The 41,593-nt window shown below is 39.9% G+C and carries 39 protein-coding genes, 1 tRNA gene and 1 pseudogene; 20 read left to right on the top strand and 21 right to left on the bottom strand.

Annotated features, from left to right (window positions below):
* Window positions 1–1,121: 1,121 nt before the first annotated feature.
* The gene (locus GNF10_RS12335; RefSeq protein ID WP_185586237.1) at window positions 1,122–2,777 is read right to left on the bottom strand and encodes an iron uptake porin; all 1,656 of its coding nucleotides are present in this window, start codon (window positions 2,775–2,777) and stop codon (window positions 1,122–1,124) included.
* A 399-nt stretch (window positions 2,778–3,176) separates the two neighbouring features.
* Between GNF10_RS12335 and GNF10_RS12330 the strand changes: the two genes are divergently transcribed.
* Window positions 3,177–5,549: a hypothetical protein gene (locus GNF10_RS12330; protein WP_185586238.1), complete on the top strand. Its 2,373-nt coding sequence runs from the start codon at window positions 3,177–3,179 to the stop codon at window positions 5,547–5,549.
* Window positions 5,550–5,611: 62 nt separating this feature from the next.
* Here GNF10_RS12330 and GNF10_RS12325 read toward each other — a convergent pair whose 3' ends face one another.
* Window positions 5,612–5,803: a hypothetical protein gene (locus GNF10_RS12325; RefSeq protein WP_114082085.1), complete on the bottom strand. Its 192-nt coding sequence runs from the start codon at window positions 5,801–5,803 to the stop codon at window positions 5,612–5,614.
* A 651-nt stretch (window positions 5,804–6,454) separates the two neighbouring features.
* Between GNF10_RS12325 and thrC the strand changes: the two genes are divergently transcribed.
* From thrC to GNF10_RS12285, 8 genes are all read left to right on the top strand, one after another.
* Window positions 6,455–7,546, top strand: a complete 1,092-nt coding sequence (thrC, locus tag GNF10_RS12320) for a threonine synthase (protein ID WP_185586239.1) — start codon at window positions 6,455–6,457, stop codon at window positions 7,544–7,546.
* A 337-nt stretch (window positions 7,547–7,883) separates the two neighbouring features.
* Window positions 7,884–8,477, top strand: coding sequence for a chromophore lyase CpcT/CpeT (locus GNF10_RS12315; protein WP_185586240.1), 594 nt, complete (start codon window positions 7,884–7,886; stop codon window positions 8,475–8,477).
* A 360-nt stretch (window positions 8,478–8,837) separates the two neighbouring features.
* A tRNA-Cys gene (locus tag GNF10_RS12310) sits at window positions 8,838–8,908 on the top strand.
* 196 nt (window positions 8,909–9,104) lie between these two features.
* Complete coding sequence (locus tag GNF10_RS12305) at window positions 9,105–9,296, top strand: hypothetical protein (RefSeq protein ID WP_185586241.1); 192 nt, start codon at window positions 9,105–9,107, stop codon at window positions 9,294–9,296.
* A gap of 378 nt (window positions 9,297–9,674) precedes the next feature.
* Entirely contained in the window at window positions 9,675–9,896 is a 222-nt protein-coding gene (locus GNF10_RS12300; RefSeq protein WP_185586242.1) for a hypothetical protein, read from the top strand.
* 3 nt (window positions 9,897–9,899) lie between these two features.
* Window positions 9,900–10,079 carry a DUF1778 domain-containing protein gene (locus tag GNF10_RS12295; protein WP_185586243.1) on the top strand — a complete coding sequence of 60 codons (180 nt, stop codon included), beginning with the start codon at window positions 9,900–9,902 and terminating at the stop codon, window positions 10,077–10,079.
* Between the two features lie 148 nt (window positions 10,080–10,227).
* Complete coding sequence (locus GNF10_RS12290) at window positions 10,228–10,377, top strand: hypothetical protein (RefSeq protein ID WP_185586244.1); 150 nt, start codon at window positions 10,228–10,230, stop codon at window positions 10,375–10,377.
* Between the two features lie 92 nt (window positions 10,378–10,469).
* Window positions 10,470–10,661, top strand: coding sequence for a hypothetical protein (locus GNF10_RS12285; RefSeq protein WP_185586245.1), 192 nt, complete (start codon window positions 10,470–10,472; stop codon window positions 10,659–10,661).
* A gap of 309 nt (window positions 10,662–10,970) precedes the next feature.
* On the opposite strand, the gene GNF10_RS12280 is transcribed toward GNF10_RS12285, so the two are convergent.
* The 3 genes from GNF10_RS12280 to GNF10_RS12270 form a co-directional block, all read right to left on the bottom strand.
* Window positions 10,971–11,417 carry a hypothetical protein gene (locus tag GNF10_RS12280; protein ID WP_185586246.1) on the bottom strand — a complete coding sequence of 149 codons (447 nt, stop codon included), beginning with the start codon at window positions 11,415–11,417 and terminating at the stop codon, window positions 10,971–10,973.
* Between the two features lie 324 nt (window positions 11,418–11,741).
* Entirely contained in the window at window positions 11,742–11,909 is a 168-nt protein-coding gene (locus GNF10_RS12275) for a hypothetical protein (RefSeq protein ID WP_185586247.1), read from the bottom strand.
* Between the two features lie 67 nt (window positions 11,910–11,976).
* The gene (locus GNF10_RS12270) at window positions 11,977–12,627 is read right to left on the bottom strand and encodes a hypothetical protein (protein ID WP_185586248.1); all 651 of its coding nucleotides are present in this window, start codon (window positions 12,625–12,627) and stop codon (window positions 11,977–11,979) included.
* Between the two features lie 112 nt (window positions 12,628–12,739).
* Here GNF10_RS12270 and GNF10_RS12265 point away from each other — a divergent pair, with 112 nt between their 5' ends.
* The 4 genes from GNF10_RS12265 to GNF10_RS12250 all read left to right on the top strand — a co-directional run bounded on the left by GNF10_RS12265 (window position 12,740) and on the right by GNF10_RS12250 (window position 14,451).
* Entirely contained in the window at window positions 12,740–12,991 is a 252-nt protein-coding gene (locus tag GNF10_RS12265) for a hypothetical protein (protein WP_185586249.1), read from the top strand.
* The gene (locus GNF10_RS12260; RefSeq protein WP_185586250.1) at window positions 12,984–13,511 is read left to right on the top strand and encodes a hypothetical protein; all 528 of its coding nucleotides are present in this window, start codon (window positions 12,984–12,986) and stop codon (window positions 13,509–13,511) included. Before GNF10_RS12265 ends, GNF10_RS12260 begins: the two co-directional genes overlap by 8 nt.
* Window positions 13,512–13,516: 5 nt before the next feature.
* Window positions 13,517–13,747, top strand: a complete 231-nt coding sequence (locus GNF10_RS12255; RefSeq protein ID WP_185586251.1) for a hypothetical protein — start codon at window positions 13,517–13,519, stop codon at window positions 13,745–13,747.
* 131 nt (window positions 13,748–13,878) lie between these two features.
* Window positions 13,879–14,451 (top strand): hypothetical protein, encoded by a 573-nt coding sequence (locus GNF10_RS12250; protein ID WP_185586252.1) that lies wholly within the window; start codon window positions 13,879–13,881, stop codon window positions 14,449–14,451.
* Window positions 14,452–14,508: 57 nt separating this feature from the next.
* Here the strand turns inward: GNF10_RS12250 and xerC are convergent, their stop codons facing one another.
* Entirely contained in the window at window positions 14,509–15,702 is a 1,194-nt protein-coding gene (xerC, locus tag GNF10_RS12245) for a tyrosine recombinase XerC (RefSeq protein WP_185586253.1), read from the bottom strand.
* Window positions 15,703–16,084: 382 nt separating this feature from the next.
* Between xerC and GNF10_RS12240 the strand changes: the two are divergent.
* Window positions 16,085–16,897 (top strand): annotated as a pseudogene (locus GNF10_RS12240) (transposase).
* A gap of 441 nt (window positions 16,898–17,338) precedes the next feature.
* Here the strand turns inward: GNF10_RS12240 and hisC are convergent.
* Window positions 17,339–18,400: a histidinol-phosphate transaminase gene (hisC, locus tag GNF10_RS12235; protein ID WP_185586254.1), complete on the bottom strand. Its 1,062-nt coding sequence runs from the start codon at window positions 18,398–18,400 to the stop codon at window positions 17,339–17,341.
* Window positions 18,401–18,974: 574 nt separating this feature from the next.
* Here hisC and GNF10_RS12230 point away from each other — a divergent pair.
* From GNF10_RS12230 to ssuE, 3 genes are all read left to right on the top strand, one after another.
* A complete protein-coding gene (locus tag GNF10_RS12230) occupies window positions 18,975–19,553 on the top strand; it encodes an rRNA large subunit pseudouridine synthase E (protein ID WP_185586255.1) in 579 nt (192 codons plus the stop codon).
* Between the two features lie 268 nt (window positions 19,554–19,821).
* Window positions 19,822–20,979 carry an FMNH2-dependent alkanesulfonate monooxygenase gene (gene ssuD / locus GNF10_RS12225; RefSeq protein ID WP_185586256.1) on the top strand — a complete coding sequence of 386 codons (1,158 nt, stop codon included), beginning with the start codon at window positions 19,822–19,824 and terminating at the stop codon, window positions 20,977–20,979.
* Between the two features lie 65 nt (window positions 20,980–21,044).
* Window positions 21,045–21,611, top strand: a complete 567-nt coding sequence (ssuE, locus tag GNF10_RS12220) for an NADPH-dependent FMN reductase (protein WP_185586257.1) — start codon at window positions 21,045–21,047, stop codon at window positions 21,609–21,611.
* 611 nt (window positions 21,612–22,222) lie between these two features.
* On the opposite strand, the gene GNF10_RS12215 is transcribed toward ssuE, so the two are convergent.
* From GNF10_RS12215 to GNF10_RS12200, 4 genes are all read right to left on the bottom strand, one after another.
* A complete protein-coding gene (locus tag GNF10_RS12215) occupies window positions 22,223–22,414 on the bottom strand; it encodes a hypothetical protein (protein ID WP_185586258.1) in 192 nt (63 codons plus the stop codon).
* A gap of 178 nt (window positions 22,415–22,592) precedes the next feature.
* Window positions 22,593–23,550, bottom strand: a protein-coding gene (locus GNF10_RS12210; protein ID WP_221643592.1) for an IS630 family transposase whose coding sequence is annotated in 2 segments (ribosomal slippage) — window positions 22,593–23,208 and window positions 23,207–23,550 — 960 coding nt in all. Because the reading frame shifts where the segments join, the coding sequence is not laid out codon by codon here.
* A 130-nt stretch (window positions 23,551–23,680) separates the two neighbouring features.
* A complete protein-coding gene (locus tag GNF10_RS12205) occupies window positions 23,681–24,796 on the bottom strand; it encodes an FAD-dependent oxidoreductase (RefSeq protein WP_185580781.1) in 1,116 nt (371 codons plus the stop codon).
* A gap of 387 nt (window positions 24,797–25,183) precedes the next feature.
* Entirely contained in the window at window positions 25,184–26,323 is a 1,140-nt protein-coding gene (locus GNF10_RS12200; protein WP_260446242.1) for a tetraprenyl-beta-curcumene synthase family protein, read from the bottom strand.
* Window positions 26,324–26,958: 635 nt separating this feature from the next.
* Here GNF10_RS12200 and GNF10_RS12195 point away from each other — a divergent pair.
* Both GNF10_RS12195 and egtC read left to right on the top strand, forming a co-directional pair.
* Window positions 26,959–27,663, top strand: coding sequence for a DUF2834 domain-containing protein (locus GNF10_RS12195; RefSeq protein ID WP_260446207.1), 705 nt, complete (start codon window positions 26,959–26,961; stop codon window positions 27,661–27,663).
* A gap of 473 nt (window positions 27,664–28,136) precedes the next feature.
* A complete protein-coding gene (gene egtC / locus GNF10_RS12190) occupies window positions 28,137–28,949 on the top strand; it encodes an ergothioneine biosynthesis protein EgtC (protein ID WP_185581423.1) in 813 nt (270 codons plus the stop codon).
* A 155-nt stretch (window positions 28,950–29,104) separates the two neighbouring features.
* Here the strand turns inward: egtC and GNF10_RS12185 are convergent, their stop codons facing one another.
* From GNF10_RS12185 to GNF10_RS12150, 8 genes are all read right to left on the bottom strand, one after another.
* Window positions 29,105–30,034, bottom strand: a complete 930-nt coding sequence (locus GNF10_RS12185) for a manganese catalase family protein (RefSeq protein ID WP_185581422.1) — start codon at window positions 30,032–30,034, stop codon at window positions 29,105–29,107.
* Between the two features lie 316 nt (window positions 30,035–30,350).
* Window positions 30,351–30,500, bottom strand: coding sequence for a PsaJ protein (locus GNF10_RS12180; protein ID WP_185581591.1), 150 nt, complete (start codon window positions 30,498–30,500; stop codon window positions 30,351–30,353).
* Window positions 30,501–30,799: 299 nt separating this feature from the next.
* Window positions 30,800–31,801, bottom strand: a complete 1,002-nt coding sequence (locus GNF10_RS12175) for an SDR family oxidoreductase (protein ID WP_185581592.1) — start codon at window positions 31,799–31,801, stop codon at window positions 30,800–30,802.
* 1,068 nt (window positions 31,802–32,869) lie between these two features.
* On the bottom strand, window positions 32,870–33,046 hold the full coding sequence (locus GNF10_RS12170) for a hypothetical protein (protein ID WP_185581593.1): 177 nt from the start codon (window positions 33,044–33,046) through the stop codon (window positions 32,870–32,872).
* A 296-nt stretch (window positions 33,047–33,342) separates the two neighbouring features.
* Complete coding sequence (locus GNF10_RS12165; RefSeq protein WP_185581594.1) at window positions 33,343–33,912, bottom strand: general stress protein; 570 nt, start codon at window positions 33,910–33,912, stop codon at window positions 33,343–33,345.
* A 143-nt stretch (window positions 33,913–34,055) separates the two neighbouring features.
* On the bottom strand, window positions 34,056–34,262 hold the full coding sequence (locus tag GNF10_RS12160) for a high light inducible protein (RefSeq protein WP_185581595.1): 207 nt from the start codon (window positions 34,260–34,262) through the stop codon (window positions 34,056–34,058).
* A 253-nt stretch (window positions 34,263–34,515) separates the two neighbouring features.
* Window positions 34,516–36,216: a beta-carotene ketolase CrtO gene (crtO, locus tag GNF10_RS12155; RefSeq protein ID WP_185581596.1), complete on the bottom strand. Its 1,701-nt coding sequence runs from the start codon at window positions 36,214–36,216 to the stop codon at window positions 34,516–34,518.
* Window positions 36,217–36,402: 186 nt separating this feature from the next.
* Window positions 36,403–38,181 carry a P-loop NTPase fold protein gene (locus tag GNF10_RS12150; protein ID WP_185585252.1) on the bottom strand — a complete coding sequence of 593 codons (1,779 nt, stop codon included), beginning with the start codon at window positions 38,179–38,181 and terminating at the stop codon, window positions 36,403–36,405.
* Between the two features lie 1,134 nt (window positions 38,182–39,315).
* Between GNF10_RS12150 and GNF10_RS12145 the strand changes: the two genes are divergently transcribed.
* Complete coding sequence (locus GNF10_RS12145) at window positions 39,316–40,779, top strand: MFS transporter (protein ID WP_185585253.1); 1,464 nt, start codon at window positions 39,316–39,318, stop codon at window positions 40,777–40,779.
* 20 nt (window positions 40,780–40,799) lie between these two features.
* Here the strand turns inward: GNF10_RS12145 and GNF10_RS12140 are convergent, their stop codons facing one another.
* Both GNF10_RS12140 and GNF10_RS12135 read right to left on the bottom strand, forming a co-directional pair.
* Window positions 40,800–41,012 carry a DUF72 domain-containing protein gene (locus GNF10_RS12140; protein ID WP_260446152.1) on the bottom strand — a complete coding sequence of 71 codons (213 nt, stop codon included), beginning with the start codon at window positions 41,010–41,012 and terminating at the stop codon, window positions 40,800–40,802.
* A gap of 176 nt (window positions 41,013–41,188) precedes the next feature.
* The gene (locus GNF10_RS12135; RefSeq protein WP_185585254.1) at window positions 41,189–41,401 is read right to left on the bottom strand and encodes a hypothetical protein; all 213 of its coding nucleotides are present in this window, start codon (window positions 41,399–41,401) and stop codon (window positions 41,189–41,191) included.
* Between the last annotated feature and the right edge of the window lie 192 nt (window positions 41,402–41,593).

The following is a 41,593-nucleotide window of genomic DNA, read 5'->3' as shown; positions in this document are numbered from 1 at the left end:
ATATTATACTATTTAGACAAATATAAATTATCTCTAATTGATAGTGCAATGTTTAAGATGGGCAACGCCTACACAGGCTTTTTTATGTCTCAAAACTACACCTCATACAATGTTAATTGACGACAACAAGAGAAAACTAAATATTTTATTACAAACCATCACTAAATTCTTTGAGTAACTATTAATTTTTCTTGAGAGTAAAATCTATAGCTGACAAATACATTTAATTACAGAGAAAATAATATTCGTCTTTGATTAATAAGTATTTGGCAATTTGGCAGCTAGTGATTAGAGTATTCTGATATATTGCAGAAATTACCAAGATGTTTTTACTTTTTATACAGAAGACGGGCGTTAGCCCGTCTTTTTTGTCGCTAATTATTTGGCATTTTGACATGGCATTATAATTAAGCTGTGATATATTAGCTAGAATGCAAATGATTGAAACATTAAGAATAAGCTCAACTAGCATTCTTTTTGTTCATATTATTTGTTCGTCTTACAACCTATTAGGTTTTATTTGTGCTGTTTTTTGCAGAGTCCAAGGTGTATTGCCACTTTCAAGCTATTTAGACGGGATAAATTATCCCGTCTTTTATTTTGTTTACTAGTTAGAAAAATTGCTTTCATGCAAGTTTTTGATATAAAAATATTTTGAGTTATTTTACTATCTTTAATATCTAAATTAATCTGCCATAGCTTCTAACATTTGGTAGATTAATTTTCTATTTGAGGTATTTAATGATACTAGAAAATATCCTATCAGGTTTGAGGATATTTGCACACATCCTATAGGAAGATGCCCTATGAATATAATAATGAGTAAATTAATTCGGGATGTTGTTATGCACTGGATTTATATAGAGGTTTGGCTCACCGCCAAACCTTTTTTTATATCTCCAGAACTTACGCAAAAATCGCCAAAAAATTTAATTTATCAGGCGCTTCTCTCGTCTGATATGCTGTAGTACTAATTTAATGTGAAGTTGCACCCCCTAAATCCCCCTTAAAAAGGGGGGAATTCAAAGTCCCTCTTTTTAAGGGGGGCTAGGGGGGATCCAATTCTATGCAGCTTCAGAAAGAATTGGTATAAGCTCTATAATGTTTGTCTGCAAGCAAAATTAAAAACTAAAAGTACTCCGCAGAATGCCGATGGTAACTGAGTCACTATCTGGTGTATTACCAGGCTGCAAGAGATGAATTATTCCTGGTGTAATGCTAATATTATCTGTTAGCTGGAAACGATAAAATGCTTCAATTTGAGTGGTAGTGCCTGGTTGTCCACCTGCACGTCCTAAACCAGTATTAATAAAATCAGGGACATTATTCCCCACAGGTAGGTTGCTACTAGTAATTTTAGGAGGTTGACCGACATAAATTCCCCCCAAATTTCCTTTAGCAAATAAATCAGGGAAATTCATAAACACCATATAATTCGTCGTTTCTACATTTCCCGATTGCCCAGGAATGTAAGATTTAGTATAACCACCCCACGCACCTGCGCTAATGCGGGATGAAATTTGCCAAGTGACAGTTGCACCCACAGCATTAGTTTGCAAAGGTGCTGATTTTCCGGTAGTAGTATTAACTGTAGTTAAGCATTCATCACCAACAAAGGTTAGCAAACAACCATCCGAAGAATAATTGTTGACGTAATACAAACTTAAATCTAGAGTGTCAGTTGGTGTTAACAGCAATTGCACACCTGTAGTAGTGGTTCCATCAAATAAACCGCTACTGTTACCGGGATTTCCTGGTTGATAACTAGTATAAATTGCCTGTAAACTAGCGCGTTTAGCAAATTGCCAATCAATAGCTATACCGCCGTGACCGTATCCCATATTTAAAATTGGGTTTCTTTGGGCAAAAAAAGACAGAGGCCCTGTTGCAGCACTTTCTACCCGATTGGGGCCTCGGAAAGCAGCAGGCATACTTACGCCTTCTGTCCCCACCATTACCGCTAATTTATCCGTCACCAGCCAATGAAAATTGAGGTCACTTACAATCAAGCTATCTGTAGGAAATTCGTAGCCAAGAAAAACATCATTCCGGGAAACACTATTGGTAAATCTAGGTGAAGTTTTTCCGTTACCGTCTAAAAGACCTGTAAACAAGTAACTACTAGGAGTGATTTGACTGGTCAAATATAGTTGCGCCAGGGATATAACATTAATGTTTGTCCCTGCATCATCTGTATCTTTTTGTCCATCTCTAGGATTGACATCACCACGATTGCTAGTCCGTCCTTGAATACCAACTATTAGTAGTCCATTGAGTTTGGTTGTTGTTGAGAATTGGTTAGCTTCAAGTTCGCCAGTTCTGGCTTCTAAACTATCGACACGACCCCGCAAAGTTGCTAATTCGGGAGCAAATTCTGATTGTAATTTTTGTAATGTTGCTAAATCTTCGCGGGTAACTAAATCGCTGGTGGCTGTAGCGATTAATTCATTAACTCTATCTAAACAAGCATTCACACCGGCAGCGAATTCATACCGAGTTAAAGCGCGATTACCGCGATAGCTACTATCTGGATATCCTGCTATACAACCATAGCGTTCCACCAAAGACTGTAATGCTTGGAATGACCAATCATTGGGTTGTACGTCTTTGAGTTGAGAAACCGATGTAACTTGCGCCATCGGATTTATGGGGGAAAGGGGAGGAGAATTTAAATCTATACTCTCCTGCGCCTGAATAGTTTCTATATTGATGTACTCTTGTGCTGATGCTTTTTGGGCAACTCCATTTACTCCCGCAATTAGTAACCATGCGAGCATCCAGGTTTTGCGATGACTGCGGCTAATAAGTATACCTTTCAACTTTTTACACTCTGCTCACATACTTAAGTGAAGAGTGTATGCGCTATTGTCTAGTGTTCACATGGGAAAATTTACGGATTTTGTCCAAAATTAGACTTAATCTTTCTGGGCAACTTCTGAAAGGACGAGTATAACAGGGTATTGGGTATTGGAGACTAGGTACTGGGAACTAGGAAAGAGTTTTCTCAACGAAGAGGTAGGGGGAAAGGGCAGGGGGAAATGACCCCAACCGAGAGCCGTGAAGTAGAGCGGAACATGGGTCTGAATCGCCCTTTCTGAATTGTCCCCCCTGCTCCCTTCCCCCTTGCCTCTTGCCTCTTTTTCAATCCCCAATCCCCAGTATCCAATCCCCAATCTATGGCAAATCGTCCACGCAAGCTGACACCAAAAGCCTCTAAACAAAATAAACCTCATACAGGTGTGATGAAACGCATCGCTAAAAAACCCCAGAAAAAGCTCAAAGAGGGAAGGTGGTTGTCGTCAACGCTAGCGATGCCTACGGTGGCAAGCTACGCAATTTTGTTGACTAGTGCTAGTCTAATTATGGCTTTCGCCTGGATTAGCGTTCTCTTTATCTACAATCCTGACCAGGTAAGCTGGCTAAATAAAATTTTACCTGTATGGGCACAAATTCCCCTTGGGAACCACGAACGCCCCAAAACTCTCAAACAAATTCAACTCGATTTGAGTCAGAAAAACCAAATATTTGGCGAAACTCTGCCTTTACGTCAAGATGCGAAAGACTCTTTTTTACTGCCAGTTTGGCAACAGCGTGCTAATTGTCAATCTGATTGTAAAAAACTTGTGGAACTTAGGGTTTACGAGCTATCACAAGAGTTAGAGTTTAAATCTCAGTCCGAAAATTACTACTATTTAGCTACTCAATTACCTATAACTGGGCCAGAAGAATCCTCTGTGATTTCACCCTCACTTGATGAGACATCAGAACCCCAAGATATCAGTGTTCCCCTACCTTTAACTAAAGTGCAACGCTTTGACACTGGGACACCATCACCAGGAGTTTGGTTTAATTTGCAGGGTCAACGCCAACAAGGAACTGGTGCTTATGGTCAAGTTGTATACTACAATCCACAACGCACCAATTTACTACAAATGTTGTCTTGGACAAGTCCCAACGGACAATTACCCAGATGGCAGCAGGTAACTGGTGATGGTACAAAAGAGTTAGTTGTTGATCAAACTATAGGCTTAGAACCGCACTTACAGGTTTACCAAGTCAAGCCTGTGAAGTTATTTCTCAAACCAATTGAATTAGAGGCGATTACTCTCAAATCAGGAGCCCTCAAAGATTCTGCATACCAAAATGCCCTGTCAATTGCCCGTAGTGGACTATGGACACCAGCTTTTGAATGGTTGAAATTCATCAAGAAACAGCGCAAAGGAGTTTTTCCAGGGGTGGCACAAGCGCAAATGGATTTGATTCGCTTGCATTCCCAACTTACTAAAACCCAAGCCGAGAAAAAATGGGCAAGTCCTAGTCAAGAAGTGCTAGCAGACTTGATTGATGGTCGTTGGGGGAAAGCATTACAGGTGTTTGAAGCGTCGCCACATAATACCCCAGAAATTACGACTCTACTCAAAGCCGATAAAAAACGGTTGTGGAATCGCACTGCCGCAGCGTTGCGGGTGAACCCAAATAGACTAGACGTGCAAGCTTGGTTCGCTTTGATTTTGGCTGTTCAGCAGGGAGAAGAACACGCTAATTCCTGGTTAAAGACGCAACCAAAAATTACAAAAGATAATCTTGCCTATATTCAAGGTCTGTTAGCAAGACTCAATAGTGAGGGTGCAAAGTCGCAAATATCCTCTACTCACCCTAGTCAGATTGTTGGTACAGTGCAACCAATTAGTCAAGTTACAAGCAGCGAGTGGCTGCAACCAAATTCCTCAGCAGACTTGAAACTCACTGATAATCAAGTTTGGTATCAGGTAGAGGTGAGTGCATTTAATGACGGTAAAAGCTGGCTAAATTCCCCTTTTGAGAATTTGAACCCATCCAAAACTTCCGCCGCTAAATTTTTCTGGAAAACTTTGGGAATCATTTCTGACCCGGAAATCCAGATTATAGTCTGGTTGCCAAATGGAGAACAAAAAATTACTATAGCCGCTATCAAAGCAGTGCAACTACAGGGTAAAGTTTTGCGCCTATTGGCTGCGGGCCCAAAAATTCCAGAGAATCAAAACGATGTTCTCCAACCCAAACCTCTAGCTTTGACAAATGCAGCACTGGAATGGGTACAACCATCTCCCATCACTCTAAAAGAACTGCATCAACAAAATCCCCAAGGGGTGAAGGTAATATTATCGAGTGTGTGGCAATCTTTACAGCAATCTGGCGAAGTCGCAACTGGTGCTATTCCTACTTTTGAGCAGATGCAGGAAAAGTTGGGTGATTGGCCCGTTCAAGTGATTGAGTTAACAAATAATGCTCAACCAGAAATAATACTGACTATCTCAGTAGCAGCAATAGCATCCTTGAATCAGTCTTCACCTGAAATTCAGGCGGAAAACATAGAAGAACACCGCGACCGGACTATAATTTTGTCTGATAGCAATCAAGTCATTTACAGTGATTTTACCAGAAATGACTTACAAAGACTCTCTGCGATCGCCAAGCTTTCAGACGTGCAATCTTTAGCTTTATTAGTTGAAAATGCTCATAACTACAGTCTGAGGCGCTGGTCAGAGAAAAATCAGCGCTTTGAATAGCACGCCCCCCTAATCAAATTTAAATTAAAGAGGCACTGGCGATGGCTATCTCCAAAATTGACTTATTCTTTTTGGTTAGTTTCGGCTAGACGTTGGTTCTTCAGGTTTTCCAACTGCTGCAACAGAGAGTCTACTTCTGCTTGTAAATGCATCAATTTAGCTTGCTGATCGTCTTGATAATAAGACTTGGTTAGCTTACTTACCCAGTTAGCCTGGGACTCGCGATCGGAAACACTAGATAAACAAGTAGGCATCGCTAATTAAATCCACAATTTAACTCACACCATTAGAAATATTATAATAATGCTCTTTTAAGCTTTATTAAAATATTGTATATTTTTCATCAATTACTCTAATGGGGTTTGGGTTCAATCATAAGAGACGGTGAGCATCATGGCTGTGTTCCAAACAGAACAGCGCCCTTAAGTGTGCAAAGCTTCCGCCCACTTGACGGTACTTAGCAATACTTAAAATTGATAGCCTGTCAATTATGGTTGTATGAATTATTATCGCCCTTTTTGGGGAATTTACGCACGAATTATATGTAGACTATATCAAGAATTCTGCTAGATTATGAAAATTGAGGACTGATACAGCAGAGATTCCCCCAATCTCCTTAAAAATATACCTTTTTAATATCCACTCTTTTTGACAGTAGTCTTGGGCAAGGACTCGTCCAAGGCTACTGCCAAGGAGAGACAGCACATTGCCTATTTAACTGGTATTCTAAATAAAAATGGCAAGTGAAACACCTGCACCACAAAAAATAATATTCTATAAGTAATATTCTTTTGGAATTAAAGGGCTGGGACAGGGCAAAGAAAAATTCACTTTCTTCCTCTTCCGCTTCCATCTGCCACTTTCTCTAAATATCGAATCCTTAACATTAAGAAATTTTAAATCCTGTGACTTTGAGCCTGTCTGTTGCTAAATCTCATCGCCAACCTTGGCCCGGACTGATAGAAGCCTATCGCCAATACTTGCCTGTCAGTGAAACAACGCCGGTCGTCACTCTTTTGGAGGGCAACACACCTCTAATACCAGTGCCAGCGATCGCAGAACGTATTGGCAGACAAGTACGGGTTTTTGTAAAATATGATGGTCTGAATCCTACCGGCAGCTTCAAAGACCGGGGGATGACTATGGCAATTTCCAAGGCCAAGGAAGCAGGAGCAAAAGCAGTAATTTGTGCCAGCACGGGTAACACCTCAGCCGCCGCCGCCGCTTATGCAAGGCGTGGAGGTATGAATGCCTTTGTATTAATTCCCGACGGTTATGTAGCGCTGGGCAAGTTAGCCCAAGCATTACTGTATGGTGCAGAAGTATTGGCAATTAAAGGGAATTTTGACCAAGCGCTAGAAATTGTCCGCGAAATGGCCGCAAGCTATCCGGTAACTTTGGTAAATTCCGTCAATCCCTACCGCCTAGAAGGACAAAAAACTGGAGCCTTTGAAATCGTCGATGCGCTGGGTGATGCCCCAGACTGGCTGTGTATCCCTGTTGGCAATGCGGGAAATATCACAGCATATTGGATGGGCTTTTGTCAATATCATCAAGATGGTAAGTGCGATCGCTTACCCCGAATGATGGGATTCCAAGCCGCAGGTGCAGCCCCATTAGTACACGGTCAGCCCGTGGCGCATCCCGAAACCCTAGCGACAGCAATTCGCATTGGCAACCCTGCTAGCTGGGAATTAGCGATCGCAGCCCAAACTGCAAGTCAGGGAAATTTCCATGCCGTTACCGATGCAGAAATTCTCGATGCTTATCGACTTTTAGCATCATCAGAAGGTATCTTCTGCGAACCTGCTAGCGCCGCTTCTGTAGCCGGATTATTGCAGGTAAAAGACCAAATTCCTACAGGGGCGACAGTGGTTTGTGTCCTCACAGGCAATGGTCTAAAAGACCCAGATACAGCCATTAAACACAATCACAGTCAATTTAAACAGGGGATTGCAGCAGAATTGGGCGCAGTCGCCGAGGCAATGGGATTTTAAGCAGCTTGGAAATACCAGCGATTGTAATATCTAATTGAAAAATTGGTAGGCAAAGCCCACCGGAGGTATCGCAGGCAATATTTTTTAGTATGGCGAGTGTCAAAATAATCCCAAATTGCCAAATGATTGCGATAGATGAATTCACACTAAGCAAGATGCAGCAAGGCAATCCCCAATCAAAAATCAAGAATCTAAAATCCAAAATGGTATAATCCTAAAGGATTTTTAATCAGCTGGTTGATCATTTTAATAATCACCAACAAACAAAAGGATACAAGCCCCTAAATAAATTTAGGGGGATTATTAATTTTGAATTTTGAATTTGGAGCGAAGCGACGTGACTCATTCTACTGATATTGCTACCTTAGCGCGATGGATGTCAGCTGACTTTAGTAATCAAGAACAAGCTTTTGAAAATCCGCCTTTTTATGCCCACATTCGTGTATGTATCCGTCCCCTTCCCTTGGAATTGTTCTCAGGGGTAAGTTTGTTTCTCGAACAAGCTTATGATTTTATGCTCAATCAACCCTACCGGATGCGGGTAATGAACTTGATTCCGGCAGAAAACCACATTGCTATTGAACACTACACCGTTAAAGAAGAACAAAAGTTTTACGGTGCATCTCGTGAACCCGAACGCCTCAAAGAGTTGTCTGTTGACCAACTGGAAAAAATGTCAGGCTGCAACATGATTGTAGAGTGGACAGGTAATAGCTTCAAAGGCAGGGTCGAACCTGGTAAAGGCTGCATTGTGGTTCGTGACGGCAAAAATACTTATTTAGATAACGAATTTGAGATTGACGCTAAAGAATTTTTCAGCCTCGACCGGGGAAGGGATTTAGACACTGATGAGCGACTGTGGGGTTCCATTGCCGGCCCCTTTCACTTTGTCCGATGGGCTAATTTTGCCGATGAAGTCAAAGCTAATTAACGCGCTAGATCCTCAAAGTAAGCCGTTTGTAGGTAGATGTTGATGAACGTCTATTTCACGACATCCCCACTTACACTGTTAATTTCTTGATTGACATTCTTAAAAGTAGTGTCGAATAGGTGGTCTGGAACACGCTCCTAGCAAGGAAGCACGGGTTAAGTGCTAAATTATCACAGAAGTTTGGATTAGCGATCGCTAATCCAGATATAACGAAAAACTGGATGGCGACGCAAGACTAACAGAAACATCCGGTTAACCCACTATCTCTACTTCACAATCTTGTGCTACTATTGTTAAACTGCTCTTATTGCCTCCTCAAGATATCAAATGGTAGGCAAAAAGGCTTTATATTGTCGATGTGGCGGCATAGCCAAGTGGTAAGGCAGAGGTCTGCAAAACCTCCACCCCCAGTTCAAATCTGGGTGCCGCCTTAAGGCTTTCAGCCTTTTAGGATAATCGAAGACAGATAAACTGGGGTAAATGATAGCCAATCTGATAGCCAAAGGGGTAACTTGACTGACTAAGGATATAACTAGACATCCAAGAGATATCTAATGGCATCCCTTAAGTTACCAGTTACTCTGTCCTATGATCTCTATCAGAAGCTCCAATCCCTTGCATCGGCTAATGGTATCTCTATGGCCGCCCAAGTCCGATACCTCATCAGTCAAGCCGATTACCCTCAAGGAACTACAGTTAAGTATTGAGGTAGTCAAGGCAACCCAACTGAGAACCGAGGCAACCCTTGAGCGCATAGACCGCGACTTGACCGCCAACACTGAGCTATTGAAGCGCCTTGTGTCCCATCTGACTAAATAGTAGCAACTATAACTTTTATAAAACCTCTATTTTTAACTAAGCATTCTTTGAGTTTTGTTTGTACCTTTTCCCCTTGTTAGCGCCAAACTAACTAGGGGTATTTTTATGGCCCTTAGTAACCCCCCGGTGCGCCTATGGGTTCCTGGCTAGCGCTAGCGATGATGCTTTATGGTTTCCCATTAGAGTCTTAGGATTCTCATTAGTCTGACAGAGGAGATTTCAGATTTCTAAGGGTATTATCAGCCAGCCTAAAATACCAAATCACCTCAAATAGGGTTAACCCTATGTACCAGTTTATATACAAAATGTGCCAGTTATTACTAGCTATTAACATCTGCGTGGGTTACAATGGGAGTATACTGGGAAAGGAAAAAAACAATGAAACTCCCAGTTTTTACCAGAGTAGTTTTAGGTTTAGATGAATACCTAATCGAGCTAGATAAGGCGGATTTAGAGAAGTTATCGGTTATTCCATCGGTCAAGTCAGCAATGAAGACCTTATACACTCTGCGCGGGTCTAAGTTTGATTTGGGTGCAATATTTATTGATAGCCTACCTTGGGCTGAGGGTGAGGAAATCTTCTTTGATGAGGAGCTATAAATAATGACTAACCAAAGAACTAACCGCAAAGTTAAGTTGCAAGTCTGGCTAACTGAGGAAGAACATGAACTACTACAGCAAGCTGCTACCACAACCGGACAGGGGATGTCTAGCTATGTCCGGTCTACTGTACTCAAGGCAATCAAGGCAGATTTAGGGGTAATAGTGAACCCGCAAGCATAAATACCTATTCCTAAAGACATAGATTAAAATATCTTTAGGATTCCTTAATGTTTCCAGGATTACCCAGAGGCTAGAACCCTGATTCTACTGTTAACTAACCAGCCTTGACATTCTACAAGTAATACAAGCGAATATCTGGAGGGATTAAATGGCTGAAACTAAGAAGATTTTTACAATGCGGTTCTCAGATGACTCAAGAAAACAGTTAAGCGCGATCGCTGACCAGAGAGAGGTTCCCCTAGCACAAGTAGTTAGAGATGCTATCCGGGAATACCTAAAGGCTAATCATGCTGCCTAAACACCAAATAGGGTTAACCAGTAACCAGCTAGCTAACCCTAAAACCAATATTAAGTTCAAACAAATAGGGCTAATGCCCAAGGATTCAAATAATGGATTACTCAAACAAAACCAACTTAAAGGAAGTCGATATGTCTGATTATAACAGCTTTAATGATACTAAGTCAAGCTTTGATGATGAGGATAAGAGCCAGGACAATAGAAAAGCAGCATTAGATTTAGTAAGGATTTATGACATCTTTGCTGTACAAGTAGGTAGCGGGGGTGATTTACTAGTCCCCTAATATTTCCCAGTTACCTCCCCAGTTACCTCCGGTTACCTGGTTACCTCTATTTTTTCTAAAATAGGGTGTACAGATTACAGATTACTATAGGGGTTTTGTTTGCCAAATATGAGGTAACCAGGTAACCCGCAGGCTAGAACCTAAGCTCCATAAAGGTTCTAGTGGTTACCTCCAGAGGTAACTGGAGGTAACTGGGGAGGTAACTGGGAAATATTAGGGGACTAGTAAATCACCCAGCGCTAGCCAGTACCCCCTTAGCCCCTTGGTATCCCTTAGATAACCACTAGGGGCTTAAGTTATCAATGAGCATTACCTTACACAATCATTCGCCGCACCGCTAGCTCTGGCGGTTAAGCTGTCATCAACCACAGCCACATAGTTAGCGCGGTCTAGTCGGCTAGCAAATACTTCCTTAACTTCTGGCTCCATCTGTTGCATTAGATCACTACCGAGTAGATTTAGGAAATCTGATTTAGATAGCCAGATGTTTACACCTCTATTTTGTGCTTTATCTACCAACTGATCGCTATCTGTAAACATTAGGTATGTCCCACGGGAGCCATGATGAAACCAGAACACATTAGCGCCCAATAGCACACCCGCATAATAAACCTTGCATTTAGACCTATCAAAGGGTTCATCATCCCCATCATCATCTAAATCACCTACCGGGGTTTGGATTTGGGCTTGTTCCTGGGGCTGATCTATTCTATTTGTACCTGTTTGAACCGCAACATACAGGGATATAACTAGCACCCCCATAACTCCTATTACCCTAAGATGCTTCTCAATAAAATATATGTATCTGTTTATCATTTAATGTATTCAATATTACTTCCTTAATCTATTCTCATAGGTATTAAGGGTCAAGGCTATGTGTCTTTATTGTTATATTGGAAACACAAGTATCCTTGACTAACCTACAATCCTCAATAGCCTTGCTACTGGGTCAAACAGGAGATAACCAGAGATAATAGGAGATAACTGGCAATCCTTCAGTTCGCTAGTTACCCCATAATAAAACCCCGGTAAGCATAAATACTTATTGGGGTTTGAACTATGACCTTAAATGCTGTTAGTTTAATATTTGGCTGTATTATGTCCCTGTGCGCTTAGAAAGGTTATGCGGGCTTCTAACAGCTTGAATGCAGAAGCGCATAAGGCATTAACTGTAATCCCTTGTTTGGTAGCCTCAGCATTCAATAGAGCTAGGGTTTGAGTAGAAACTTGAATGGTTAAATCAGACATAATATTGACCTCATTTTGTTAATAGAAAAACAGTCATAGAGTTAGCCCCTATGACTTACTGAACGCTTTAGAACTGTCCGAAAAAGGATGAGAGGAGAAAAGCATCATCGCTTGTTATCTGAGACAAATCAGGGACTGACAACGGCTCCTTAGCCTCCTTAACTTCCCTCCGGTAAAGATTAGCATAAGTCTCAAATCTCTCTGGGGTAGAACAAGCAAAGACTATTGCACTCGGATCATCTGAAAAGACTGAATCCAGAATGCTATAAATCCATTGAACATGTTCTAATGGATCATCGCCAATAACCGCCTGCACGGCTGCATAAAGCGCCTCAGCGCTTTCATAACTCTGACCATGCCACAGGAGTCCTTTGTTACCATATCGGGCGGTTGTTGACTCAACTCCGAAGTTTTCCTGAGTTAACAGAAGCGCTCCTAGTCTTAAGTATTCATTGATAGCTTTGTCCCGGCCATAGACCATAAGGTATTTATTAAGATATACCTCAGCCCGGTCATAGGATAGTAAACCATGCTTGATTAGTTTTTGAACAGCATCCTGCAACACATGTAAGGTTTTAAGCGCAGAGATTTTCTTAAATGTATCAGCATCATCAATAGCTTTTTGAGCCGCCTCAGCTTCCTTCTGAGCTTTAGCTGCTTCGGCTGCTATTTCTCGCGCTTGCTGTTTTAGTTGTTCCACATAACTTAGATTTGCCATTTTATTAGTCCTTAGATTATTTGGTCTTCTATTAAGAGATAGTCAAGTACAAAAAACCCTGAAACGCCGAAGGATGTACTTGACTGATTTATATATAAATGGACTAACAAAAATGAAAACCAAAGCATTATCATTTCGGATCGAGGAAGACACATACAACTACTTGGCTGACTTGGCTGATAAGTCAAAACAACCCATGTCAGAAGTAGTTAGAGAAATACTAGAAAATAATCAGATGACAGAGGGGACTAGGAAGGCATACGGCGAATGTTTATCCTATTTGGCATCAGTAGAGGCTGATGATTTCTTAGTTGGTCTTGACGCTCTTGTAGAGGCTATTAAGGAGGTTAAGACCAATGGTTAGAAAAACCACCTGCCCTATCTGCGCTTTAAATACCGAGGCTAGACAAAGCTTTGAATCTAAGGTCAGTCTAGGGCTGCCTGCAACCGCCTTAGTTGATTACCTGATAACTCTGGGGGTTCATGTAACCCCTCAGCAGATTTATAGCCATAAAAAGCATTCAAAGCCCCTGCAACGCACAACAATATCCCAGAGCCGCCCAGTAGACCCCAGGCTAACTACTAATGTCTCAGCCGATGGTTTGACCATAGATGACAGACAAGAGCGGTTGTTATCGATAGCTCTAGAGGCTGTTGATTCTCTGGCTGCACAGTTTAATGCTGACAATAATCTCAGAGTAGCCAGGATGCTTAAGGAAATGGGGGAGTTAGCCAGGGCACTGGTTAGGGATCGAATGGATCGGGAAGCTCTACCAGAACCTAATATCTCGGTCAGTATTAACCTTGGTTCCCTTGAGGAGCAACTAGGTTTACCAGAGAGGGATATGACCGGACAGGATATCAAATACCAAAGAGAGGAATAAAACCAATGATTAATCGCAACCAAGCTATTGAAAAGTTTCAGTTAACCCCCGACCAAATAAACATATTCGATCAGTTGACCCTAGCCCAGAAGAGGAGGCTTATCAAAGTTCTGGAAGGTAAACAAGGGCAACGCAGGGTTATCAAGGCATCATCCAACCCAAGACGCGCTAAAACCAATCAGGCAACCCAAGACACCCGAGGGATTGAAAACCAGTACCAAGACCGCCTGATGTAACCTTTTATCGAAATGTTTCGATGCATCTGATAAATATTTCGATTTAAGCCCAAGACCTACCAGAACAGCCAAAGCCCCCAAGGTATGACCAGTACCAAGGGAGCTATCAATAAATCTTTATCAACAATACTATGACCATTATAGCACATCTTTCTCCTAATGGGGAGAGAAAAGACAGCAGTTATTACCTAGAGTCTTTCGAGGCTAGGCTAGCCTGTGGTAACAGTTGGGAATATAGTCTAACTGAGTATCTGAACACCCAAGGGCTAGACAAGGTTTACCAACCTGACCAATATATGACCCACAGAGCGGTCTATGGAAGTTACAGACCTGACCCGGATAACTGGCGATCGCGGAATCAGTCTAAGCTAGCCCAAGACTTGTACCCAAAGTACCAGCGAGACATCCGAGTTATTCACAAGGGGGCTGGTTACAACTTAGAGGTTAAGTCCAAATCAGGCATATTTGAGAATCATAACATACTGGTAGGCGGTATTGCAACCCGATGGGAGCGCTATCGGTTCCCTGTTCACTTTGTAGTTGCCATCGATCGCAACACAGGGAAAACCAGGGTAACTGAGGCGGATAGGCTAACCAGAGAGACAAGCTGGTTAAGAGTCAAATATAAGGAACTATCCTATGCAGTACCCAGGCATTTATTTAGACCCCTGGACACCTGGTTAGACTTCCTAAAATCCCAGTAACTAATAACAAAACCCCCGGACTATTCCAGGGGTTATTCTAGGGGGTTAACCAGATTATCAGAGTTCTGGCAGGGTTAAGGGTATTGTGTTACCCGCATAATGCTTAAGGATAATCTCTGGGCTGTTCCCTACCAACTTAGCCACTGTGGAAACTGTTAACCCCTCAGCCAGCATTAAGGTAATGAAAGTATGCCGGGTATTGTATGGGCATCTGTAGCGCTCTATTTTACCCTCATCTAATAACCCTTGAATAACCCCATTGTAGTTTTTATTACTTGTTCTGCCCCCTTTCCAGACCTGGGTAGAAAATCTAGTATTGCTGATGATTCCCCCGGTAGGGCTGGTAAATACTGATTGTTCTGAGTTGGGGTTTATGGGTCTAATGGACAGTAATAACTCTCTGACTTGGCTATTACAAGGGAACTTTCTAGCCTTACCTGTTTTGGTACCCTTCCTAATATTTAGCTGGCTATCATAGGACTCTGAGAAAGTGATCTGGGTGCAATCGGAGTTAATATGTTTCCATTGGAGCGCGATCGCTTCCCCTGTTCTACAACCAGTCCAGAACATGAACTTAACAAAGGGTGCATAATGCGCTCTGGTATCCTCAAATGCTTTGATAATGGTATTCATTTCTACCCTACTGAAAGGGTCAATGGCATCTGAATCATGCTTAGGTAGCTTGATGTCTTCTGACATACCAGCAAAAGGGTTATCCTTTGCTAGACCGGAGCCAACCGCCCATTTACAACAGGCAGCTAGGTAAGTCAGTACCCGCTTGGCTGCATTAGGGGTTAGTTGGGTTAGTAGGTAATCTCTGATAGCGATCGCCTGACTCAAGTCTTTAGTAGGTAATGCCTTGATGTGGTTAGTATACTTTCTGGCATAATCTCGCCGATATGTGGTAGAGGCTAGCTGAGGTTTCATATAGGCACAGTATTGCTCCCATAGTCCCATGATGTCTGTCTGGGGTGTATTAGGCTTAACTATGGTTAACTGAGGTTTCCTGTAGCTATCTAGTTTCTCTCTGTAGCGCTCAAGGGTTGGGTCAAGTTGCCCAGTGATTATCTCTTCCTCTATCCAGTTGGCTACTGAATCAACCCGCCGCCGATTAATCTCATTAGTATCCAACCCGGTATTAAGATATCTGTTCTGACCTGCCTGGGTAACTAACCGGGGCAACCGAAGCCTTAGCTTACCTCGGTACTCCTCTACCCCTACATTACCCCTAGCGCTTTTTGCTATGCTCATTTTGGCTATCAATGACCTTTAGTTCCCCTGATGATAGCCAGTTTGATAGCCAAAGTCAAGATAGTTTGGCTGGATTATTGGACATAAGGGCGCTAGGGGTACCCAAGGATGCAAAGCTACCGGTCTGCAAAACCTCCACCCCCAGTTCAAATCTGGGTGCCGCCTTTTAAAATTACTAAGCTTTACAAGCATTCCAGGGACGGGCTTCTACCCGTCCTTTGTTGTTTCTGGGGTAAAAGTGGGGTAATCCTCCAACCCTTACATGCCATTACATACTCTTCCATTTGCTGCCATTCATTGCCGTATTACCCCTCTTTTGTCACTTTCCGAGAATAAAGAATACAATAGTTGAAAGAAAAAACTCTACAAGGTAGGTAGAGCAATGGATGTAGAATTACAAATCCTTAAACATTTACGTCGAGATGCCCACCCGACAGTGGGAGTCATAGATGAATATTGTGAGGAATACAGAAACATATTCAAAGAAGTAAGAAATTATGAGTGCTTCAAATATTTACATTTGGGAATAATCTCAACGCTCAAAAGAAAATCCTTACCAGAGATAGCGAAAGTAGTAAGCATAAACTCAGCCCAATCATTACATCATTTTATTGCCAATTCAGAGTGGTCAGTAGAGAAAGTAAAGAACCAAAGATTAGAGAAAATCACTCTTAGCATTAAATGGAAAAGGAATTACCGTAGTCATAGATGAAACAGGAGATAGGAAAAAAGGTAAAAAGACTGATTACGTAGCCAGACAATATTTAGGAAGTGTGGGGAAAATAGATAATGGGATAGTGTCAGTCAACGCCTATGGAGTTTACGATAACATAACATTGACAGATTATCGGTTTACTGATTTTCAGCATATTGAGAAATGGTGGGAAATTATTTGTTGTGTTTACACCATGATTAGTTTAAACTCTCCAGCGTTTTTATCTTCCCTTCAATCTCATCAGCTTGCACCTGAGATTTCAGAAAACAGTTCAACTGTATTTACTGCACATCAACAGTGGAATCATCAAACCGGATGGAAGAATACTCTCAATAATCTGCGCTTAATTGTCCAACCACTTTTACTCTTTTGGTTGATTTATCCCTGGCTTGATGTTTTCCCAATTCCAATTTCCTGCTTGGATTTAACCAACTCATTAGTGCTATGAATGGATTCAAACCCTTTTATTCCTCTGCATAATTTACTATATTTACTGCTTGTTTATTTCGGAAAGTGACAGAAAAGGGGTATGTCAAAAGTAGTCACAAAATTAGCTACATTTTTGGCATGGACGACCCAATCGATTCGAAGATTCAGCAAGCAAATGAGCGGCTGATTAAGTATTTAGAATATTGTGACAATATTTTGTTAAATTGACAAATAATTAGTGAATGTACAAATAAATATAAGCATTACAGGATTTTGAAGCCCTTTTTTCTTGGGCGTTAAAGGCTTGTTTTCAAAGCCTTCAGAGCTTTTTGGGGTTATTTTGGGTGGTTTAGGTAAAGAACTGGGGTAAAAATGTAAGGTAGAGGTTTATCTTGGACTTTGGACAAAAAAAGGTAATTGAGAATATACCGATGTATCCATAGTCTTGCTAACTTCACCATATATCAATGATTTAGCTGCTTTCTCCCTGCCTTAATCCCCAGTCCCCAACAAATAAATCAACGCTTCTACTAGAACTTGATTTTGTTCATCTGTGCCAACAGTAATGCGTAATTTATCATCTAGCCCAGGCTGCTTGAAGTAACGGATTAAAATTCCCTGTTCTTTCAGTTTTTGATAGAGATATTCCGCGTTTCTTTGTGGAGGCTGTACCAGCAAAAAGTTAGTTTGAGAATCCCAGATATGAAAACCTAATTCTTTCAAGTCTGTTGATAGCTGATTCCGTGATGCTTTAATCTTTGCCACACAAGCATTTTTATAAGCTTGATCGGTAATGGCAGCCGTGCCAATTGCACAAGCGATCGCATCAATGTTATAGCTATCCTTGACTTTAAACAATCCCTGCAACAGTTTAGGATTCGCCACTCCAAATCCCAATCGCAGTCCAGCCAACGAGTAGCCCTTAGAAAGTGTACGAATTATGATGACATTTTCGTATTCCTTTACCAAAGCCAACGCATTCTCTTCGGTAAAATCTATGTATGCTTCGTCAATTACCAAAACTCCAGATAACTGGTTGGCTAATTGGCGCAGTTCGTTAGTTACTACCAGATGCCCCGATGGACTATTCGGCGATGCAATGAATGTGACAGCACCATTGGCAGCAACCAGTTCTTCCAAAGGTAAACTGTAGTCCTCGCTGTAGGAAATTTCAATAATTTCCGCAGCCTGCATTTCTGCTAATGTACGATATAGCACATAAGTTGGCATCGGATAAACTACCTTCTTTCCAGGTTCTGCACAGGCTCGAATTACTACGCTCAACAATTCGTCACTGCCATTGCCTACAATAATCCAATCGCTAGGAACTCCTAAAACTTTACTTGCGGCTTCTCGAAATTCCCCGCCGAAAGGTTCTGGATATCGCCGCAACCACTCCCCCTCAATATTTTGCAGTACAGCTAGTGCCGCAGGGGAAGGAGGATAGGGGTTCTCGTTGCTGTTGAGTTTAATTATCTGTGTACCGCGTTGAGGCTGCTCACCGGGAACATAGCTAGCCATTGCATCAACATTGGAGCGAAAGTAATTAGTCATAGGGCATTGGTTGTGTATCTTAAGCAAATTTCAACCCACAATTTCTGACGATATCGTTTTTTGTCGTTTACATCAAAAAATACGGCTTTAAGACTTACATACTATACAGAGTTATGCTGTGAATAAACGTAAATAACCTGAGTTCGGGATAAGAAATCCTCAAAAGCCTTGAATTATCGTTGTTCGGTCTAAAGCTCTGTTTTCATCTATTGTCAATAAGACATATTGCTGAGATTAGTTTCATTTGTGAACCTTATTGACAAAATGATTCCACTTTTATCCCTGCTTTGACCAATTCCAGTTTTATTCAATCCTGACAGAATAAGCTTTTTAGCTTCTGGCTTAACCCGAACTCAGGTTAAATACGTCATTTCAGGTGTTCATTAATCATTAATTGATGATAAATAGACCCGCGTCGTAGGGCCAATTCATGAATTGCCCTTACGGAGAAAGTATTTGAACGCTTATTTCCCCTCAAAAATGTTTAGATATCGTTAGAAAATAGAACCAGGGGGCAAAGGAGCAAGAAAAGAATAACAATATCCAATGACCAATGACAAATGACAAATGACAAATGACAAATCATCACCGATATATTATTTTTTACAAACCCTATGGCGTTCTCAGCCAATTTACAAAAGATGCTCCCACACATAGCACCCTGAAAGATTATATAGATGTACCTGATGTCTATCCTGTAGGACGCTTAGATTGGGATAGTGAAGGATTACTGCTGTTAACCAATGATGGACAATTGCAACATCGCCTTGCCCATCCGCGTTTTGGTCATAAACGTACTTACTGGGTACAGGTAGAGCGAATTCCAGATGAAGATGCGATCAAAAGGTTGCAAACAGGCGTAGAAATTCAAGATTACCGCACTCAACCAGCACAAGTTAGGCTTTTATCAAAAGAGCCAGAGCTACCTGAACGCACCCCGCCAATTAGATTTCGCAAAAATGTACCGACAGCTTGGCTGGAAATGAGTTTGACAGAGGGAAAAAACCGTCAAGTCCGGCGCATGACTGCGGCTGTTGGGTTTCCGACTTTGCGACTAGTTAGGGTCAGCATAGCCCACCTACGATTAGATAACTTACAATTGGGCCAATGGCGCGACCTCACCACATCTGAACTCCAATTTATTTCTGTTTAGAGACGACAGGAAGAGGGCTAAGGAGCAAAGGGAGATCAGGGAATGAGAAGGAAAAGGGGGCAAGGAAAATAACCATACTCAATTCCCGATTTCCAATCTTTGCGATCGCTATCTTATTAAACACAGCTTAATATACATTGGTTTGATAGGAATACCGGAGTTTCTAAAAAAACTTCTTGCGGGCTTTTGTAGAATATGTGATACTCTACATCTATAAACAAAGCACGGTAGTTCTATCGTTTTACCGTAGTTTAAAAGGACAGGATTCATGCAGCTACTATGGTTCATCCCAACCCACGGCGACGGACGTTACCTTGCAACTGCTACAGGTGGAAGGGCAGTAAGCTTTCCCTATCTGCGGCAGATTGCCCAAGCGGTGGATGACCTTGGTTATACAGGGGCATTGCTGCCCACGGGACGTTCTTGCGAAGATGCTTGGATTGTAGCGTCAACGCTGGTATCGCTGACACGACAGATGCGTTTTTTGGTCGCGATTCGTCCCGGTTTGGTATCGCCTGGAGTAGCGGCGCGGATGGCGGCGACTTTTGATCGTCTCTCTGGAGGACGCTTGCTGATTAATGTTGTGACAGGAGGCGATCCCGTAGAGTTGGCGGGAGATGGCTTGCATTTGGATCACGATCAGCGCTATGAATTAACAGATGAATTTTTGACAGTATGGCGAGCGATCGCTAGTGGAGAACAAGCCAATCTTCAGGGCAATTATCTCAATATTCAAGATGGTAAGCTGCTGTTTCCACCTGTTCAGAAGCCATATCCACCTTTGTGGTTTGGCGGTTCCTCTTCTGTTGCTCAAAAAATTGCTGCCAAGCACGTAGATGTCTATCTAACTTGGGGCGAACCACCGGCGCAAGTAGCCGAGAAGATTTCATTAGTTCGCAGACTTGCAGAAACAGAAGGCCGGACTTTGCGGTTTGGGATTCGTTTACATGTGATTGTGCGCGAAACAGAGAGTGCAGCCTGGGATGCAGCCAATAATTTAATTAAATATGTCGATGACGAAGCGATCGCTAAAGCTCAAAAAGCTTATGCCCGGATGGATTCAGTTGGACAACAACGGATGACTCAATTACACCACGGTAATCGTGAGGCTTTAGAGATTAGTCCGAACCTCTGGGCAGGAGTTGGTTTGGTGCGGGGTGGTGCGGGAACAGCCTTAGTAGGCGATCCTCAAACCGTAGCAGCGAGGATGTTGGAATATGCAGATTTAGGTATTGAGTCCTTTATCCTCTCTGGTTATCCCCACCTAGAAGAAGCTTATCGAGTCGCAGAACTTCTATTTCCCCATTTGCCCTTAGAAAATCTGCCAGCAGTAGAGAAGCAACATGTCTTGAGTCCATTTGGCGAGATTGTGGCAAATGAAGATTTCCCTAAGCAGCACAAAGAGAAAGCCACATCCATATCCTAGTAAAGTTTAGGGTATTGGTTATTCCCCATTCCCCATTCTCATTTCATACATAGGAGTTTAATTGAATGACAAATATTTTAGCGATCGCAGGTAGCCCAACTCATCCATCTAGAACTTATGGTTTGGTCGAATACAGCGCCAAGCTTTTACAACAAGAAGGCTTGCATGTAGACATTATTTCAGTTCGGGATTTACCTGCTGAAGATTTAGTTTTTGGACGATACGATAGCCCTGCTTTAGAACAGCCAAAAGCCTTATTAGCAAAGGCTGATGGTGTAATTATAGCCACCCCAATATACAAAGCTGCTTACACAGGAGTGCTGAAAACATTTCTAGATTTGCTCCCACAAAAATCATTGACAGGTAAACCCGTATTACCAATTGCCCTTGGTGGAACGATCGCTCATTTATTGGCAATTGAATATGCTCTGAAACCTGTATTATCTGAATTAGGAGCGCGGCATATCTTAGCTACTGTTTATGCAGTAGACAAACAAATTCAACGACAAGCTGATAACAGTGTCGTCTTAGATGAAGAAATTGACCAAAGGCTCAAAGATGTCCTCAAAGAATTTGTTAAAGCTGTAGCTTATGATGCCGCCGCGCCTCAAGAATTGGTTCATGCCAATTAAATAATCAAGTTTATACCTCCGTTTGTTTGTAGCGGATGGGTAATTTCTCCCCATCTGCTACCTTTTTTAAAAGTTAATCAAATTGCATAAAATTCTATATAAAATAACAACCGGACTGTCTCACCACTTTGCTTCTAAGTTTAAAAAATAATTTTTACAACTAATTTAGGATTGCTATAGATATCAAAATTGTCTCCTAACTCTACCCGTAGTAGATTAGTTAATTTAACTATCTACTACTTTTTCTTTTGAGATTTTAAAATTGCCATCAGGATATAAGAAAGTTTGCCAATAATATAGGTTAGATAAGAGGTTGTTTGAAAAGTATTTCGCTGTGACTTTAGACACTTTTAGATCCCCTCTAACCACCCTTAAAAAAGGGGGAACCGGAGTAAAAGTCCCCCTTTTTAAGGGGGACTTAGGGGGATCTAGAATGTTTTGTTACCAGGAAGAGGACTTTTCAAACATCCTCTAAGCTTGACTTTATTCAAAATTAAGAACTCGCTTCCTTTATCCGGCAAAACCCTAGCTTTTTGGCAAATACTTTTTCCATATCACAGATCATTGATGAAGTTAAAAAACTAAAACTACTGTCCTACAAAGGTTTCAGCTTAAGCGATCGCGTTGTGAAAAAAATGGATTGTAATATTAAACTGTTCGGGAACAGGAGAATTATTTAAGGAGGTAAGCTTCCATTTTCCTTCTAAAGCTGCCGCATAGCTAGGGCTTTGAAGCGCCAAACTCAAACTAAACACAACCAAGGCAAAAACGATCGCCTTTTTGATGTACTTAAATATATTCATGGTTTCATTCCACCTGAAATTCTAGTTTTAGAATGGATTACCTAATCTTTCGGTTCCGCTTTATTGCATCAATGAGAAAAAAGCAAACTTAACCATTAAGTAGAGTGCGAAGAACTTATGTATTTAGATCAACTTAATGGTTAAGGAAAATTAAAGTAATTTTCTATAAATATAGCGTTTATCGGTCTAGTGAAGTACAGTAACAACAGTGGGTAAACCAATTATAAATATCATTTAAAGAGACTTTGTTAAAAGCAGTTTCAATCGCCTTTGCTAAATCTTGATAACTTCTAGCACCAATAGAACGTAGTATGTTCTTAACTTTTGACCAACAATTTTCAATTGGTGAAAAATCAGGAGAATATGGTGGTAAATAAATCAATTTAGCTCCAGCAGCCTCAATTAATTCTACAATGTCTCCACCTTTATGAATTGAGCAATTATCCATGATAATATAATCACCTTCCTCAAGTTTCGGAACTAATTTTTGAGAAATATAAGCCTCAAATGTCAGACCATCAGTTGCACCCAAAATGCTGTATTGGCTAATCACGCCCTTAAGACCAATTGCACCAATTACGGAGACATTTTTACTACGTTTTTGAGGTCGAGAACTGTGCGCTCTTTTGCCTTTTTGGGCGCGAGCAGAGTGTCTTATCAAAGATATATTAGCTCCTGCTTCGTCAAGGAAGATAAGCTTCTCAGTCGGTATTCCCTGAATTTGTAGCCAGAACTGTATTCTTAATAATTGAACTCTTTCAGTCTCTTTTTCGGAGGCATATAATGTTTTTTTTTAAGCTGATTTCCATTTTTTGTAACATTCTATCTACTGTAGAAATACCAATCGTGATTCCTGTTTTTTCTTGAAGTTGCTCACGAATTTCTTTCAATGTGGCATCATTTTTAGCTTCCACTATTTCAAAAAGAACATTAAGTTGTTGTTCGTTTAGCTTTGGTGGAGTTTGTTTCGTCCTAATTTTAGGCGCGATATTTCCTGTTTCTCTATATTGTTTAAGTAATTTCTCAATAAAACCTAAAGTTACACAAAATCTTTTTGCTAACTGACGTTGTGATATTCCACCTGTCTGATATGTATCAAGTATTTTTCGACGTAAGTCGAGGGAATATGCTTTCATTTTTACCCTGAAGAGGATGCACGGCTTTATTTGATTCAGTGTACTTCATTAGACCGGTAAACGCTATATTATGTCCAACACTGAAACATCAGGGAGATTTTGAAGAAGAATGATGGCTTCATGGCGGGAGTTACGGAAGTAGCTTTTTATAAGGAATTAAGCCTGCAAATGTATAAGTTACCTGCTCTGCAAATGGCTTATTCCTATTCATCAACCAGATTAATAACTTATTTATAAATGAAAATTTCCTAAAAGACTTTATCTGTAAACCAGCATCGAGGTCTGGCTCAAAGTATAGATCATAAAGACGCTGCCAATTTTCAGATGCTAATTCTGGACTAGTACTCATATTAATCGCTTGCGTCACGTATAAGCCACTGAGAATAGCATTTGCGATCCCTTCACCAGTCAAAGGATCTGTTAGATTAGCAGCATCACCAATTTTGAAAACCTTGCCATAGCTGACTGTGTTAGCTCGTTTTGCAGTGGCTAAGGGATAAGCTTTAGGCTTTTGCTGACTAACTACTAAGCTTAAGAGTTCTTTTGTAGCCTGATTACGCTGCACAAATTCATTGAAAAGCCGAATAATGTTTGTATTGTTCTTTTGATATTCATTTAGCCACATTCCCACACCAACATTGAGCTTGACCAATTCTGAGTCTACCGCTACGGGAAATATCCAACCATATCCATTAACCCCAAGAGCTTTATCAAAGTAAATTTGAGCTTTTGAGAGATATATTTTTGGAAAATCTGCCACTTTTATACTCCAGTAAGCTCTAATTGCGATCGCATTAGCTTCTCCTGCATAGACACCGCGTGCATCTATTATGTAATCAAAATCACTATAAAGTTCTGGGTGATAGCCTTCAATATCGCTAATTCTCTGCGTTCGAGCTACACACCCTGCATTAATTGCTTTTTGATAAAGAAGATTGTCGAATACAAATCTAGGTACACAATAACCTTTAAGCTCACTGGGGCACAGATGGCTAATCTCGTTTGAAACTCCGAGCAGAAATCCATCGATTTGAGCGTACTCAGAGGCTAAACGTTTGATATCATCTGGATATATCCCAATTGTGGATAATGCTTGAACCGATCCAAGGCTGATTCCATCTCCACAAGTCTTATCTCTCGGAAAAGAGTCCTTATCTATAAGCGTGACTTGATGCCCACTTTTAGCCAAGTGATAACCTGCGGAACACCCTGCGGGTCCTGCCCCAAGAACTGCAATTTTAGACATTATTAAATTATCCTTATCTAATTAGAATTTCTTTTGATTGATGAACATTTTTTTAAAGGGATACCCAAAATTTTACAGATTCATTGATTATTCTCTGATTTTTTAGACAAGTAACAAATAAAAATTTATATTGGATTTTAAGATGATGAATATCCTTGCTTATCAATAACTAATATCTGTTTATCTATAGGACTCATATTTGATTTTTGAACAAAACTCAGTACACCTTTATTCCTTCTTACCAGTCCCTTACCTCTACTAATGATTCAGGAATCAAAGACGCTCGATAGCGCAGCGTAAAGCCTGCGGCATGGCTTCGCTTAGAGCGACGCAGGAGCGTCTGACTCGCTATCGGATTGCTATATATCCTTTGATACATCAGATTAACTATGCTAATATTTTTCGATATCTAATTTGAGCCATAATCATAACATTCCATACAAAAAAGATTGATGAACCACCACATGAACTGAGAATTCTCTTTGCAGTTTCTTTGATACTTTGCTGTTGATTAACTTTTTCATCAGCCAGATAAACACCTAATAAAGCTCGATTAATCATTCGATGAAAGTGCTTATGTGGTAAACAAGAAACAGCTTTGTCAGCCTGTTTAAGAAAATAGGTAAACCGTTCGCTTATTTCTTGCCCATTATTATAGTAAGCACAGAAATTTAAATCCCCACCTATGCGGTCTTCTTCTTGGTCGATAAAATAGTCAAGTAGGATATGAAGCCCCTGAACCCAAGGAAAGTAGCTGTTTTTAACTTTTGTAGCTAATTCCTCAGAGCAATCTGGATCGCTTGCATAGGCCACAAGGCAAAAAATTCCTAATGTTGAGCCAGTAGAAGCTGAAAATTCATACCACTTCATTTGAGGAATTTGGCTACGATGTCTTTCAAACCATGCTTTTAAGCGAGGAACTCGCTCCTTAACTTGGACGTGTTTATGAACTTGTAAATCACAATAATAATCAGCCAGATGATATAAACTAGGGGCAATTAATTGATAGGATGGTAGCTGCCTTAATACATTTTGACAAGTTTTTACTAGTTTCATCAGATAGCCACCATCGTCTTGTTCTTGACGGAACTGGTAGTAATTAATGCATTTAGCACTAGGTGTTAAAGCATCTAAACAAGCTTGATGGAGAGTACGGAAATCTTTCGGATCTAAGGAATTACTGCGATCGCATAGGTTATCTAAATAATCACTAATTGTTTGATAAGCAACAATAAAGCAAATTATTGGCTCAATTTCTTTTTTGGCAAGTAATCCATAGATAGAGCCACCTTCGCAGTGAAATGTTTTAGTTCTTATACTTAATAGAGCCTGCTTACGTAATTCAGGATTAGGAATTTGTTCAGCATTTTTTTTCCAGAATTCTAAATATTTACGAACTCGTGGCAGAACATCACAATAGGTTCTCAACATCAGCATCCCAGAATTAGAGGGGACTTGTAATAACAAAGATTTTTGGAGATTATCTTTGATACTTTTATTAAAATTGTGATATTTATTTCTGAACATCAACATTCAGTATATTTATTTAAACTATTGTTTTAGATTAAAATTTAAAAAAATAAATATCACCTATCCTTTGAAACATCTAGGGTTAAAACAGTATCTATAATTAGGCACAGTTAAGTAAGTTAAAAACAGCAATTTATGTGAGACTTAACTTACTCAATACTAATCTTTTCTTAAAAATAGAAACGTCAAAGTAGGCAGATAATGTCAATAAAATAAGTTTATTCTCAATAATCTCGAAAGTCGTTACATTAATACCTACTATTGCTAAAATTTTAGGAGTAGCTCATTCTAGACATCGCGTTGAATCTCGCAAAGTAAATCAACGATAAATAAGGTGACTATAAAATGAGTAAATAGCTAAGTAAGCAAGAGATTGTCAAGAGCAATGATGCTTTTAGGATAAAGGTTTTGAACGATAAGCTGCAATTAAGGTCTAGCAGAATGCCATAGTTAGTGACAATTGGTTAATATATCTTAAGTTGAGGCTTAATCTAAAATGATTCTCTCTCAAGAGCCATGAAAATAGCTTATTTAAGCAGTTAAATTAGAAATGTTAACAAATTAATCATCATGAAACTCTATTAGAGATTTTAGTAGAGAAAATTTAATTTTCTACTTAATACAGGAAGAAAATGATGGATAAATTGGACTTGGAAAATGTCCGAAAAACTATTCTTTGGGCTATATGGTTAGGATTTGTTACTTATACTATATTGTTAGCCCCAGTTGATCAACCGGACACATGGTCTTTAGGATGGAAGCTTTTAACGCTTCAATGGCAAGAACTTAACGCGATTATTCCAACAATCTTTTGCTTGATGGGTATTTGGCCTATGATCTACGCTTGCCTAATGTTTGCTGATGGCAGAATGCAAAGCTTTCGCGCTTGGCCTTATTTTATCGGCTCAAATTTTACAGGTGTAATATGTCTTCTCCCTTATTTAATATTTCGTAAATCTAACCAAGTATTCTATGGAACAAAAGATAAGTGGCTTTCAATTCTTGATCGACGAACAACAGGAGCTTATTTATTAATTGCTACTATTGGTTTGTTGGGCTATGCAGTAATTGCTGGAAATTGGGAAGATTATATTCAGCAGTTTCTTCATAAACCTTTTGTTCACCTCATTAGTATCGACTTCTGTCTAATGTGCTTGATATTTCCAATAAGTTCATTATTTGATGATGATATGGCACGCCGAGGAATCAAGGATAAACGTATTTTTTGGGTAGTTGCTATTTTTCCTTTGTTTGGGCCATTAGTATATCTGTGTTTACGCCCCTCATTGTCAGAAAGTTTTTTAAAAGAGCGTGGCGCTACAGTAAATAGCTATTGATAAATTATGCGATGTAATCTGTCCTGAACTTATATTGAATTGCATAAACTAGTAATATTCTTTAGTTTCTTTATTGAAAAAAATTCGGTATCAGGAGTCAGGATTTAGTATGAATATTATCCAACTGGCCCATAGCAAAATATTGGTGAGTCCGTACACATCTGAATAGATGGTTTTAAGGCTCCCACCAAATTTATGGTTTAGTGGTGCAGCCATTAAATTGCAGTTCTGAATCTCCCAAGAGTGATTCTAAATTTTTAATTATATCTAAATATCTAAAATCTTTTTTTGAGAAAATATTATTCTAAACGTCACAAACAAAACCATGACTAAAGTCACAGTTCAAGCATACACAAGATAAAAAATAGTTGTTAAATTAGTAGTGATTTGCAATAATTGCTCAGTTAAAAGGTTCGATTTTTATCGGAGCTTGTGACTGAAATTCCTTACTCTTTCAGCAACGTCATTTTTTTATGTGTAGATTAATTGGCTACCTTGGTAACGCCATCCCATTAGATGAGTTGCTGTATAAACAGGATCATTCGCTTCATAAACAGAGTTACAGTCCTTTGGAATTAAAATCAGGAGTAGTTTGTGCAGACGGAGTGGGTGTAGGTTGGTACGATCAAGTGGGTAAACCCTTTATTTACCGAAATACAATTCCGATGTGGAACGATCCAAATCTGGAAGAGTTGAGCAACTATGTACAATCTACTTGTACAGTAGGCTATGCCCGATTAGCTGGGGTAGGTGAATCGCTAGATATTAGCAATTGTCAGCCATTTCGCAGCGATCAACTGTTGTTTGTGCATAATGGCGAGATATCAAACTTTCAACAGACTCTCTATAGACCAATACGTGAGAGCCTCTCTGATTCCACATACCGCTTGATTAAAGGCACGACCGACTCGGAACATATCTTCGCTCTACTAGTTCAAATGTGGCAGTCGTCTCCTGATAGCACTTTGTTCTGGGCATTGGGGGCTACACTTGAAAAGCTGACTGAGTTGGCATCAGAATACAACACAAGCTTTAGTGCCAATTTAATTGTCAGTGATGGTGAAGCAATTGCAGCAATTCGCTATGCTTATCGCACACAAGCGCCTACTCTTTATTGGTCTTATCATCCGCTCAAGCATCCAAATCAAGTTATTGTTGCCTCTGAGCCTTTATCTAAAAACCAAAATTGGACTGCTTTTGATGAACAAAGTATGCTATTTTTTCAAGCTCAGTCATTAGAGCCAAGAATTAGCCTGTTGAAGAAATTTTCTGCCATTGGAGTATAAACTTTACTTACCTCGTGATTTTTATCATGGGTAAGATGACTGAATTTATACTGGAAAGAAAAAGGCTCAACTAATTTTTTTAATTTAAGATTCGCCTCTTCTGGTGTCAGAAGAGGCGAAGTATTTTTATCGGGGATATTGATAATATCTGATGATTAGCCACCTATAGTGGTGCGTTCAACCAAAGGAGGTGTGCTTGAACCATTTCCTTTGGTCAGTTCAGATGCCAGTGTACCATGCAGTCGTGGATCGGCGGGTGATAGTTGTGGTTCTGTTCCCAAGGGTTGGGGATTAGCAACATACTCGAATTCACCTTTACCATCCATTGAAGGCCCTTTTGCCCACCGACCTTCAGCGCTATCTGTACCCTCTGAATGATTCCAGAATTGATAGGAAACCTCGCGTTTTTCCAATTCTAGAGGAAAGGAACTGGGGACTGGAGTGGTTTCAATTCCAGAACTTTCTATATCTTCAATAGCTGCTAGCCATTGGTTTTGGTGCATCGTGTCACGAGCGATTAAGAAACTCAGAGTATCTTTTACTCCAGGATCGTCGCTCATCTCGTACAGCCTTACAGCTTGTAAACGTCCCTGGCTTTCGGCATGCAGATTAGACCGAAAATCTGCCAAAAGATTACCACTGGAGGCAATAAAACGACCGTTCCAAGGAAAGCCAACGCTGTCGGCTGGTTGAGCGCCTAAACCAGTGACAATAGTATGTTGGGGGTTCATAGCCGCCGCAATCACATCTGTAATTACATCCCGTGGGCTAGTACCGCCCATAACCGCACCCACAACAGGGTCTTGTGCAGCTTGTTCTTGTAATTTCAACGGCGCTTTATCCAGCAGATGACCAATCAAGGTGGAAAGGATCTCGATATGCCCAATTTCCTCAGTACCAGTATCTAACAACATATCTCGATACTTAGCAGGGCCGCGACTATTCCAGCCCTGAAATAGGTACTGCATCATCACAGTCATTTCGCCAAAAACACCACCTATAAGTTCCTGAACTTTCTTGGCATATATTGGATCTGGTCGTTGTGGCCGTGTGTAATACTGTAGTCTCTTGGTGTGATAAAACATTTGGATTCCTTATTAATTACAGACAATGTTGAAACAAAATAAAGCTAGCTACAAACTTTTATTTTATTTTTGTCTAGCCTCTTACTTATTAGTAAACTAATCAAATCTTTTATTTCCATCAACCTATAGCTATAGAAAAATATTTAAATAATTATTCAAAATTAAGTTTACTCTATTCCTGCTTATATATTAATAATTAAAGCGTTTCTGCTAAATATTAATAATTAGATATGTTCGAAACTAAAAGACATATATTTAGTCTATTCAAACAAGGATAAACTAGTTAGCCATAGGTTTTAACCTATGGCAGACTTACTTATGGCATAGGATGGAAGAGAAGGTCAGGGAAAAAGTAATTAAAAACCGCCCAGGTAGAAAAGGCAACTGATATCGAAAGAACAGCAAGAACTGGTGCTAGAGAAAGATACCGAAGGAAATATGATTTTTCTTCGTCTTGTTTCTGCATACAATACTCCAAACATATTTTAATAGTGCAACAATTTTTTGTTGCGTTTTTCGAGATATGGCGCTTTTTGCTTGAGTGTAATACACTCTGGCAAGGAAAACGGTCTAGAAATCATGAGAATAAGAACTTGCTAATATAGTCTCATGATTTCCAATAGATTTAGCCACAAAACTGCTCTATTTGAGACAATCATTTGGCTATATGTCATACTTTATATGCAACCGAATAATTTCAAGTTTTGGCTCTATCAAAAGGTAGGATTAAGCGTTGATATTAATGTTTAGCTATGCTCTATAACATTACTTATTTTGTTCGAATTCGTATGCTACCAGTACCGCCAATAAAGCTGCTGTTCCCCACTGAAACAGGGGTAATTTACCCAAGAAATCAGAAATGCTGGGTATGACTAGGTTTTTATAATCTCCATCAATTCTGTTGTCTTCTGGAACAGATTGGTAAAAATTATTGGGTGCATTTTCAGATTTCGGTTCATCACTATGTTGTAAATTAAAGCCAAGAACTAATAACAACGAATCTACCAACGAAGGCGATATTTTCTGGGCTAAATCTAGTAATTTAGCTATATCTCCAACCAAAAGGTCACGAATTGGGTGTTCAGATGCATAAAGGATAGCATCGGACACAATTCTTGGGTCATAGTAAGGTGGTATTCCTGACGGTTTCACTCCTAACTTTGTTAAACCATTATTCCAGAAGGGAGTGTTGATCACGGCTGGCTTAACACTTGTGACACTAATAGGCCATTTTTCATGTATCAATTCGAGACGCATAGCTTCAAGAAAGCCCTCAATCCCATGTTTGGCTGAAGAGTAAGCACTTTGATATGGAAGCGATCGCCTACCTTCCATTGAAGAGACGTGAATCAGTGCGCCGCGTCCCTCACGTTTGAGATGTGGTAACGCCGCCATCGCACCATGTACTTGCCCCATCAAGTTGACATCAATAACATGCTTAAACTCTTCTGGTGTTGTGTTATCAAATGTCGCAAAGATACCGATCGCGGCAACATGAACCCACGTATCAAGCCGTCCGTATACCTCCACGGTTTTATCTGCGATCGCCTTAACTTGCTCAAATACTTGCACATCAGCGACACAAAGAGTTGCCTCGCCGCCAAAGCCGCGAATCTCTTCCACTAAAGACTTAAGCTTCGACTCACTACGAGCCGAGACTACCACTTTTGCCCCGCGTCTAGCAAACTCAAGAGCTGTAGCACGACCGATACCGCTAGAGGCTCCAACGACCGAAACGACCTGCTGATTGATTGGCTTTAATTGCATAAGTGTAATTCCTTAAAAGGGATTGGGTACTGGAGGCGAGGGACTGGGGACTGGGATTTTAATTCCTCATTCAATGCCCAATGCTCTACTCATTTATGATGAGCGCTGTTAACTCGCATAACTGTACCAGTGACGTAGCTGCTGGCTATTTGACATTGCGATTACAAAAAGAGTTAGCTGATATTTCGAATTGCAAGAGCAAATTGGTAAATTCTCCATTCATACTCAACGGAAGCTGTGGGAAAGTTATTTTAAAATGCTCCGCAGACCATAAATAAAACTGAAGTATAAAGGATGGAGAGGGAAAATGTTAGTAGTTCAATTTTCAAACTACGTCCTTTTTTTGCTCTTTTGTTTTATAGAAACCATTATAACTTTATATAAAATATTTTTAATTCTTTCAGGCTTAATGAAGCTCCTCAAAAAGCATTTGAGGAGCTTAAGGAGCTTTTAGAGTGTAAAACAGTTAGTCACTAAAATAATTTAACTCTCATAATTCGTACAGTCGTCTACCTAAAGAAAGGGCATTATATTAAATAATTTCGTATCCTAGAGTACAAACATTTTAAAAAGAGCAATATCTTATTCTTGTGCTTTCAGCCAATCTACAATTGGTGGTAGTTTTTTTGTAAGTTGTGGCGATTGCGGATGATATCTACACAGTTATTGATATGCCTAAGTAAGTCAATGCTAATATTTCAAGCTATATTAGGAAATTTAAATGTAGAGTGTGTTGTCGAGCAGCGTAATATCAATAATTCAAGGTGCGTTAGCCTACGGCATAACAGACTCTACGAACTATCTCTTGTTCGCATAGGCGGTTGAAGGTATTTATGCTCTTCAGAAGTTTTTCGATTAGCTCCATAGACTCGTGCATTTTTCCCATAACATTTTGGATAAAAAAAGGAAAGTTCAAGGCTTAGGAAAATATGGCAGTGCTTTCACCTAAACCCAACCAGGGCTGTTGATAAACTAAAAGCACTACCATACATTTTACTGTTGAGCGTGTTACATTTGAAATTTTTCAATGTTATCAAAAAGCAAAAATCCTTGCTTCAGTAGATAGGATTAAAACCGAATAAGCCCGTAATAAGCACTTGCAGCAACTAGGATAATTGTTAACACTCCCAAACTTGTGCTAAGTATAAATTGCACAGAGGTCTTTTGATTGAGAGCTTCTTTACTTCCACCTTCAAGTGTCGTCCGTTCGGTATTGTTAGAATCGGTTATTTTTTCAGTATTCATGACTGTTATCTTCTTTGATTATTTATTACAATTTCGCTTCTAATTTCAGAAAGTACATCTAGCTTGAGGATTAACAAAAAAGGTAGAAATCAGTAGATGAAATTAAACGTTATTTTCATCCATATCATTACAACTTGGCAGTTCAAGTATTTCTTTGGGAAACTACTTTTGGTAACTGCTGCTGTTCAAACCAAAAACTTATGGCTACGTTCAATACTTTCTCTTGAATTGCCTGGGCATTCTCTGAACGAAATTTATGTGCAAATACTCGAGCAAGTTTTGATTTTAACAAAGCACTAATGCACTCCACCGTTTTGAGTATGCGCGGAATCGTACACGCCCCAATATTCAATACCGCGATCGCGTAATTTCGGCTCGACGCGATGAATTTCTTCTTCTGAGCCTTCTAGGATGAGCAAATAATAACTCTGCTGGAGGCGATCGCTATAAACTCTGGCTTTCTCTTCGGGTATGCCTAAATCACCTAATGCCTTCAGTAAATTCTGGTTTGCTGCGGCTCCTACAGCCACACCTGCAACGCTGCTGACTAATGCTACACCTACGGAACCTGCTGCGAGTACGGCTCCTAAACCGGGGAGTGCCAAACTACTCAAACCAAGTAACGCGCTACCCCAAGTAGTTGCTGTCAGCGTCTCTCCTACGGCTCCGGTTGTATTGACATCTTGATTACCAATGCGATCGCTTATCTGCGCCTCACCGACGCGATCGCCTTGCTCTACATCTTTAGCAATGACAGAAACTTTCTCCATAGGAAAGTTTGCAGTTTTCAATTCACTAATTGCCTGCTCTATCTGTTGAGAATTAGCAAATACTCCTAATGCACGTATAGTATCTTTAGTTATCATATTTCCCTCTTTCGCAATTGTATTAGTGCGTCCATCTATAACCCCAGTATTCGCCTCTATTGACGATTAGATTAAGTATTAAAACGCTACTAAGTTGTTTAGTAAATTGATTTCCCCAAGGGGGGATAAATATAAGTGAAGATTTAGCGAACCAAGTGGAGTACGTCACGTACTAAACTATAGCCAGCTAAATCCCAAAGTACGTAAGAAATAAAGCCAATCATCGCTAAACGCCCATTCCACAACTCTTGTTGCGGATTCCATCCAAAAATCCAAGCATTGCGATCAGCACCGTTATAGGCTTTAGCCTCAGTAGATAATTCAACCACTTTGTTAGTTTCAGTTGCCATTAAAAATATTCCTGAATAACTCTACTACAGCTACATCTTAGTTACTATTACGGTTGTATTTCTCTGTCTATTGGAGAATCTAAAAGTGTCACAGGAAGTATCTGTAAGCATTATCTAGATTTTTGATAGCTTCGGCTAAAAAGCATCAGTAGCTTGCTCTAAAAAGCTCAGAAAATATCATCTTTAGCCTCCAGACTAAACTTTTAAATGAAGCAATCTCCTAATGCTATTTACTTTTTTTACAAACAGCCTCTTAGTCTGATTCACTCCTCAAGACAGATGCGAAAGCAGATTTAATTGAACCTCCTGCTTCCTTGATTTTTTGGGCAATAGGTTGCTCATTATGTAAAAATACACGCGCACAGTTGCGTCCCGGCAAACCAGAAATTGAACCACCCGGATGAGTTCCAGCACCAGTAAGATACAAGTTATCAATTGGTGTTTTGTAGTTAGCTAATTCCGGCAACGGACGGAAGCAAAGCATTTGTTCTAAGGTCATATCGATGTGGTAATAATTACCTTTGTAAGTTCCTAACCGTTCTCCCAACTCAGCCGGACTTTCTACATGACGGGCGATGATTGAATGTTGCAGATTGGGGGAATATTCCGCCAGTTTATTAATCACCCTGTCTGCAACTTTGTTTTTCAGTTCATCCGTCCAACCCGTACCTTTTAACCCTGTACCCTCTGCATCAGCAATTTGATAAGGGGCAAAAAACTCTATCCATAATGTGTGTTTGCTTTCTGGTGCCATTGATGGGTCGAGTCCAGTAGGCATCACCACATACATTGATGGGTCTTCATCAGGAATTTTGCCCAGAGTAATCAGACTATGGGCTTGTTCTACATGATTGACGGAATCAGCAATCAGAATTGAACCCATCAGATAATTATCTTGATGATTGTGGTGGATAAAGCGCAAGGGTTCAGATAAAGCACAATCAATTTTGAGGATGGTTTCATTGTTGTTGACGATGCGGCGGTCTAACCTTTCGCGCAAGTTGCTATTGCTATTATCGACATCGCTACTATCCATTAATTGCAGGAATAAGCGCTTGGCATCAATACTTGAAATTACACCTTTGTTAGCACGATATTCTTTACCACCAGCAACTCGCACACCAACAGCTTTACCATTATCTACCAATACTTTTTCTACCTTTTGGTCGGTGAGGATCGTACCACCTTCGGCTTTTACCATTTTCACCAAAGCTTCTACAAGTCCGCCACTACCGCCACGGGGTCTTGCCATACCGGGATTATGACGCAACATCATCATCATCGCCCCAAAGGACATAGCTTTTTGTGAGGGAGGGGAACTCAGTTCGGCTGAGAGTCTAGCCAGAGGTGCTTTGACAAACTCAGAATCGAAATACTCGTTAATATTATCTGTGGCACTGCTGAGTAAAGTACGCAGTAAATCAAGGGTTGTGTTAGAGCCACCTAGAAGGGAAAATAAGTCTTGCAGACTATTGAGATTGTAATTCCCTGCAATATCAACAATTGATTTGGGTGGTGCATTGAAGAAAGGAGCAATCCCTGTGATAAAACGCTGCCAAAAATCGGCATATTCAGCGTATTTTTCTGCATCGCGCTGACTGTAACGGGCAATTTCCGCACAAGTCTTTTCCACCGATTTGTGAGCTAAGAAATACTTGCCATCAGGATGGGGGCAAAAGGCAACTGGATCGCAGTTAAGGTATTCTAAGCCGTACTTCTGGAGTTCCAATTCCTGGATGACTGGCCCTAAGAAAATAAACAGATGGTTAATCGCGCAAGGACTAAATTTAAAACCAGGTGCTTCATCAGGCATAAGTTCTTCTGTTGTGCAACCACCACCAGGGAGCGATCGCCCTTCCAATAACAGGACGCTGTAACCAGCTTTTAGTAGGTAGCCTGCACAAACTAAACCATTATGACCAGCGCCAATAATTACAACGTCATACGATTCCATGACTGCAATGGGGGAGTAAAGTATATTCCCTGATATTAAGAAGTGCTGAAGATATCTAAATCTTTCGTGGGTTATAGAATATTTATATATCTAGTAGTAGTATTTTTATCGCCAAGAACTAAATTTCTTTTTAACCCACATATTGTACCCAATTGAGAAACACTATAAATAAATCCAGATTGTATATTATTTATAGCTAGTATCACTTTTTACTATAATTTTGGTAGTCAATTCTTCCAGTTCTTTGAGGTGTTGTGCGTTCACAAGCCATTCTTCTTCATAATTAGATTTATCTGTACTATATTGACTTTGTTGCTCTTTTAATGTCGCAATCTCATGATTAATTATTGGTAATGCTTTCCCTTGGATAATTATTTTTTTTAGCAACTCAAATCGTGATATTTCATCAATTTGACACAATAGTTGTGAGATACAACGACTGATGATAACTTCATTACCAAAATCAAGAATGCCCTTAGCTTCATCATCTTGAGATAATAATTGCTCACTTACATCAAACAAAGTTTCCACAACTGAAGGGATGTAATTCACAGGAATTTCTTCTTCAGTGTAATTTTCTAGCTGTTCTATAAATGCCCTAGCTTGTGTTGTGCCGTTTGGAAGCTTTTGTTTAGCAAGTTCTATCAAATGGTTTCTAAAATTGTCTAAATCTCCAACCAAACCAAGGATAGCTTTTATCTGACTATTAGATAATTCAACTGCTGACAACGACAGACGAAAGTAAATAGGAAATATTTCTAAACTACACACACGCAGTTGTTCGCGCCATTCTACCTCTTGTCTTTTATGTGGATAGGTATTATCAAAAATGGATTTCAACTTCGGAAAAAGTTGCATAAGCAGATTTTTAACAGGCTGCTTGTCCTCAACTGGCAGTTGGGCAATCCAGGTATTCATAAGACTATTTAGTTCGTCTATTGAAGGGTTTACCTGTCCCACAAAAATATGAGAATTTTGATGGATTATGCTATATATATTTGGACTAAAGACTCGTAAAGACTCAATAGCAATGAAATCAACAGGGTTTACTTCATGTTTTACTGCTGGATATGTCACTGTTAAAGTATTAATAAAATGAGTAATATCACGAATATTATTAATAAAGTGATCTATTCCTTGAAAGTAAATCTCACCCCAACGATTTTGGTTGATTTGTTGTTTGGGAGTTTCAGCAAATATATTATCCAGCTTTTCAAAAAGAAGCCTGCGAAGTGAGATTTTATCAGGAATAGGTAACTCAAAGCTAACTTGAATAATCTTTTCTAAGTATGCTTCTCCTGATATTTCTTTTGTATCTGCAATTGTTTTCATTACAACTTGTTTATCAAAGACCAGAAGATAAACAACGTTAGTAAAATTCCGCATTGCTTTGAAAATACGAAACAACTGCTTGATATCTTCAGCAGCCAACCGATCAATATCGTCAATTGTTACAACTATTCGCCGTTGCTGCTGTACTAACGTGTCTTCTACTTCTTCTTTTAGTTCCGCAGCTTCCTTGTCCTTCTCGTCCAATAATGCCGCTAATGCCTTACCAGTTTGAGCATAAGGTAGAGGAATGTCTGAAATAATGGCGGCAAAATCAGCTAATCTCTCTTTCAAACCTTTTGGCACAGATGACTGTTGGCTTAAAACGTTTTGTAATTGCTCAAAAAAGCGCCTTGTGATATTTTGGTGTCCAGACAATAACCAGGGATTAAAAGGAACGATGATTGGTTGGTCTTCGTCTGGCTTTTGCTGAAGATAGTGAACTACAAAGTTTAACAGTGTAGATTTGCCAGAGTTCCAAGAACCGTAAACTGCAATAACGAAACCTTCAGGAAAAGCCATTTTACAAATGCTATCTGCTAGATACTTGGCAAAGTTCGCATGTCCTAGCAGGTCTTTTTCAGGATCAACTAAGGAGCTATCTACCGATATATCGTTAATAGTCGTCTGTGCCATAACAAACTTTTTTACTCATGTTGCGATCGCTGGAAGCGGGCGTTTCGCCATCGCCTTTGGCGGGGCATAGCCCATCGTGACACATTCCGGAGGATGAGCAATGATACCTTACGATAGAAATTTAGAGTAAAATAATTTTCTCAAGACTTATGCAATTAGTCTTAGATTAATTATTTTGCACCGATGGAATTAGTAGGTGAATAGACAAACAGCGTATCTGGTAAATTTTCTCTCCACATTATCTAAAAACACTACTCAAATAAGTTAAATTTTAACCTAAATCCTAACTATTGGTTATATAAATGCAGAATTTTTTATGTCTATGTGTACTAGTAAAAGCTAAATTTTAATATTCCTATATAAAAGTATTAATCCTCAAGAATGATTTTGAGAAAATTTTAATATTATATCTTCACTAAATATTAATTAACTGCTAAATTTTTATTATACTAAAGCCTCTAGTAAAATTTTTATTAACTTTATGCCAAAGAATTTACTTATTGGATAGAAGCCTAGCTACAGTTATATGTTAGTTATCTAGAGAATGTTTTAAAAGTCTTCTGGTGGGTAGCAAAACGTTTTATATCCCCCTAAATCCGCCTTGAAAAGGGGCACTTTTAGAGAATTCGTCTTCCTTTTTAAGCAGGATTGGGGGGATCAACAACGTCTAAAATTACAGCCAACCACTTTTAAAATATCCTCTTATATTAAAGCCGTTTATAGCCAATATTTACTATGGACTATAGCAATCCGATAGCGAAGCGGTAGCGAGTCAGACGCTCCTGCGTCGCTCTAAGCGAAGCCATGCCGCAGGCTTTACGCTGCGCTATCGAGCGTCTTTGATTTCTAAACTTATTTGCGTAGGAGGGAATAGGCAACAGTCAACAGTCAATAAGACTCTTTGAGTTGTATTAAATTTTTTCAGAAATCAAATATGAATCCTATAGTCTTCTGGACAAGTAAGTAATTACAATGTCTTAAAACTTGTTGAGTGAGGTACTAAGAACCCACACCCGCAAGCGAGGAGAGGGCTAAAATGTACCTTGTATGGGTCAGGAAATGCTATATAAGTTTTGCTAATTTTGGTTAATAGTAACTATAACAATTTAACTCTTTAAATATTGACTAAATAATATGGTTCAGCCCCAAGAAGATGATATTTCAGTAGAAGCTAGTTCTCTTCCCCCTGTTCCCATTCAAGAAATCTTAGAGGATAGGACGTTAACAGAGACGGTACTTTTCCCAACTCCAAAACTGTTTCTAAAAATTTCTAAGCCAGAAATTCGCCAAAGTCTCAGGGCACTAACTTATGAAAGTGTCTTTGCTGCTGTTCTTTATAGCATCATCGGCGGCGCGTTGCTCAGTAATTTCTTGCTAGAGTTAGGCGCTGGCCCAGTCGAAATTGGTCTACTCGCCGCTATCCCTCAGATGGTGAATCTGCTCCAACCACTGGGAGCGTATTTGGTAAACCGAAGTACTAGCTTCCGTTGGTATTTCATGTGTATTTTCATCCCGTCGCGGTTGCTATGGTTGGTTCTTCTGCCAGCGATTTGGTTGGTTACTTCATCTCGTATTACTGGACACCAAGTAGTACAGTTGACATTAGTAATTCTCTTAGTAGCTAATATCATCGAAGCTTTTGGTCGTGCGCCTTGGCTTGGGTGGTCAGCTGTATTAGTACCTCAACGGTTGCGGGGGCGATATTTCGGCTTTCGCAATAGTATTCTCGGTTTGACTAACCTTGTTGGTGTGCCTTTGCTAGGTTTAGCGGTATCGGCTTGGCCTGGTGGAACCCTTCAAGGTTATGGCACAGTCTTGGTTTTAGGAATCATACTAGGGCTAATCAGTGTAGTCTGTCAGTTCTGGATGACTGATATAAACCCGCAGCTTTTAAAAGTTGGGGATTCAGACACATCACACCCACAGACCCAAGGAATAGATTTTAGCTTGTTTAAAGATGCTAATTTTTTGAAGTTTGTGCTTTACCTGAGCATCTGGTGCTTTGCTGTTAACATCAGCGCTCCTTTCTTTAACCTCTATATGCTGGATAACCTGGATATAGATATTAGTGTGGTAACGATTTATCACGGTTTAGGAACTGGTGCAAATATGCTAATGCTGCTTTTGTGGGGCAAACTGGCTGATCGGATTGGGAATCGCCCGCTACTACTATTAGTGGGAGTCTTAGTGGCGGTGACACCTCTACTGTGGCTTTTAGTTGGAAGAAATCAAATTTCTTTTTGGATCTGGCTACCCCTATTGCACATACTAGCTGGCGGGACGTGGGCGGCAATTGATTTGTGTACTAACAATTTGATGATGGGAATAGCACCGCTACGTTATCAATCAAGTTATTTTGCGATCGCAGGGGCAATTGCTGGTATCACTGGAGCAATGGGTATTACTGTCGGTGGCTTTTTAGCAACTCTCCCTGGTGCTGCGGGTTTGCTGGGGCTATTTGTGATCTCAGGCTTACTACGGATGCTTGCACTTGTACCCTTAGTTTTTGTTCAAGAACAACGCTCTATACCACTAGGCCAACTAATGCGATTCTTATTCCCAATCAAGCAGCCAATTGATCTAATAGAAGTGGAATAATAAGTTTTCAATTATCTATTTCAACAACATCCCAGCAAACTATAGAGTCTTTGAGCATCACGAATAGCGTTTCCATCGGGGTCGTTGTTGAAATACACGTAAACGTTAATTTCCTGCATTAGAAATGAACGGATATGTTCAACCCATATAGATAACTCTTCATCGGTATAACCTACGTTCCATTGCCCACTGTGCATACGGATATAAGCCCAATGTAATTGAATTAGCCACAATTTAATCTATTAAATAAATAGTTAACTATAAATCAAGCTATGTTACTTATGCAATATAAACTTAATTAAACTTGCTCTTAAAAAGCGGCTCTAACCCTATTTTAAAGGCTAAAACTGCTTCCTATAATCCTGGAATTATTCACTATCACTTCCTGCCAATTTTAATCTCCTTAAAATCATTTGAAAGCTAGTAGTTGATGGCTAAATTGTTGGAGTTGAGATTGAACCCAACTACCGCCATTAGCTATACATTCATAGCAGATATCTCCATAGCCTTCGCCTTGGTCATTGCATACAATTAATCTGGCTTCATGTGTCTGAAAGTTTTGCTGACAAATTAAACATATTTTGTTAATTTTGTCTGTATTACACTCAATTTGGAATTTCATGTTTGTTATCCTTGTTAAATACATTTAAATAGAAACAAATTGTATATGTTATCGCTTATAGTTTTTGGTAGAGAATTTACATTTATTAAAAAAGTATATGATATAGCATTTAAAGAGTGCTATTAATATAGTTTAATTTTTTATTAAAAGCCAAAACTTTATATCACGGCTTTATCTTATTTAAAGTAAAAG

This window comes from Nostoc sp. UCD121, from assembly GCF_014222285.1.
In the GTDB taxonomy this organism is placed as follows: Bacteria; Cyanobacteriota; Cyanobacteriia; order Cyanobacteriales; family Nostocaceae; genus Nostoc.
This window is presented reverse-complemented; position numbering and strand designations above follow the sequence as displayed.

Bases quoted from the DNA above. Each gene is read 5' to 3' on its own strand.
- GNF10_RS12270 (WP_185586248.1), bottom strand. From the start codon at position 12,627: ATGGCAAATCTAAGTTATGTGGAACAACTAAAACAGCAAGCGCGAGAA.
- GNF10_RS12295 (WP_185586243.1), top strand. From the start codon at position 9,900: ATGACTAACCAAAGAACTAACCGCAAAGTTAAGTTGCAAGTCTGGCTA.
- GNF10_RS12300 (WP_185586242.1), top strand. From the start codon at position 9,675: ATGAAACTCCCAGTTTTTACCAGAGTAGTTTTAGGTTTAGATGAATAC.
- GNF10_RS12335 (WP_185586237.1), bottom strand. From the start codon at position 2,777: ATGCTCGCATGGTTACTAATTGCGGGAGTAAATGGAGTTGCCCAAAAA.
- GNF10_RS12230 (WP_185586255.1), top strand. From the start codon at position 18,975: ATGACAAATCATCACCGATATATTATTTTTTACAAACCCTATGGCGTT.
- GNF10_RS12285 (WP_185586245.1), top strand. From the start codon at position 10,470: ATGGATTACTCAAACAAAACCAACTTAAAGGAAGTCGATATGTCTGAT.
- GNF10_RS12255 (WP_185586251.1), top strand. From the start codon at position 13,517: ATGATTAATCGCAACCAAGCTATTGAAAAGTTTCAGTTAACCCCCGAC.
- GNF10_RS12175 (WP_185581592.1), bottom strand. From the start codon at position 31,801: ATGCAATTAAAGCCAATCAATCAGCAGGTCGTTTCGGTCGTTGGAGCC.
- GNF10_RS12160 (WP_185581595.1), bottom strand. From the start codon at position 34,262: ATGGCAACTGAAACTAACAAAGTGGTTGAATTATCTACTGAGGCTAAA.
- ssuD (WP_185586256.1), top strand. From the start codon at position 19,822: ATGCAGCTACTATGGTTCATCCCAACCCACGGCGACGGACGTTACCTT.
- GNF10_RS12275 (WP_185586247.1), bottom strand. From the start codon at position 11,909: ATGTCTGATTTAACCATTCAAGTTTCTACTCAAACCCTAGCTCTATTG.
- GNF10_RS12260 (WP_185586250.1), top strand. From the start codon at position 12,984: ATGGTTAGAAAAACCACCTGCCCTATCTGCGCTTTAAATACCGAGGCT.
- ssuE (WP_185586257.1), top strand. From the start codon at position 21,045: ATGACAAATATTTTAGCGATCGCAGGTAGCCCAACTCATCCATCTAGA.
- crtO (WP_185581596.1), bottom strand. From the start codon at position 36,216: ATGGAATCGTATGACGTTGTAATTATTGGCGCTGGTCATAATGGTTTA.
- GNF10_RS12265 (WP_185586249.1), top strand. From the start codon at position 12,740: ATGAAAACCAAAGCATTATCATTTCGGATCGAGGAAGACACATACAAC.
- GNF10_RS12305 (WP_185586241.1), top strand. From the start codon at position 9,105: ATGGTATCTCTATGGCCGCCCAAGTCCGATACCTCATCAGTCAAGCCG.
- hisC (WP_185586254.1), bottom strand. From the start codon at position 18,400: ATGACTAATTACTTTCGCTCCAATGTTGATGCAATGGCTAGCTATGTT.
- GNF10_RS12195 (WP_260446207.1), top strand. From the start codon at position 26,959: ATGATGGATAAATTGGACTTGGAAAATGTCCGAAAAACTATTCTTTGG.
- GNF10_RS12150 (WP_185585252.1), bottom strand. From the start codon at position 38,181: ATGGCACAGACGACTATTAACGATATATCGGTAGATAGCTCCTTAGTT.
- GNF10_RS12325 (WP_114082085.1), bottom strand. From the start codon at position 5,803: ATGCCTACTTGTTTATCTAGTGTTTCCGATCGCGAGTCCCAGGCTAAC.
- GNF10_RS12215 (WP_185586258.1), bottom strand. From the start codon at position 22,414: ATGAATATATTTAAGTACATCAAAAAGGCGATCGTTTTTGCCTTGGTT.
- GNF10_RS12180 (WP_185581591.1), bottom strand. From the start codon at position 30,500: ATGCAGAAACAAGACGAAGAAAAATCATATTTCCTTCGGTATCTTTCT.
- GNF10_RS12200 (WP_260446242.1), bottom strand. From the start codon at position 26,323: ATGTTCAGAAATAAATATCACAATTTTAATAAAAGTATCAAAGATAAT.
- GNF10_RS12250 (WP_185586252.1), top strand. From the start codon at position 13,879: ATGACCATTATAGCACATCTTTCTCCTAATGGGGAGAGAAAAGACAGC.
- GNF10_RS12165 (WP_185581594.1), bottom strand. From the start codon at position 33,912: ATGATAACTAAAGATACTATACGTGCATTAGGAGTATTTGCTAATTCT.
- egtC (WP_185581423.1), top strand. From the start codon at position 28,137: ATGTGTAGATTAATTGGCTACCTTGGTAACGCCATCCCATTAGATGAG.
- GNF10_RS12170 (WP_185581593.1), bottom strand. From the start codon at position 33,046: ATGAATACTGAAAAAATAACCGATTCTAACAATACCGAACGGACGACA.
- GNF10_RS12145 (WP_185585253.1), top strand. From the start codon at position 39,316: ATGGTTCAGCCCCAAGAAGATGATATTTCAGTAGAAGCTAGTTCTCTT.
- GNF10_RS12290 (WP_185586244.1), top strand. From the start codon at position 10,228: ATGGCTGAAACTAAGAAGATTTTTACAATGCGGTTCTCAGATGACTCA.
- GNF10_RS12185 (WP_185581422.1), bottom strand. From the start codon at position 30,034: ATGTTTTATCACACCAAGAGACTACAGTATTACACACGGCCACAACGA.
- GNF10_RS12135 (WP_185585254.1), bottom strand. From the start codon at position 41,401: ATGAAATTCCAAATTGAGTGTAATACAGACAAAATTAACAAAATATGT.
- xerC (WP_185586253.1), bottom strand. From the start codon at position 15,702: ATGAGCATAGCAAAAAGCGCTAGGGGTAATGTAGGGGTAGAGGAGTAC.
- GNF10_RS12205 (WP_185580781.1), bottom strand. From the start codon at position 24,796: ATGTCTAAAATTGCAGTTCTTGGGGCAGGACCCGCAGGGTGTTCCGCA.
- GNF10_RS12330 (WP_185586238.1), top strand. From the start codon at position 3,177: ATGGCAAATCGTCCACGCAAGCTGACACCAAAAGCCTCTAAACAAAAT.